The 41,602-nt window shown below is 36.6% G+C and carries 41 protein-coding genes (1 of these 41 only partly in view); 18 read left to right on the top strand and 23 right to left on the bottom strand.

Translation table 11 applies throughout. The features are described from left to right. Positions 1 to 419 precede the first annotated feature (419 nt). Complete coding sequence (locus SB679_RS17700; RefSeq protein ID WP_410703601.1) at positions 420 to 2,048, bottom strand: acyl-CoA carboxylase subunit beta; 1,629 nt, start codon at positions 2,046 to 2,048, stop codon at positions 420 to 422. Between the two features lie 435 nt (positions 2,049 to 2,483). Between SB679_RS17700 and SB679_RS17695 the strand changes: the two genes are divergently transcribed. The 3 genes from SB679_RS17695 to SB679_RS17685 are packed head-to-tail and all read left to right on the top strand — an operon-like array spanning position 2,484 to position 5,225. Next, on the top strand, positions 2,484 to 3,359 hold the full coding sequence (locus SB679_RS17695) for a DMT family transporter (RefSeq protein ID WP_410703600.1): 876 nt from the start codon (positions 2,484 to 2,486) through the stop codon (positions 3,357 to 3,359). A gap of 17 nt (positions 3,360 to 3,376) precedes the next feature. Continuing rightward, positions 3,377 to 4,459 carry a PorV/PorQ family protein gene (locus SB679_RS17690; protein WP_410703598.1) on the top strand — a complete coding sequence of 361 codons (1,083 nt, stop codon included), beginning with the start codon at positions 3,377 to 3,379 and terminating at the stop codon, positions 4,457 to 4,459. Between the two features lie 25 nt (positions 4,460 to 4,484). Further along, the gene (locus SB679_RS17685) at positions 4,485 to 5,225 is read left to right on the top strand and encodes a hypothetical protein (protein WP_410703597.1); all 741 of its coding nucleotides are present in this window, start codon (positions 4,485 to 4,487) and stop codon (positions 5,223 to 5,225) included. Between the two features lie 193 nt (positions 5,226 to 5,418). Here the strand turns inward: SB679_RS17685 and SB679_RS17680 are convergent, their stop codons facing one another. The 3 genes from SB679_RS17680 to SB679_RS17670 all read right to left on the bottom strand — a co-directional run bounded on the left by SB679_RS17680 (position 5,419) and on the right by SB679_RS17670 (position 8,773). Continuing rightward, a complete protein-coding gene (locus SB679_RS17680; RefSeq protein ID WP_410703596.1) occupies positions 5,419 to 6,078 on the bottom strand; it encodes a hypothetical protein in 660 nt (219 codons plus the stop codon). 47 nt (positions 6,079 to 6,125) lie between these two features. Continuing rightward, positions 6,126 to 7,922 carry an excinuclease ABC subunit UvrC gene (gene uvrC, locus SB679_RS17675; protein ID WP_410703595.1) on the bottom strand — a complete coding sequence of 599 codons (1,797 nt, stop codon included), beginning with the start codon at positions 7,920 to 7,922 and terminating at the stop codon, positions 6,126 to 6,128. A gap of 89 nt (positions 7,923 to 8,011) precedes the next feature. Further along, positions 8,012 to 8,773: a hypothetical protein gene (locus tag SB679_RS17670; RefSeq protein WP_410703594.1), complete on the bottom strand. Its 762-nt coding sequence runs from the start codon at positions 8,771 to 8,773 to the stop codon at positions 8,012 to 8,014. A 129-nt stretch (positions 8,774 to 8,902) separates the two neighbouring features. On the opposite strand from SB679_RS17670, the gene hutH reads away from it, so the two are divergent. The 3 genes from hutH (at position 8,903) to SB679_RS17655 (ending at position 12,598) form a co-directional block, all read left to right on the top strand. Then, the gene (hutH, locus tag SB679_RS17665; RefSeq protein WP_410703593.1) at positions 8,903 to 10,393 is read left to right on the top strand and encodes a histidine ammonia-lyase; all 1,491 of its coding nucleotides are present in this window, start codon (positions 8,903 to 8,905) and stop codon (positions 10,391 to 10,393) included. A gap of 113 nt (positions 10,394 to 10,506) precedes the next feature. Continuing rightward, positions 10,507 to 10,953: a GNAT family N-acetyltransferase gene (locus tag SB679_RS17660; RefSeq protein ID WP_410703591.1), complete on the top strand. Its 447-nt coding sequence runs from the start codon at positions 10,507 to 10,509 to the stop codon at positions 10,951 to 10,953. Positions 10,954 to 11,089: 136 nt separating this feature from the next. Further along, complete coding sequence (locus SB679_RS17655) at positions 11,090 to 12,598, top strand: S8 family peptidase (RefSeq protein ID WP_410703589.1); 1,509 nt, start codon at positions 11,090 to 11,092, stop codon at positions 12,596 to 12,598. A gap of 30 nt (positions 12,599 to 12,628) precedes the next feature. Here SB679_RS17655 and SB679_RS17650 read toward each other — a convergent pair whose 3' ends face one another. The 3 genes from SB679_RS17650 to SB679_RS17640 all read right to left on the bottom strand — a co-directional run bounded on the left by SB679_RS17650 (position 12,629) and on the right by SB679_RS17640 (position 15,296). Beyond that, positions 12,629 to 13,798, bottom strand: a complete 1,170-nt coding sequence (locus tag SB679_RS17650) for a carboxypeptidase-like regulatory domain-containing protein (protein WP_410703587.1) — start codon at positions 13,796 to 13,798, stop codon at positions 12,629 to 12,631. Positions 13,799 to 13,855: 57 nt separating this feature from the next. Beyond that, positions 13,856 to 14,683, bottom strand: coding sequence for a 4,5-DOPA dioxygenase extradiol (gene ygiD / locus SB679_RS17645; RefSeq protein WP_410703585.1), 828 nt, complete (start codon positions 14,681 to 14,683; stop codon positions 13,856 to 13,858). Between the two features lie 103 nt (positions 14,684 to 14,786). Then, entirely contained in the window at positions 14,787 to 15,296 is a 510-nt protein-coding gene (locus SB679_RS17640) for a YceI family protein (RefSeq protein WP_317742099.1), read from the bottom strand. A gap of 362 nt (positions 15,297 to 15,658) precedes the next feature. On the opposite strand from SB679_RS17640, the gene SB679_RS17635 reads away from it, so the two are divergent. Together SB679_RS17635 and SB679_RS17630 are read left to right on the top strand one after the other, a co-directional pair. Beyond that, positions 15,659 to 17,797 carry a DPP IV N-terminal domain-containing protein gene (locus SB679_RS17635; protein WP_410703583.1) on the top strand — a complete coding sequence of 713 codons (2,139 nt, stop codon included), beginning with the start codon at positions 15,659 to 15,661 and terminating at the stop codon, positions 17,795 to 17,797. Positions 17,798 to 17,991: 194 nt separating this feature from the next. Beyond that, entirely contained in the window at positions 17,992 to 19,017 is a 1,026-nt protein-coding gene (locus SB679_RS17630) for an LLM class flavin-dependent oxidoreductase (RefSeq protein WP_410703581.1), read from the top strand. A gap of 81 nt (positions 19,018 to 19,098) precedes the next feature. Here SB679_RS17630 and SB679_RS17625 read toward each other — a convergent pair whose 3' ends face one another. The 5 genes from SB679_RS17625 to SB679_RS17605 form a co-directional block, all read right to left on the bottom strand. Then, positions 19,099 to 19,599, bottom strand: a complete 501-nt coding sequence (locus SB679_RS17625) for a hypothetical protein (protein WP_410703579.1) — start codon at positions 19,597 to 19,599, stop codon at positions 19,099 to 19,101. 178 nt (positions 19,600 to 19,777) lie between these two features. Further along, entirely contained in the window at positions 19,778 to 20,422 is a 645-nt protein-coding gene (locus tag SB679_RS17620) for a hypothetical protein (protein ID WP_410703577.1), read from the bottom strand. A gap of 182 nt (positions 20,423 to 20,604) precedes the next feature. Further along, on the bottom strand, positions 20,605 to 21,357 hold the full coding sequence (locus tag SB679_RS17615; protein WP_410703575.1) for an intradiol ring-cleavage dioxygenase: 753 nt from the start codon (positions 21,355 to 21,357) through the stop codon (positions 20,605 to 20,607). A 177-nt stretch (positions 21,358 to 21,534) separates the two neighbouring features. Further along, a complete protein-coding gene (locus tag SB679_RS17610) occupies positions 21,535 to 22,209 on the bottom strand; it encodes a LytR/AlgR family response regulator transcription factor (RefSeq protein ID WP_410703573.1) in 675 nt (224 codons plus the stop codon). A 6-nt stretch (positions 22,210 to 22,215) separates the two neighbouring features. After that, complete coding sequence (locus SB679_RS17605) at positions 22,216 to 23,295, bottom strand: sensor histidine kinase (protein ID WP_410703571.1); 1,080 nt, start codon at positions 23,293 to 23,295, stop codon at positions 22,216 to 22,218. 143 nt (positions 23,296 to 23,438) lie between these two features. On the opposite strand from SB679_RS17605, the gene SB679_RS17600 reads away from it, so the two are divergent. Both SB679_RS17600 and SB679_RS17595 read left to right on the top strand, forming a co-directional pair. Beyond that, entirely contained in the window at positions 23,439 to 23,687 is a 249-nt protein-coding gene (locus tag SB679_RS17600) for a VF530 family DNA-binding protein (protein WP_034712576.1), read from the top strand. A 115-nt stretch (positions 23,688 to 23,802) separates the two neighbouring features. Continuing rightward, a complete protein-coding gene (locus SB679_RS17595; RefSeq protein ID WP_410703569.1) occupies positions 23,803 to 24,303 on the top strand; it encodes an FKBP-type peptidyl-prolyl cis-trans isomerase in 501 nt (166 codons plus the stop codon). Positions 24,304 to 24,367: 64 nt separating this feature from the next. Here SB679_RS17595 and SB679_RS17590 read toward each other — a convergent pair whose 3' ends face one another. Together SB679_RS17590 and SB679_RS17585 are read right to left on the bottom strand one after the other, a co-directional pair. Then, a complete protein-coding gene (locus SB679_RS17590; RefSeq protein WP_410703568.1) occupies positions 24,368 to 24,745 on the bottom strand; it encodes a YchJ family protein in 378 nt (125 codons plus the stop codon). A 106-nt stretch (positions 24,746 to 24,851) separates the two neighbouring features. Next, on the bottom strand, positions 24,852 to 26,993 hold the full coding sequence (locus tag SB679_RS17585) for a M3 family metallopeptidase (RefSeq protein WP_410703567.1): 2,142 nt from the start codon (positions 26,991 to 26,993) through the stop codon (positions 24,852 to 24,854). Between the two features lie 58 nt (positions 26,994 to 27,051). Between SB679_RS17585 and SB679_RS17580 the strand changes: the two genes are divergently transcribed. Then, a complete protein-coding gene (locus SB679_RS17580; protein ID WP_410703566.1) occupies positions 27,052 to 27,867 on the top strand; it encodes a head GIN domain-containing protein in 816 nt (271 codons plus the stop codon). Between the two features lies 1 nt (position 27,868). Here SB679_RS17580 and SB679_RS17575 read toward each other — a convergent pair whose 3' ends face one another. The 6 genes from SB679_RS17575 to SB679_RS17550 form a co-directional block, all read right to left on the bottom strand. Next, complete coding sequence (locus tag SB679_RS17575; protein ID WP_410703565.1) at positions 27,869 to 29,755, bottom strand: monovalent cation:proton antiporter-2 (CPA2) family protein; 1,887 nt, start codon at positions 29,753 to 29,755, stop codon at positions 27,869 to 27,871. A 3-nt stretch (positions 29,756 to 29,758) separates the two neighbouring features. Then, positions 29,759 to 30,280: an NAD(P)H-dependent oxidoreductase gene (locus tag SB679_RS17570; protein WP_034712570.1), complete on the bottom strand. Its 522-nt coding sequence runs from the start codon at positions 30,278 to 30,280 to the stop codon at positions 29,759 to 29,761. Positions 30,281 to 30,391: 111 nt separating this feature from the next. Beyond that, on the bottom strand, positions 30,392 to 31,306 hold the full coding sequence (locus tag SB679_RS17565) for a hypothetical protein (protein WP_410703607.1): 915 nt from the start codon (positions 31,304 to 31,306) through the stop codon (positions 30,392 to 30,394). A 38-nt stretch (positions 31,307 to 31,344) separates the two neighbouring features. Then, positions 31,345 to 32,154, bottom strand: a complete 810-nt coding sequence (locus SB679_RS17560) for a TPM domain-containing protein (RefSeq protein WP_410703564.1) — start codon at positions 32,152 to 32,154, stop codon at positions 31,345 to 31,347. Next, positions 32,135 to 32,566 carry a TPM domain-containing protein gene (locus tag SB679_RS17555; RefSeq protein ID WP_410703606.1) on the bottom strand — a complete coding sequence of 144 codons (432 nt, stop codon included), beginning with the start codon at positions 32,564 to 32,566 and terminating at the stop codon, positions 32,135 to 32,137. The genes SB679_RS17560 and SB679_RS17555 overlap by 20 nt, the downstream gene beginning before the upstream one ends. Next, positions 32,563 to 33,171, bottom strand: a complete 609-nt coding sequence (locus SB679_RS17550; RefSeq protein WP_034712460.1) for a LemA family protein — start codon at positions 33,169 to 33,171, stop codon at positions 32,563 to 32,565. The genes SB679_RS17555 and SB679_RS17550 overlap by 4 nt, the downstream gene beginning before the upstream one ends. A 75-nt stretch (positions 33,172 to 33,246) precedes the next feature. Between SB679_RS17550 and SB679_RS17545 the strand changes: the two genes are divergently transcribed. Next, the gene (locus SB679_RS17545; RefSeq protein WP_410703563.1) at positions 33,247 to 33,747 is read left to right on the top strand and encodes a dihydrofolate reductase; all 501 of its coding nucleotides are present in this window, start codon (positions 33,247 to 33,249) and stop codon (positions 33,745 to 33,747) included. 116 nt (positions 33,748 to 33,863) lie between these two features. Next, the gene (locus SB679_RS17540) at positions 33,864 to 34,433 is read left to right on the top strand and encodes a DUF2892 domain-containing protein (RefSeq protein ID WP_410703562.1); all 570 of its coding nucleotides are present in this window, start codon (positions 33,864 to 33,866) and stop codon (positions 34,431 to 34,433) included. Between the two features lie 103 nt (positions 34,434 to 34,536). Here SB679_RS17540 and SB679_RS17535 read toward each other — a convergent pair whose 3' ends face one another. The 3 genes from SB679_RS17535 to SB679_RS17525 all read right to left on the bottom strand — a co-directional run bounded on the left by SB679_RS17535 (position 34,537) and on the right by SB679_RS17525 (position 36,716). After that, entirely contained in the window at positions 34,537 to 35,169 is a 633-nt protein-coding gene (locus tag SB679_RS17535) for a trimeric intracellular cation channel family protein (protein ID WP_034712454.1), read from the bottom strand. A 78-nt stretch (positions 35,170 to 35,247) separates the two neighbouring features. Continuing rightward, positions 35,248 to 35,721 carry a pantetheine-phosphate adenylyltransferase gene (gene coaD, locus SB679_RS17530; RefSeq protein ID WP_034712452.1) on the bottom strand — a complete coding sequence of 158 codons (474 nt, stop codon included), beginning with the start codon at positions 35,719 to 35,721 and terminating at the stop codon, positions 35,248 to 35,250. A gap of 2 nt (positions 35,722 to 35,723) precedes the next feature. Beyond that, entirely contained in the window at positions 35,724 to 36,716 is a 993-nt protein-coding gene (locus SB679_RS17525) for a D-alanine--D-alanine ligase (RefSeq protein ID WP_410703561.1), read from the bottom strand. A 156-nt stretch (positions 36,717 to 36,872) separates the two neighbouring features. On the opposite strand from SB679_RS17525, the gene SB679_RS17520 reads away from it, so the two are divergent. The 5 genes from SB679_RS17520 to murI all read left to right on the top strand — a co-directional run. Beyond that, entirely contained in the window at positions 36,873 to 37,958 is a 1,086-nt protein-coding gene (locus SB679_RS17520; protein ID WP_410703560.1) for a PASTA domain-containing protein, read from the top strand. A 73-nt stretch (positions 37,959 to 38,031) separates the two neighbouring features. Beyond that, on the top strand, positions 38,032 to 39,105 hold the full coding sequence (locus tag SB679_RS17515) for an RluA family pseudouridine synthase (RefSeq protein ID WP_410703559.1): 1,074 nt from the start codon (positions 38,032 to 38,034) through the stop codon (positions 39,103 to 39,105). A gap of 51 nt (positions 39,106 to 39,156) precedes the next feature. Next, positions 39,157 to 40,107, top strand: a complete 951-nt coding sequence (locus SB679_RS17510) for a PorP/SprF family type IX secretion system membrane protein (protein ID WP_410703558.1) — start codon at positions 39,157 to 39,159, stop codon at positions 40,105 to 40,107. Between the two features lie 59 nt (positions 40,108 to 40,166). After that, positions 40,167 to 41,282, top strand: coding sequence for a radical SAM family heme chaperone HemW (gene hemW, locus SB679_RS17505; protein WP_410703605.1), 1,116 nt, complete (start codon positions 40,167 to 40,169; stop codon positions 41,280 to 41,282). A gap of 161 nt (positions 41,283 to 41,443) precedes the next feature. Next, a protein-coding gene (gene murI / locus SB679_RS17500) for a glutamate racemase (RefSeq protein ID WP_034712438.1) crosses the window boundary here: on the top strand, positions 41,444 to 41,602 show its start. It continues 672 nt past the right edge of the window; 159 of the gene's 831 nt are visible here — the first part of the coding sequence; it begins with the start codon at positions 41,444 to 41,446; its stop codon lies off the right edge, out of view.

The raw sequence follows: 41,602 nt of genomic DNA, 5'->3' as shown, positions 1-41,602 counted from the left end.
TGCGAAAGCGGGAGAGTAGGACGCCGCCAGTTTTTATTAAAAGTCTCATACATGTACTTGTATGAGACTTTTTTTTGTGGCATACTTCAACTTCAACCAATACCCCAAATGAATGTAACACTATAGCTGTGTATATTAATTCCTTGTTCTCCCACAACTTTCTAGCTGGATGATGGGATCATCATTATAATAGGTATATATCAATCTTCAATCCCGGTAATAATGTATTGATGTAGCTGTGATGACTCCTTTTTCTTCCGACATTCTATCCGGCAAGTATCCCAATATTCTTTGCGCATGAAAGCTATATTCTATATGTTATACAATGATAGAGAGTTTATAGATTATTAATTTAGGATAAACTAAAAATGCCATCCCAATTGAGACGGCATTTTATATATTTTTATTGTAATATTTACTTAAACCTGAATTACTCCTAAATTAAATTTTTCCGTAATTGGAGAATGATTGGCAGCCTCAATTCCCATAGAAACCCATTTTCTGGTATCAGTAGGATTAATGATAGCGTCAGTCCAAAGTCTTGCAGCAGCATAAGTAGATTCCGTTTGTTTTTGGTATCTCTTAGATATTGTATCTAAAATTTCATCATGCTCTTCTTTAGTAATCTCTTTTCCTTGTTTCTTAAGTGTAGATTCCTGAATTTGGGCTAATACTTTTGCAGCCTGTGATCCTCCCATAACCGCCAGGTCAGCCCATGGCCAAGCTACAATTAATCTTGGGTCATATGCTTTTCCACACATCGCATAATTTCCGGCTCCATATGAATTCCCGGTTATAATTGTGAATTTCGGAACGACTGAATTGGAAACAGCATTCACCATTTTTGCTCCGTCTTTGATAATTCCTCCTTGCTCTGATTTTGAACCTACCATAAATCCGGTCACATCCTGAAGGAATAGTAAAGGTATTTTTCTCTGGTTACAGTTAGCAATAAATCTTGTTGATTTATCTGCAGAGTCAGAATAGATTACTCCTCCAAACTGCATTTCTCCTTTTCCGTTTTTTACGAGTTTTCTCTGGTTAGCCACAATTCCTACGGACCAGCCATCAATTCTGGCTGTTGCACAGATGATACTTTTACCGTAATCTGGTTTATATTCTTCGTATTCAGAGTTATCAACTAAACATTTGATAATTTCATAAGTATCGTATTGGTCAGCTCTGGAAACAGGCATGATCCCAAAAATATTGTCTGGGCTTTCCTTTGGTGGAAAACTTTCTATTCTATCAAAACCTGCCTTTTCGGTAGTTCCGGTAGATTTCATAATATTTTTAATTCTATTTAGAGCGTCTTTATCATCTTTAGCTTTATAATCTGTAACACCTGAAATAGAGCAATGAGTAGTAGCACCTCCTAATGATTCATTATCAATCGTTTCACCAATCGCTGCTTTTACAAGATAACTTCCGGCAAGAAAGATAGAACCTGTTTTATCAACAATCATCGCTTCGTCACTCATAATAGGAAGATAAGCTCCTCCTGCCACACAACTTCCCATAACGGCAGATATCTGGATAATTCCCATTGAGCTCATCTTGGCATTATTTCTAAAAATTCTTCCAAAATGCTCTTTATCAGGGAAAATTTCGTCCTGCATAGGAAGGTAAACACCGGCTGAGTCTACCAAATAGATGATTGGAAGTTTATTTTCCATCGCTATTTCCTGAGCTCTAAGGTTTTTCTTTCCGGTAATTGGAAACCAGGCTCCGGCTTTTACAGAAGCATCATTAGCAACAACAAGACATTGTCTTCCAGAAACATACCCCATAACAACAATAACTCCGCCGCTTGGGCATCCGCCATGCTCTTCATACATTTCATAGCCGGCAAATGCACCTATTTCTATGGAGTCTGATCCTTTATCGAGAAGATATTCAACTCTTTCTCTTGCTGTCATTTTACCTTCATCACGAAGCTTTTGAAGCCTTTTTTCTCCTCCACCTTTTTTTATTTCAGCAAGTAGTCTGTTTATTTCAGATAATTTTAATCTATTTTGATCTTCTCGTTTGTTGAATTCAATGTCCATAAATTTCAATTTTTTACGTCTAAAGATACTATTTTTAAAGGGAATGTAGATGAGTATAAAACGAATGTTTAATAGTTTGGTTCTCAGAAATTTGTGAAATATTTAACAGCAAAATGTTTTAAATGACAGAGTTTTTTTTTAACTTTACGCTAGAGTAGTGGATATGATTTTATCTGTTCATTGCTCTGTTCCTAGTTTATTTTTTTAATAGTTTATTATTTGAAAGCCCTGAAAGTTGAATAAATTTTCAGGGTTTTTTGTGTACTAAAGATCAAGAAGAAGATGAGCATGATTTTTATAAAATATGATGTCTATCTCATGAAAAATGTTAAAATTGAATGAATAGTTTTATATTGACGTAAAACCCATATTTTTTGCAGTATTTGTGAAAGCTATTTGTAAATTTGCATGTTAAAAATTTAAAGAACTTAGGATATGCATAAATTAGCACTTTTCAGATTGCATTTAATTGTCTTTTTGTGGGGGTTCACTGCAATTTTGGGAAAGCTAATTCAGGCGAATGCCCAGATTCTGGTATTTTACAGAATGCTGTTTGCTGCAGTATTTCTATTTGTATTCATAAGAGTTTTTAAAAAAGAGAGTATCAAGGTCTCGAAAAAGATATTTTTTCAGCTGGCTGCAATAGGAGTAGCGATGGCTCTCCATTGGTATTGCTTTTTTTATTCAATTAAAGTTTCCAATGTATCTATTGCTTTGAGCTGCCTATCACTCTCAACACTCTTTGCTTCTATTTTAGAGCCTATTATTTTCAAAAGAAAGATTGATGTAATGGAGGTCGTCATGGGAACCGTAATCGTGGCCTGTATCTTATTGATATTTAAAGCAGAATTCCAGTATAAAGAGGGGATTTTTTACGGAATTCTATGTGCTGTATTTGGAACCATCTTTTCGGTTTTCAATGGAAAAATGTTTGGAAAGACCAGTTCTGGGAATATTATATTTTACGAAATTTTCTGTGGATGGTTTGTTTTATTGATATTTTATTTGCTATCCGGACAAATTTTTCAAATGAATGAAATAAATTACAAGGATTTGGCGTTAATATGCTTGTTGGCAAGTGTTTTTACTGCTTTTCCTATGTTGGAATCAGTAAAATTAATGAAGTATATATCTCCTTTTACATTAATTTTAACAGTTAATTTAGAACCTGTCTACGGAATTATACTAGCTTTTTTTATCTTTGGAGAATCAGAGCATATGAGTCCTATATTTTATATAGCCTCAGCGGTTATGATATTGGCAATTGTTGTAAACGGATTGATAAAAGCCAGAAAAACAAAAAAACTTTAACTAAGCATCAAATTTATATGATGAAAAAATACTTTTTACTTGCATTTTTATTGCTATTTGGCCTGTCCCAAGCTCAAATTATCAGAAAATATTCCAATGAATTCTTAAATATTGGAGCCGGAGCAAGGGGATTGGCAATGGGGGGTGCTGTTTTGTCCAGTCAGGATGACGTCTATTCTCCCATGTGGAACCCGGCAGGTTTAATGTCTATTGAAAGAGACTGGCAGGGAGCAGCGATGCACGCAGAATACTTTGAATCGATTGCAAAATATGATTATCTGGCGTATGCCAAAGTATTGGAAGAAGGTGTTTTCGGAGTATCTGTGGTAAGACTTGGGGTGGATAACATCTTGAATACAACCCAAATGATTGATGCGGAAGGAAATATTGATTACGATAAAATTACAAAATTTTCTCAATCCGATTATGCAGCTATCCTTTCTTATGCCTTTCATCCTGCAGGAAATACGAAATTAGATGTTGGGGTGAATGCAAAGATTGTATATAGAAATGTTGGGAAATTTGCGAGTGGATATGGTTTCGGTTTTGATATCGGAGCGATTTATAAAGGAGATAACGGATGGAAATTCGGTGGAATGCTTCGGGATGCTACCACTACGGTAAACTTTTGGAGTATTAACCAAAAAGAGCTTTCAACAGTGGTAAACGGAGAGGAATTTAACCCTGCACCGAAAGATAAAATGGAACTTACCATGCCTAAATTAAACTTAGGAGCAAGTAAGGTATTCGAAATCAACAGCAGTGTATACGTTTTACCGGAAGCGGGTATTAATGTAGATTTTGCTAAAACAGCTGCGCTTGTTTCAACAGATTTTGCAAGTATTACGCCTTATGCTGGTGCTGAACTGGGATATCAGAAAATGATTTTTGTGAGATTGGGAATCAACAGATTTCAATCCATTACAGATATTGAAGATCTTAAAAGAAAAGTTTCTTTCCAGCCAAGTGCAGGTTTAGGAATACGATATAGAGGTCTTACGTTAGATTATGCGATTACCAACTCCGGTATTGGCGGATCTAATTTTTATTCTAATTTCTTCTCTCTTAAATTGGATATGGGAGAATTTAGAAATGATTAATACTTAGAATTAAAATTTAAAATCAATGAAAAAACTTGTAATAATTCTATTTTCTTTTTGTCTGACGCTGGTTTTTGGACAGAAGATTTCTGATTATAAATATATTTCGATTCCTGGGAAATTTAAAGATTTTCAGGAGGAATCCTATGGGTTGGATGGTGCTTTAATAAAAGTTTTACAGAGCAGAAGATATATTGTGATCCAGGGTGACAAAGAACAATGGCCTTCTGATATCAAAGGAAAGTATTGTAATGTAATTATTGCCAATCTTAAAAATGACAGTAATTTTTTAAGAAATAGATTATTGCTGGAGTTCAAAGATTGTAATGATAAAGTTGTATTTACCACTAAAGGAGTTTCTAACATCAAAGAATATAAAGAAGGGTTTCAGGATGCTTTAAAACAGGCTTTAGTATCTGTTCCAGCTTCTAACCCGACAGAAATTCAAGTGGTAGCAAATAATACTGAACAGCATAAAAATGAAAATGTAGCTTCTTCAGCAGTTGCAGAAAACAAAACTGGAAAATATACAAATGGGAAAATGAATCTGCAGAAAATACAAATTGATGGCAACCAGTTTATCTTAGCAGATCCTAATAGCTCTGTGCCATACGCAACATTTAAATTCACCTCTAAAAAAGATGTTTTCAAAGTTAAAATGGCTGACGGAAGTTTTACCATCGGTTATTTGGAGAATGGAGATATTGTGATTGATATTCCACAAGCGAACGGAGAATACTCTAAAGAAATTTTTTCCGGAAAGTAATAATTGAAAATTTATACAACATACAATAAGCTCTTGAAAAAGAGCTTATTTTGTTTTTTATGAGCATACCATGATGTGATGAATAAACTTAAGACTTTAGTTTATTGTTTAACTGATCTTGTACGCGTATAGTACAAATAAAAAGTGGTGTCTTTAAAGTAAAGACACCACTTTTTAAACGATGATATGTTGTTTATTTATTAAGGAAGTTAACAAGCTTAACTAGGCTGTCATCTTTATTAAATTTAATACTATTGGAATCAAAAAAATTATTCAATTCACGACTCTTTTCAGGATAAACTTCTAAGATATCTTTTTTAGTTTTGAGTAGTATATAAGTGTTTTTTTCTGTTTTTATGTAATAGGCAGGTTTAGACTCTTTGAAATTAGATGATGATTCCTCTTTTTTTCCATAACCTGTTGTTTTTTTTGGGTCTACAACAATATTTTCAATTTTGATATTAAGTTTCTTCAACAAAGAATTTTTTCCATCTGCTAATAAAATAAAATATCCTGGTTTATTGTTGTTTTCTATATCTTCTAAAACTAGAGTAACATTAGGATTTGCAAATTCAATTCTTGTATAAGGTTTTTGTTTTAGTAATCTATAGACTACATCTCCTTTTTTATATTCAATTTCATCAGCATATATGTCGTATCTCATCGGTGCGATTTCATTGCAGCAGGTTGCTTTTGCCTGTTTAAAAGCATCATTTAAAAATGGAGAACCTGTAATTTCCGAATATTTTAAAAATTCTTCTTTTGATGATGTGGTGGTCATTTGGTATCCCATCTCTTGCGAATAGCAAAGCTGTATTGAAATTAGAAGGAAAATGGTGATTATATTTTTCATGAAAAAATAGTTTTATTTGTGTAAAAATAAATAAAATGTTTGTTATCTTATTGATTTGTATTGAAAAACTCCCAAATTATTTTTGCTTTGCTTTTCCCCAGGATTTCTTCCAATGTTTCCAGGCTAGACTCTTTGATCCGTTTTACCGATTTCAGTTTTGAAAGAAGAAGTTCAATTGTTTTTTCTCCCACACCCGGAATTTCTTCCAGTTCAGATTTTATCGTGGAATTGGTTCTTCTGGTTCTGTGATGCTTAACGCCAAAACGGTGCGCCTCATCGCGGACTCTCTGCAGAATCTTTAGTGTTTCCGACTTTTTATCCAGATATAATGGAATAGAATCTTCAGGGAAGAAAATCTCTTCAAGCCTTTTTGCGATTCCTACAATCGTAATTTTCCCGTAAAGTCCTAAAAGTCTTAAACTTTTGACAGCAGAGGAGAGCTGACCTTTTCCACCATCGATCAGGATAAGCTGTGGCAGATTATCCCCTTCATCCAGCATTCTCTTGTAACGTCTGTAAATAACTTCCTCCATGGTGGCAAAATCATTGGCTCCTTCCACGGTTTTAGGATGAAAGATCCTGTAATCGGCTTTGCTTGGTTTTCCGTCTTTAAAAACAACACATGCAGATACAGGATTGGTCCCCTGAATATTGGAGTTGTCAAAACCTTCAATATGACGTGGTTCAACAGGCATTCTCAGTAACTTCTTCATTTCCGCCATGATCCTGTTGGCATGTCTTTCCGGATCCACAATCTGAACCTGTTTTAATTTTTCCAGACGATATTCTTTGGCATTCTTTTCAGAAAGCTCCAGAATACGTTTCTTGTCACCAACCTTAGGTACGATTAGTTTTACATTAGGGATTTCTACAGACAAGTGAAAGGGTAAAAGCACTTCTTTGGAATCAGACGCAAACTTTTGCCGAATCTCAATCAATGCCTCTTCCATAATATCTTCATCACTTTCCTCAAGTACTTTTTTGATTTCTGTGGTGAAACTCTGGATGATATTTCCGTTTCTGATTTTGAAAAAATTGACGTAAGCTGCAGTTTCATCACTCGTCATTCCAAAAACATCTACATCGTCGATATTAGGATTTACGACGGTGTTTTTCGATTGATAATTTTCAAGAGCATCCAGTCTTTCTTTAATCAGCTGTGCATTTTCAAACTGAAGAGCCGAAGCATATTTCATCATTTGATTCACCAGATATTCTTTTGCTTTTCGGAAATCACCCTTAATGATTCCACGGATAGCATCAATCTTTTCATCATAATCTTCCTTACTTTCCAGATCCTCACAAGGGCCTTCACAGTTTTTGATATGATATTCCAAGCAGACTTTATATTTTCCTTCCGCAATTTTGTTCGGAGAAAGATTTAAATTACAGGTTCTGAGTTTATAGATATGTTTAATGGTCTCCAGTAAAATTTTTGCAGGCCATACCTTGGCATAGGGCCCATAATATTCTGAACCATCTTTTATGACGTTTCTTGTTAGAAAAATTCTTGGAAACTCCTCATTTTTAATGCAGATCCAGGGATAGGTCTTATCATCTTTCAGCATGACATTATAAAATGGCTGATGCTCTTTGATAAGATTATTTTCCAGCAACAGCGCATCATATTCACTGTTGACAATAGTGGTCTCCAGCCGGTGGATTTTGCTAACCATTATTCTTGTTCTGTAGCCCGAAAGATTTTTATTAAAGTAGGAAAGAACCCTTTTGTTTAATTGTTTTGCTTTTCCTACATACAGAAGCTGATCGTTTTTGTCATAATAACGATAAACGCCGGGTTCGGAAGGTAAAGTTTTGAGCTGTAATTCTAAAGAAGGATTCATAACACAAAATTACGGAATCCTCCCGTTATTTAAAAGAATAAAAAAAGCTGTAGAATTTTCTACAGCTCTGTATTGAGTTATGGTTTGTTTTATCCGTTATGCATTTCAGTGTATTCATTGACTAAGAAGCTGAAATAATCCCATTCTACGGATTTTTTCGGATACTTTTTCATGAATTCAGCATTGTCACCGAAAAGAAAATCATAGTTATCTTCAAAATCATCTTTGTGAAGCCACATTATTTTATCTCCTTTTTTTACATAATAAGATTTGATAACGCCACCGCCTAACTGAGGAGAACCCATTACAGAAAATCCTCCGGTTTCCTTAGCTCTTGGATCATGGTACACAGAAATAATATTGTCAAATCCTGGGTTGATAACCTGCATCAGGAATTCTTTGTCATCCTTTTTATTTTTTAAAGAAACGGTTTGGTTAACAAAGTAAATACGGTCATTGCTAGTTCCTTTAGTCAGTTTTTTTGTGCTATAATTTCTGATGTTGCCAAAATATTTTGCTGTTTTTGCAATTTTTTCAGCATTGCTCGGATATACATACATTTCACTGATCTGATCTGCATTGAAAGCCATGCTTTTCTTTGAGATACTGTCTTTGATGGAAACTTCGTAGATCTGTCCTTTTTTAGTTTCAATGTTATTACAGAAGCCTTTATGGGAACTTCCGTCTTTTAAGATAATCGTAGATGTTTTCTTAGGTGACGGAGTGTTGAATCCTTCATTAAACAGATAGGTTTCCATTTTTTTGATTTCTTCCTTTGTGTATTTTACCTTTTGGGCAAAAGAAGATACGCTTGCAAGGCATAATGCAAGAAGTAGAGTTTTAAGTTTCATGAGTTATTATTTTTAATATCGGGGGCTAAAATAGTAAATTAAATAACTAGTTTTTATAAAAATATAGGACGCTGAAATTTAGTTTTTGCAATTATCGTTAAATGTGTAATTTTAAGGAAATTTTTAGCAATGATATACGGAGTAGATGTTTTCACTTTCCATGATGTTTTGGAAATTTGTAAAAAACCTAATAAAGCAAAACTTAATAAAGCGGCAAAAGAACAGATTTTAAAATCTCAGCAGAACGTTCAGAAAATTGTAGAGTCTGACAGATGTGTATATGGAATCAATACGGGTTTCGGTCCTTTGTGTGATACTAAGATTTCACCCGATGAAACAGCCCAGCTTCAATATAATCTGATCATCTCTCATGCAGTAGGAGTAGGAAAGCCTATTGATAAAGAGTTTTCTAAAATTATGATGATTGCTAAAGTTCACGCATTATCGAAAGGATTCTCCGGAGTTTCCCTTGAAGTTATCGAAAGATTGATCCTGATGCTTGAAAAAGATATTATTCCTGTAGTTCCTGAACAGGGATCTGTAGGAGCTTCCGGTGATTTGGCTCCGTTAGCCCATCTTGTACTCCCTCTTTTAGGATTAGGACAGGTGTGGGAAGGAAATGCTATTTATGATACTCTGGAGATCTTGGAGAAGCATCATCTTGAACCTTTAGTATTGGGACCCAAAGAAGGACTAGGATTAATCAACGGAACCCAGTTTATTCTGGCACACGCCATTAAAGGCTTAGAAAAATTTGAATACCTATTAAATTTGGCAGACATGACGGCTGCCATGAGTATCGAAGCCTATAGAGGTTCTGAAAGCCCTTTTAAAAAAGAACTTCACGATATCAGACCTTTTGAAGGAAGTAAAAAAGTAGCTGCAAGAATGGTTAAATTTTTAAAAGGATCTGAAAACATGAAAGCGCATGAAGATTGCGAAAGAGTTCAGGATCCTTATTCCATGAGATGTGTTCCTCAGGTGCACGGCGCCAGTAGAAATGCTTTTGAGCATCTTAAAAGTATGGCCGAAACAGAATTGAATTCTGTAACAGATAATCCAATTGTATTAAGTGCTGAAGAATCAATTTCAGGAGGGAATTTCCACGGTCAGCTGATGGCAATGCCTTTAGATTATGCAACGTTGGCTGCTGCTGAATTGGGAAATATCTCCGACAGAAGAAGTTATTTATTACTGGAAGGAAAATACGGACTTCCAAGATTGCTTACTGAAAGCTCAGGATTAAATTCAGGTTTTATGATTCCGCAATATACCTCTGCTGCATTAGTAACGGAAAATAAAACGCTGTGTTTCCCGGCTTCTGCAGATTCTATACCGACAAGTTTAGGTCAGGAAGATCATGTTTCTATGGGAAGTATTTCGGGAAGAAAATTTAATCAGGTTCTTGGGAATCTGGTCAATATTTTGGCGGTAGAATTAATGTTTGCAGCCCAGGGATTGGAATTCAGAAGACCATCAAAATGTTCAAAAATCATTGAAGATAACGTTGCCATCCTTCGTTCTAAAGTTACCAAGCTTGAAGAAGACCGATTGATCGGAAAGGATATGCTGGCTATCGCAGAATTAATTAACGAAAGAAAATTTATCGTTGAAATTTAATTATAACAATAACGGTTGTGTAATTGGATTTTTCCAATGTTAAAAGATAAATGATCAGGTAAAGCTCTCAATATTGAGAGCTTTACTATTTTAGTACTAATAAAAAATATAATATGATTATAAAAAGAACAGATTCTTCTGACATAGATTTTCAGAACCTTGTAAAATTACTGGATGCTGACCTGGCCATACGTGATGGAGATGATCACGCATTTTATCATCAGTTCAATGGGATTGATCTATTGAAAAACTGTGTGGTTATTGACCTTAACGGTACTGGAGTTGCTTGTGGTGCTTTTAAACCCTATTCCGATGATGTGGTAGAAATTAAAAGAATGTATACAGATCCTTTGAACAGAGGAAAAGGATTAGCTTCAAAAACGTTAAATGAGTTAGAAATCTGGGCTAAAGAATCCGGATATCAAAAATGTATTTTGGAGACAGGCATTAAACAGCCTGAAGCTATTGCTTTATATGAGAAAAGAGGATACAAAAGGATTTCCAACTATGGACAATATGCAGGAGTAGAAAACAGTGTCTGCTATGAGAAAGTGTTGTAAATCTTATTGATAGATTACATTGTAAAGTTTAGTTTTATTTTGATAGCATACAGATTGGTAATATTTAATTCATATTTGTGAGATTTATATTTAGGGTAAATTCTTATCTTGTTCTTCCAAACCAAAATAGTTCAACATGAGAAAAAATGTATTCTACCTTTTAGTCTTATTTTTTGTTTTGAATTCGTGTACTACGGAAGAATTCCAGAATGAAAATCCTAAAATTGAGATTTCACAAAAAGATCCCTTATCCGCAAAACAGATCAACGCAGAAATTAACCAATCCCTTAAAAGTAACGGTTCTTTCAGCTGGAGCAAAACCTCGGACCACTTTCTGTGGAGTGCCGTTTTCCAGGGAAATAAAGTTGCGTCTATAGGATTCGGAAACTCTCAAAAGGATTTTGACAGAAGCCTTTCTTCCAACAGTGGTGAGATTCAAAATGAAATTCTATCCGTTATCAAACAGTATGAAGGAAGAGAAGAAAGCAGGATTTTAATCGCCTCAGATCAATTTCTTAATCAGATCGATGTGGTGATCGAAAATCAGGAAACAATTATTGCTCTGCGCCGCATGAAAGCAATCCGTTATCTGGAGCCGGGAGATTATCATTATTTTGAAAACGAAAATAAACTTAACGGTACGGCAAAATCCAGTGGCTCTTCATCAGGGTGCGGTTTCGAATCGGAAGCTTTAAATGCAGCAGATTACACTTTTGTAACGCCTAATGCAAAAGTTCCATGGGCTTTTACCAAACATAACATTCCGGGAGCATGGAGCTACAGTACAGGAGCGGGAGTAACGATCGGTCTTATTGACAGCGGCGTTTCCTCTGATCAGAGCCTGTTGGGAAGCAGTTTTAACAATGGAGCATCTTCCGGAAGAACAATTACTAAAAAAGGAGTCTATGTAGATTCTGTATGGCCGTGGAGTACAGATACAGACGGAACTAACGATCAATGCGGACATGGAACAAGCATGGCATCGGTCATGACAGCACCAAGAAATACGACGGGTTTTCCTGTAGGAGTAGCGTATAATGCAAGTTTAATCGCATACAGAGCCTCATCCAACGTAGTGTTAGATGGCTATCATGAGCAGAGTGGGGTGAAGACAGCCTTTACAGAGCTTGGTAATACGACCAGCGTGAAAATTATCTCCATGTCTATGGGACATATTTTTTCAGTCGGGAAAATTGAGGATGGAGTAAAATATGCGTATTCCAAAGGAAAATTGATTTTCTGTGCAGGAGGAACTTCCACCAGTTTTACCAATTTTGTGGGTGTTATTTTTCCGGCATGGATGCCTGAAACGCAGGCAATAACAGGAGTAAAAGAGGGAACTTCCAATCAAAAATGTGATGTATGTCATTCCGGAAGTGAGATTGATTTTACCTTCCAGATGGAAAGAACATCAGGAAATTCAGTGCCTGTGGCAGGATATTATAATGCCCAGACTAAATATGTAGGCGGTTCTTCTGTTGCCACAGCTGCCACAGCAGGAATTGCTGCGCTGGTATGGGCTAAAAATCCATCATGGAGCAGAGAGCAGGTGCTTACTAAAATGAGACAGTCTGCAACGTATTATCCGGCCGCTGATGCCAATTATGGTTATGGAAACATCAATGTGCTAAAAGCCGTTCAGTAGAATATTAATTATAATCAGGAAGGAAATATCTTAATCTCCCAGCTGATAATCCAATGGAAGCATGTTTTCAATTTTATTTTTTGAAAAATCACCTTCATTGATCAGCAGATCCGGATTCGTGATATTTCCTTCTTTTGATATTTCAAATGTTTCGCCTTCAGAGTGGAGATAAGAAGATAGAGAAACGGGAACCGTAGTTTTGATGAACGCTTTTCCCTTACTTTCATAAAAATACTTTTGATAGTTCACCTGAAGCATATCATCAAAGCTGAACAGTACTTGGCTGCCATTTCTTTTTGTATAATCAGCATCAGGGATTTTTGACTTTGTTAAAGCCAGTGCGTAAGGTGTTTCTTTATTCTTTCTCTTTAAGATATCAGAAATGTCTTCAGGGATTTTTATAGTGCCGGACTTTTTCGTCATTTGCATGAAATCCTTCACCATATTCAGTTCTTCTTCTGTAGGATATTTTGGATTAGGAATCTTAACAATTTTATTGATGATAAAACCTTCTTCCGCAATTTTATTTTGGTACATACTTCTGAAAAAATGGAGGAGACTGCCATCAAAAGCATTCATTCTATTGAGTTTTACCTTATCCGAGTTTTTTGTTTCTTTAAAAAAGCTTGTTCCGCTATAATTGATCATATTCGTATTGAAATCTACAGAATAATTGATCAGGTTATACTGGATTTCGTATCCAAGGGTTTTATTTTCAATAATCAGGGTTTTGGGAGCCTTTACCTTCAGTAATTTATTCTTTTTATCAAATGAAAATTTTAATGTGCGCTGATTTTTGATTTTCACATTCTCTTTATCATATCCGATAAATGTATCCAGAAAATAATTGATGTAGTTTTTATAGGCCTCTTCGGTATAAGGAATCAGCCTTATTTCTTCAATCGCATTGGTTTTTATTAAGACCACTTTAAGCGTTTTGTTGATAAGTTCAGAAATGGTTGCCGTAAAAGTATCATAATCATCCTTTTGAAAAACAATGTTTCCCGTATTGCTGGAGGGAAGATTCAGGATAAAACTTCCGTCTTCTTTAGAGACTGTGCCGGTCTTACTTCCGTCTAAATAAATATGGGTATTGGGAACTCTCTGTCCAGATTCATCAACGACAGTTCCTTTAATGACTTGGGCAAAAAAGAGGTAAAAAGGAAGAAAAATAAGAAATAGTAATATCGTTTTTTTCATGGTAAACAATATTACTACTTTTTTAGTGATAAAAAAAGGAACCAATTATTTTTTGGATTATCCTATCCTTATGCTGGTCATACTCAATGAACCGCCAATGAGTTCATCGTTAAATAATACAAGTCCTTCAGACTCATCTTTCAGAGCTAGAGTATAGATCAAAGGAAGATAATGATCTGGAGTAGGAACGGCGTACTGCAAAAATGTTCCTTGTTTTTGATAGTCAATGATAGGTTGAAAATTGTCATCAAGCAGCCAGTTATTGGTTTTTTCTCTGGCTTCAATTGCCCAGTCCCAGCCGGCTCCAACCGTATCGATGTTTTTCCAGTCGATTAATCTTAAATTGTGCACGATATTACCACTCCCGATGATCAGTATTCCTTTTTCACGAAGTTTGTGTAATCTTTTGGCGAGATCAAAATGATACTGCGGTGGTTTTGTATAATCAATACTTAGCTGGATCACCGGAATATCGGCTTCAGGATACATGTGTTTAATCACAGACCATGCGCCGTGGTCCAAGCCCCAGTTGTGGTCTTCTTCCACCAGAGCCGGAGCTAATAATTCCACTGTTTCTCTCGCCAGTTCAGGATCTCCGGGTGCCGGATACTGTACATCAAAAAGTGCTTTAGGGAATCCCCCGAAATCATGGATTGTTTTGGGCATATCCATTGCCGTCACGAAAGTTCCTTCCGTATACCAGTGGGCGGAAATACATAAAATGGCATTGGGCTTTGGAATTTCCCGGGCCGCTTTTCTGAATCCCTGTACAAATTGGTTTTCTTCAATAGCATTCATAGGCGAACCATGGCCCAGAAATAAAACGGGCATTCTTTGGGTATTTCCAAAATTTTCGCTTATGTTTTGTAGATCATTAAGGTTCATAGAATGGAGTATTAAAAAAGGTTCAAGGCTTACAAATCCCTGAACCTTCTGATATGTTTTATGTGATCATCTGCCATGAGGGCAGATCATACGTTTTTGTTAATTATGCCTTTACGAACTGAAGCTCTCCTGCAATTTTTACATCGTCGCTTACCATTACGCCTCCGGCTTCAAGAGCAGCATTCCAGTTTAATCCGAAATCTTTTCTGCTGATTTTTCCTTCAAATGAAAATCCTGCTTTTGTATTTCCCCATGGATCTACATTGATTCCTCCGAAATCTACATCCAGTGTAATTGGTTTAGTAATTCCATTTACAGTAAGGTTTCCTGAGATCTTATCATTTAATGCCTGAGATTCGAAAGTGATGGTAGGATGTTCTTCAGAATTAAAAAATTCAGCTGACTTTAAGTGATTATCTCTGTCTGTGTTATTCGTAAATACAGAATCCGTTTGGATCGTTGCAGTAGTTTTAGCATTTGAGAAAGAATCGTCTTCAGCTTCAATTTCAGCATTGAAAGTTCTGAAGCTTCCTTTTACGTTAGAAATCATCATGTGTTTTACTTTGAAAGTAATTTCACTATGCGTTGGGTCTAGGTTCCATTTTGTAGCCATTGTATGTATTTTTTATTGTTATTTATAATGCAAATGTAGGATAAGGAAGAGGTATAAAACATTGATTTAGGATAAGAAATGAATGGGAGGTAAATTTCTTCCAGATTTGAGCGTCAGGATAAAAGATGTGAGACTATTTATTCAAAATATACAACTCTATTTCGGCTAGTAACCCAGCATAAATCTAATACCAAACACTATTAATAAACATCATCAACCGCCAACCATCAACCCATAAATCCAGACATTAAGGTAAGAATTTATTTTATGAATGCATTAATCCCATTTTATGAATATTTTATTTTAACAATTTTTAACGGCTGACTTTTATTTCTTATTTTTGAGGGATTCAATTATATACAATGAAATTATATAGATTTTCTTTATTGATGGTAGTTTTGGGTGGATCGGTTTTTGCCCAGACCCAAAAGTTTACGATGGCGGAAGCTGTGAATGGTCTGAGAACCAATTTGGCAGTGAAAAATATTTCTCAATTTTCATGGTCAGATGACGGTAAATCTTACATTCAGGGCGTTAAAGGTGGGTATTTGATTACCGATGTAAAGACTAACAAGCAGGATACGTTGGTTTCTCTGACTCAACTTAACAGACAGTTTTCGGATAATAAATTAAAAGCATTTCCTCAGATCAAATTCATCAACAATTCCCGAGGGTATTTCAATGCCAATGACCAAATGTACTGGATTGAAAAATCAGGAAGTGACTGGAAAGTAAAAACGACTGCTTCGCTGAATGAAAATGCTTCTAATATCAAATTTTTTGGTGATAACCAGACGTTTGCTTATACGGTAAAGAATAATTTATATATCAGTAAAAATGGGAAATCGGTTGCTGTAACCAATGAAACGAATGAAAACATCATCAGCGGACAGGCTGTTCACCGAAATGAATTCGGAATTGACACCGGAATTTTCCCGGCACCCAATTCAGAAGCAGTAGCTTTTTACAGAATGGACCAGACCATGGTCGCTGATTATCCGGTGATCGATTGGTCTGTAACTCCTGCCGTTAATCACAATATTAAATATCCAATGGCCGGAAGGGCATCTCATGAAGTGACTTTAGGTATATTTAATACCAAGGATCAATCTACCACTTTCTTAAAGGTTGAAGGGGAGAAAGACCAGTATTTAACAGCAATTACCTGGAGTCCGGATTCAAAATATATATTTGTAGGCGTACTGAACAGAGGTCAGAATCATTTGAAAATGAACCAATATGATGTGGCTACGGGGAATCTTGTAAAAACATTGTTTGAAGAAACCAACGATAAATATGTTGAACCTCAGCATCCTTTAGTGTTTTTCCCGAATTCCAATACAGATTTTATCTGGCAGAGCCAGAGAACGGGATATAATCATCTGTTTCATTACAGCTTAGAAAAAGGATTGGTTGCCCAGATCACAAAAGGAGACTGGCTGGTAACTGATATTTTAGGTTTTAACGAAAAGAAGAAGGAAATCTATTATGTATCGACTCAGGAAAGTCCTTTGGAAAGACATTTATATAGAATTAACTGGACGAATTTTAAGTCGCAGAGAATGGATAATGCTGCAGGAATGCATTCCGGTGTGTTGAGTGCTGACGGAAATCAGCTGTTCGATATGTATGCGAATGAAAGCACTCCGAGAGTAGCGAATATCATTAATACAAACACCTTAAAATCCAGCAATATTCTTACTGCTGAAAATACGCTGAAAAATTATCAGAGACCTGAGATCAAAAACGTAACCTTAAAAGCTGATGACGGAACTCTTTTATATGGAAAAGTGATTCTGCCAACCAATTTTGATCCGACCAAAAAATATCCAACGATTGTCTATTTATATAACGGTCCTCATTTACAGCTGATCACGAATACTTTCCCGGCATCCGGAAATCTTTGGTATGAATATATGGCCCAAAACGGATACATTATTTTTACAATGGACGGAAGAGGTTCTTCAAACCGTGGGATGAAATTTGAACAGGCTGTTTTCAGAAATCTGGGAACCACTGAAATGAACGACCAGATGAAAGGAGTGGAATATTTGAAATCCCTTCCTTATGTAGATGAAGATAAAATGGGTATCCACGGCTGGAGCTTTGGTGGATTTATGACGACAAGTTTCATGCTTCGTCATCCTGATGTTTTCAAAGTGGGGGTTGCCGGAGGTCCTGTCATCGATTGGAGCATGTACGAAATCATGTATGGTGAAAGATATATGGATACACCACAGGAAAATCCTCAGGGATATGCAGCGGCTAATTTATTAGATAAAGTTCAGAATTTAAAAGGAAAATTATTGATGATTCATGGAGCTCAGGACGACGTTGTCGTTTGGCAGCATTCTATAAAATTTATTAAATCTGCGGTAGACAATGGAGTTCAACTGGATTATTTTGTATATCCCGGACACCCACATAACGTTATCGGAAAAGACAGAGTACATCTGATGCAGAAGGTAACAGATTATTTTGATCAGTATTTAAAGAAATAATAATATAATCCAGCCGATAAGGCTGGATTTTTTTTGTCAGAAAATTCAAACAATTTGCAATCTGAAGATTTGTAATATTAGAATTATTATGTTATGTTGACAAGAATTGATTGGAGCATACTTCCGTTCTTACCAAACATCAATGCTTTTCATTGCTGAGTTTCGTATTTTTGATCTATATAAAATGTACAGATATGGAATTAGGAATAGGAATGTTTGGCGACTTAGGAGTTGACCAGACTACCGGAAAATATAGAGATGCAGGAGTAAAAATCCGTGAAATTATCGAACAGGTAAAAAGAATGGATGAGGTAGGAATTGATGTTTTTGCGATGGGAGAACATCACCGTCCTGACTATGCAGTGTCATCTCCTGAAATAGTATTGGCAGCTGCGGCAAGTGTCACGAAAAATATAAAATTAGCAAGTGGTGTTACGGTGCTAAGTTCATCAGAGCCTGTAAAAGTATACGAAGATTTTTCAACATTAGATTTGATTTCCGATGGAAGAGCAGAAATATTCGTTGGAAGAGGAAGCTTTATTGAATCCTTTCCTTTATATGGATATTCTCTGAATGATTATGAGCAGCTTTTTGATGAAAAATTAGAACTGCTGTTAAAAATAAACTCAGAAGAAAACGTTACCTGGTCAGGACAGCTTCGTGCGCCGATGAGTAACCAGACCGTTTACCCAAGAGCAAAAAACGACGGGAAATTAAGCATCTGGAGAGCAGTAGGAGGTACCCCGCAATCTGTTTTGAGTGCAGCCCAGTTAGGAATGCCTTTAGTGGTTGCAATTATTGGCGGAATGCCGATTCAGTTTAAGAATTTAGTTGAATTCTATAAACAGGAATATCAAAAAGCCGGGCATGATGTATCCAAAATGCAGATCGCGATTCACTCTCATACTTTTGTAAGTGAGGATCAAAATGTAACCGATGGATATTTTCACAATTATAAATCACAGATGGACAGGATAGGCGCTTCCAGAGGCTGGGCTCCCTATACCAAAATGCAGTATGACGGTGGAAGAGCGAAAGACGGCGCATTATTTATTGGAAGTCCTGCAGAAGTTGCTGATAAAATTGCTTACATGAAAGAAATTTTCGGCATTACAAGATTTATTGGCCATATGGACGTTGGTGATCCGGCTCATGACATCATGATGAAATCCATCGAATTATTTGGGGAAAAAGTAAAACCAACCTTAAAGAATCTATAAAATTAACCCTCCGACAGCTATTGTCGGAGGGTTTTTATTTGTATTTTGAACCTGAAATGCTACGGATTTCTGTATAAATTCTCACAAAGCCTCATAATAAGAAATCGCTACCTGCGGATGAAAAGCGAACATAAATGTTTCAAAAGCACTGTTGGCCTCAGTGTCTCTGCTCAGAAGATATGTATTGTTGATGATATCAATTAATAACAGTTCCGGAGTATAAAACGTAAGTCCAACCTTATGTTTGGATGGATCCTCAGTATGAGAACTGATGAGGTCCAGCCTGAAGTTTTCCACCGGAAAAAAAGTACTTCCCAAAACATCGGGAAGACTTTTGATGACTCCATTCAGCTGAGAAACATAATTAATTACACTGGAACTCATTAAAAAAGGGATCTGTTGGGCATGAGGATTCTTTTCCAAAAGTTCCCAATAATTTTTTGCCGGATTTTCTTTGCTGTCGAAAACCTGATGCTGCACCTTATATTCAAAATAAGTATCTTCAAAAATATATTGATCCCACGCCATAGTGGAATTCCTATCGATTACAATTCGGAATGCGAGTCTGATCTTAGCTTTCATATTTCTAATAATTTTAAGAGTATATCGATTGAATAAAAAAAGGGCAGCTTTCAACGTCTGCCCTGCTACAAACATAAATGATATGAAAAAAAATCTAACACTTAAAAGTGTATTAATGAACTATGACTTTAAATGTTTCTATACTTGTTTTTTTGAATACTTTTTTTGACGGATTTTATTAAACTTCCAGTAAGAGCAAAAGAGCATTCTCACTTAATGCTTCGAATTCCAAGATTTCAATTTCTTTGATGATCACAGCGTCTCTTGCTTCCAGTAACATATTCTGAAATTCAAAAGCTCCATTGAGGACCAATCCAAATAAAGTGTTTTTTGGATGATATAATGAATATTCCTGTTCCTGTCTTCCTTCATAAAGTCCTATGAAATTTGGATATTCCAATTGATTGGAAATAGGAATAAGTGTATTTTGATCTCTGATATTTACTTCTTCAACTGAAAAGAAATGATCAGGCCTTTTGCTTTTTAATTCTAAAATCAAAATATCTGCTTTTTCATCAGCCAGATTATTTTTTAATGTTAAAAAATGGCTTTCTTTTGATTGTACTATGAAAACCTGTTCCGAAGTAATAGGTTTTTTAAAATCATTGATAAGGATTTCACCATATAGAACAATAATCAGAACACTGCTGTCACGCTGATAGGTAAAATGATAACGTCCGCCTTCATCGAATACCGTTTCAACGACATTTCTCAGGTTCAGATTTTCCTGTTCAGAAACCATTGTATTCACAACGCACGACTCTTTCTTTTTCCAGACTGAAAGATCAGCTTTAATTATTTTTGAAGCACTTTGAACCAGCATAATTGTAATTTTTAAAAGGATTTATTGTTGAAGTTCCTGTATTACACGGATAAACACGGGATATTCAATTCACTTTTTGTGCAGACCGTGTAATAAACAGGATGAATAAAAAAGCGGTAACTGGCAGCAGCATGTATTTCAATCTTCAGCATGATGTACCGCTTATTCAACAACTTCTTAATTTAAGCCGAAACTTTTATGGTGTGGGTCAGAGCGAAACCTCCGCTTACGCTTCCTGAAATACTGGACATTTCATTGGAGGTTCCATCACTGAACACGTTATCATTCGAATTATAAGTATAACCGCTCATCCCTTTATACCCGGTGCTTGCACCAACCTGTACCACAGCACTGTCAGTTCCTTCCGGAAAAGCAATTTGGGTAACCAGCAGAGACTGCCCTGTAGAACTATACACATGAACATGGATGTGAGTAGCTCTTCCATTATACCATCCCGGAAAAATAGAAGTAAAAGCTACTTTCCCCGAAGCATCCGTAGTCTGTCTGCCTCTTAAAAAATGAACTGTAGTATAATTGGTAGACTGCATACCAGTTCCTCCATATTCAGAATAATTTCCATCCTTATCACAATGCCAGATATCTACAAAGGCACCCTGCAGACTGGCGCAGACAGCGTTGACGTTTTGAATGAGTAGGGTAATCGTTAAGGGAACACCGGTTCTGTCGCTTACAATATTGTTTTGTACAAGACTGGAAGGCGTTTTTGTAGGAAACGGTCCTTCAGTTTCAGAATTGGTTACAGAACATCCTGTAGTGGTAGATCCTGAACCTGAGCTGGAACCTGAGGAGCCCGAAGAAGATGAGCCGGAAGTATCATCATCACTTCCACAATGGATCAGTATTGGTGCAGCAATAGCGGTTACTCCTGCTAACCCCAGGCTTTTCAAAAATCCTTTTCTGTTCATTGTTTTCATAATATGTGGTTTTAAGATTAAAAATTAAAAGATGATCTACTACTTAGATGCTGTCTTTTTGAGTTTCTTATCCCAAATGTATTGTCAAAATACCCACAGAGGAAATTTATGAGGTAAACAGATAAAATGTGTCGGTAAACGGCTTTGGAAGGATCTTTTTTTAAGAAAGCTTTAAGATTATTTGCTGACGATCTTCATCACATCATCTTTGTAGGTTTCGCCGATAGGAATGATGAAATCTCCAATATGGATATTCCGGTTGACAATAGTTTTGATGTCGTCGACAGGGACAATATAAGAACGGTGGACCCTTATGAAATCTTTTTCAGAAAGCTTTTCCATAATATTTTTCATGGATGAACGTGCTGTAATTTTTGAGTGGTCTTTCAAGTGAATCTGGATATAATCATCAAGGCCTTCAATCAATTGAATATCATCGAAATTAATTTTATGCAGCTTATAATCTGCCCGGATCGAAAGATGTTTGATACTGTCGTTTTCAGGATTTATTTTTACTTTTTCAACGGCACTTTTAAACCTTTCAAAAGAAAAAGGTTTCAATAAATAATCTACGGCATTAAGACTGAAAGCGTCTACAGCATATTCCGAATAGGCAGTAGTGAAGATCACTTTGGTATTCTGGGGAATGCTTTTATAGAAATCCATTCCGTTTTTGGAAGGCATTTCGATATCCAGAAAAATCAGATCTACAGGGAATTTGTTGAGGTATTTTTGAGCGTCGGTCTGCGTATTGAATATTTTTTCCAATGAAAGGTTTTCAATTTTTTCAGCATAATTCTCAATGATCTTTAATGCAAGAATTTCGTCGTCCAGGGCAATGGCTTTTATCATATTGGGTTATGCTAAATTAACTTTCAGGTCCACATCGTAGGTTTTTCCATCGTTATTGATGGTTAACGTATATTTTTCAGGATATACCTGATCCAGATGTTTAATGGTATTTTTTAATCCTATTTTCAGGCTGTTTTCATCAGTCGTTTTTTTACTCACAATATAATTAAAGACAGAAAAGCTTAAGACGTTTTCCTGAACAACTGCTTTGATAGAAATCTTTGAAGTTTCTTCCGCATTAAAGCCATATTTAAAAGCATTTTCTATAAAATTAACCAATATAAACGGAGCGATTTTCAGATTCTTTGTGTCGCCGATCTCTGTATAAGAAAAATCCAGACTGCTGTCGGTTCTTACCAACTGAAGGGCAATGTAGTCTTTTAGATACTCAAACTCTTTGTCTAGTTCCACAAAATCTTTACTGCTCTCCTGAACCACATACCGCATCACATTGGAAAGCTTTAAAATTCCATTAGGAGCATCATCTGATTTCAATAACGCTAAAGAATAGATGGAATTTAAAATATTAAATAAAAAATGGGGTTGAAGCTGATACTTTAAATTTAATAATTCTGTTTTGGCTTTTGAACGTTCAAGCTCCTTTTTCTCATTATTTCTAAAAATGAAAAGTGATGATAAAAATGAAAATAAAAATGGAAGAAGAGAAGCGAAAATCATCTGGTAAAGAGACCCTTGGTTTCTCGGGCCGGGATTTTCAAAAGAAGGCCTGCTGCCGATGGGCGGAGCCGGTATATTTCCATTGGGCGGGGGAGGGGTGGATAGAGATGAAGGCCCGGTAGAAAAAATATGTTCAGAGATAAGGTAATACGGAATGAATACAATAATTCCGAAACTGATTAAAATACATAGGGTAAAAGGCAGGTATTTTTTTTTAGCATATAATTTCGGAAGGAAGATGCTGAGGTTTAAATAAAAAAAGATAATGACCAGAGCAAACCGGATAAACTCCCTTTGAAAAGGAGAAACCCTGAATACAGACAAAGTCCCGTCGAAATCCGGAGAAGAGACGATTGGAATGGTCAAGAGCAAAGGAATCAGGATAATATGAGGCCACAGCTTTTTCATTAAACGAAAATATAAAAAGTTTGAGAGATAAAGGCTAAGAGGAATTTTATTTTTGCATTGCCCTAAAGTGTAACCCACATAAGATAATGGCAGCATTGAAAAGCACAGTCATCAATTTTATCACTATTTTTGCAAAAAAAAACATGCAGCAACCCAAAGATCCTTTACACGGAAAAAGACTCGATGCCATTCTTGAAGAATTGGTGGAATATTACCAGGGGTTTGAGAAACTGGGCGAGCAGATCAATATTAAATGCTTTACAGATAATCCAAGCATCAACTCTTCATTGAAGTTTCTCCGTAAAACAGATTGGGCCAGAACCAAGGTGGAAAGTCTCTATCTCTTTATGCTGAGACAGAAAAAAAGAGACGAAACAAAGCCCGGAAAGTAGAATGCAGGATATTGTTTTAAGGTTCTTCTTTTAGCACTTTTCCTATAAATAATCAAAATAGCAGTATATTTGCCGCTATTAATCGTGAAAAGTTTCACGAAAAAAAAGAAAAAATATGATAATTGAACACAATCATGTTGTAGCTGTAAGTTACATACTTCACACTATCGAAGAAGACGGAAGTAAGATTCTTGTAGAAGAAACAACACCAGAAAATCCACTTACATTTTTGTACGGTGTAGGAATGATGATTCCAAAGTTTGAACAAAATATCCTTGGTTTGAAAGCGGGCGATAAAACAGCTTTTACCATTCTTCCTGAAGAAGCTTATGGTGAAAAACAGGATGATGCCATCACGCAATTGCCAATTGATATGTTTAATGAATCTGGGATTCCACCGGTTGGAGTTATTTTACCTTTGTCTGATAATCAAGGGAATAATTTTCAGGCATTTGTGGTAGAAGTTACACCGGAAGCTGTAGTGGTAGACCTTAATCATCCAATGGCTGGGAAAGTATTAGATTTCCAGGTGGAAATTTTAAATACACGTCCGGCAACGGAAGAAGAATTAGCACATGGCCATGCTCATGGAGTGGATGGTACAGATGCTCACTAAAATATAATATAAATGTCCGTTTTTACGGACATTTTTTTTGTAATTTCAATATTGTTGATTTTTTTTAATCTAAAAATTCACCGGAAACATAATACCAGCGGTCATGCATTTTTTGGAAGACAGAAAATTCATGATGGAGCTGAGGATTTCCGTCCTGATCCGTGTAATACGCTTTAAACTCTACATGATTCAACGCAGGAGTCTGAATAATTTCCAGTTTCGTCCACTGGTTGATTTCTCCCCATTCCTGAAGGTCTTTTTTACTATGAAGCTTTCGTTTTCCAGGTAAGGTAGTCTCCATTAAGTACTCTCCGTTGGGAATCGCAAAGGCGGAAAACCGGGAACGCATTAAAGCTTCGGCTGTGGGAGCATGCTGTTCTCCGGTATGATAGGGTTTGCAGCATTCTTCATAGGGTTTTCCTGAACAGCAGGGACAATTCATGAGTATGATAATTTGTAGATACAAAAATAGCAAAAGATTTACAGTTATAATGAGCAATAGATCCATAAAAAAAAGAAGCACGTATTACGTGCTTCTTTTTCAATATTTATTTAATAAATCCTCTGTTTCTCAATAAAGGTTTAATATCCGGATCATGTCCTGTGAAATCTCTGAATGCCTGATTAAGGTCAACAGAATTTCCTACAGAAAGAATATATTTTCTGAAACGGTCACCGTTTTCTCTCGTCAGGCCGCCGTTATTGCTGATCCATTCCCAGGCATCGTTATCCAATGTCTCAGACCATAAATAAGCATAATATCCTGCGGAATATCCACCGCCCCAGATATGGGCAAAATAAGGAGTATGATATCTTGGCGGAACCGTTGCCAGCGTAAATCCGTGGCTTGCCAGTGATTGTTTTTCAAAATCTAACACGGGGATCAGCTGACTTTCATTGGTCACTGTATGCCAATCCATATCAAGTTCTGCAGCAGAAACAAGTTCTGTTGTCATATATCCCTGATTGAAAGTTGCTGCTTTCTTGATTTTATCAACCAAAGCCTGAGGAATAGGCTGCTTAGTCTCATAATGAAGGGCATAGTTTTTCAGAACCATAGGATCTAAAGCCCAATGCTCGTTGATTTGCGAAGGAAATTCCACAAAATCTCTCGGAACGTTAGTTCCTGAAAGTGAAGGGTATTTTTGGCTCGCAAACATTCCGTGGATAGAATGTCCAAACTCATGGAACATCGTAGAAACATCATCATAGCTTATTAATGAAGGCTTTCCTGGAGCTGGTTTCTGATAATTATAACAGTTGACAATTACCGGTTTGGTTCCCAAAAGATAAGACTGTTCCACGAAGTTACTCATCCATGCCCCTCCATTTTTAGAATCTCTCGTATAAAAATCAAGATAATAGATGGCAATAGATTTTCCGTCATGGTCAAAAACCTCATAAGTTACCACATCCGGATGATATACCGGAAGATCCGTTCTCTTTTTAAAAGTAAGGCCATAGAATTTTTCAGCAGCGTAGAAAACTCCTTTTTCCAACACGGTAGTTACTTCAAAGTAAGGCTTGATCTGGTTTTCATCCAGGTCATACTTTGCTTTTCTTACCTGCTCAGAATAGAAATTCCAGTCCCATGGTTCTACCTTGAAACCACCTTTCTGCTGGTCGATCAGTGCCTGAATATCTTTTGCTTCACGCGCAGCCGTTTCTACAGCGGGAGTCGCGATCTGATTCATTAATTTAGTAGCTGCTTCCGGAGTTTTCGCCATCTGGTCCTGAAGCTTCCATTCTGCAAAACTTTTCTTATCCAGCGTTTGTGCTTTTTTCAATCTGAGTTTAGCCAGTTTTTCAATGGTTTCTCTGGTGTCATTAGCATCCCCTTTTTCAGCTCTTAACCATGAAGCTTTGAAGAGTTTTTCTCTCGTTGCTCTGTTTTTTAAGTTTTGCAATAGAGGCTGCTGAGTGGTATTTTGTAAAGCCAGAAGATATTTTCCGGGCTGTCCTGCATTTTTAGCATCTGTTGCGGCAGCTTCAATTTCGTCAGCAGAAAGTCCATCCAGTTCTTTTGCATCGGAAAAGAAAACTCCACCCTGCTTTCTGGCCTCTAATAATTTATTGGCATATTGGGTGGAAAGTGATGCCAGTTCCTGGTTGATCTGCTTAAGTTTTTCTTTGTCAGCCGAAGAAAGATTAGCACCTGCGATTTCAAAATTTTGTTTGTAATACTGTACCAGTCTTTTCCCTTCTGCATCCAGACCATCTTCTTTAATGGATTGTATTCTTTTGTAAAGGTTTTCATTCAGATACATTTTATCCGAATGTGCCGCAAAGATGGGAGCATATTCCTCATCTAAAGCCTGCAGGGTAGGATTGGTATTCGCACTGGTAAGATTGGAAAATACAATCGTGGTTCTTTTCAGCACTTCACCGCTTTTTTCCAACGCGACAATAGTGTTTTCAAAAGTGGCAGCAGCAGGATTATTGGCGATTTTTAAAATTTCAGCATCATGCTGTTTCAATCCGAAATCAAAAGCCGGTTTGAAATGTTCATTTTTAATTTTATCAAATTCCGGAGCCTCATATTGAAGCTTACTTTTCTTCATAAATGGATTAGAAGATAAGGAAGAATCCGGTACAGGAACTTCCTGTTGAGTATCGGTTTTTTTCATTGTAGTACAAGATTGATTTAATGCCAAAGCAGAAATTAACAATACCGATGAAATATTTTTCATAAATTAGTTGTTATTAAAGTATAAAGATATTAAAAACTTAATTTATAAAACGGTAAACATGAAATCAACAACTCTTTTTATTTTTTCAGCCTTCGTGCTGCTATCTTCATGCAATGAAAATCATGACAGAAGGAACAGAGAAAAAAGCGGCTGGGTAGAAAAGGTAATCAATAAAGATAGCGGTCCTACAAAGCAAAAAGAATTTAAAGGCGATTTTGATGAAATTGAAGTCTCTCAGGCAATTATGGCAGAAGTGATAAAGTCTGAAACAGAGAGAGTGGTTATTTCAGCTCCTGAAAGTATTATCGATGAGGTGCTTGTTGATAATGACAACGGAAAGCTGCACATCCACTACAAGTCTGGTATCAGGGTGACGAACAGCAATAAAGTTTCGGCAAAAATTTACACTAAAGATTTTACAAAAATTAATGCCAATTCTGCAGCCAGTATTGTGGTTAAAGATAAATTTACCCAGGAAAAAACAGAGATAGAACTTTCCAGTGCTGCGAGTATTACCGCTGATATCGAAGCAAATAAGCTTGACATTAATGCAGGCAGCAGCTCAAGTTATCAAGGTAAAATATGGGCTGTTGATTTGGATATTGAAGCTTCTTCAGGATCAAGCATGACCATTTCAGGAAAGGCTAAAAATACGGAGATCAGTTCTTCGTCAGGAAGTAGTATATCGGCAAAATCTATTGTTACAGACCATATAAAAGCAGATGCTTCAAGTGGGGCTAATTTAGAAATCAGTGCAAGTTCAAGTATTGATGCAGAAGCTTCTTCAGGAGGAAGTGTTACCGTGTACAAAAAAGGAAATGTTACAACGGTTAGAAAAGAAGAAAATAGTGGCGGAAGCGTAACGATTCAGTAAATTAATGGTCGGTTTCCTCATCTTCTTCATCTTCTGATGTGGAACCTTCCCAATTTTTATTATCAAAATTAAGATTATCATAAGCCAATAATTCCTCCTCACGCTGGAGGAATTCTTTTGTTGTAAATAATAAGATTTCATCCTCAGTATCTTTTGCTTTAGCTAATCTTCTGATGGATGCCTTATCTATAGCCATAAACCTTTGCCCAAGACGTCTTGCAGCATATTTTCTCATACCAGTCTCGTTGAGCAGGTCTACTGCCATGTCTACTGCAGTACCTAATGTTTCCCTGTAAATATTCTCAATACCGTTGTTAAGATAATCATAGGCGTCAATTCTGTTTTTTGCTCTTACAAAGATTTTAACTTTCGGATAATGCTCGCGGACAAGATCAGCAATGAACTTATTATCGTCTGCATCGTCAAGACATAATACCAAAATTTCGGCATCTTCAATTCCTGCAGCCCTCAGGGTTGGAATTCGGGTGGCATCTCCATAATATACTTTAAAACCATAACTTCTCAACAGTTTTACCCGGTCTGAATCCCTGTCCAAGACCGTTGCAGAGATTTTATTCGCTTTTAAAAGACGACCTACGGTACTTCCAAAGTGTCCGAATCCAACAATAATGATTTTCTTCTGGCTTACATCATTGTCCAGAATATTGAAGTCATTTTCCTCATCCGGTACTTCTTTAATGAATTTTGGAGTAATAAACTTTTCATTAATAATCAGAAGAATAGGAGTAATACACATGGTAATAGCAGTAACAGCCATCATCTGGGCATTGATCTCAGGGCTTAAAAGATAAAGATCCGAAGCATAATTAATCAGTACAAATGCAAATTCCCCAACCTGCGAAAGGGCAAATGCATAGAAAAAACTTTGAGGTGTATCCAGCTTGAAGAATTTTCCGATAGCATACAGCACAATAAATTTTATAGCCAATACCGCGAAAACAGTACTAAAGATAAATAATGGATCATTCTGAATGATATTAAAATTGATCGTAGAACCCACACTTACAAAGAATACTGCCAATAATAATCCTTTGAAGGGATCGATCTGAGCTTCCAGTTCATGACGGAATTCACTGTTGGCAAGCATCACTCCTGCAAGGAAGGCGCCTAATGCCGGAGACAGTCCAATGGCAACCATCAGCTCTGAAACACCGATCACGAGAAATAGGGAAGAGGCGGTTAATAATTCAGTCATGCCCGATTTGGACACATATCTAAGAAATGGAACAAATACATACCTGCCCAGTAAAATTAAAATGGCAACACCTAAAATCACCGTTCCTGCCTGAAGCCATTCCGGGAGTTTCTGAATGATAATTTGAATTTCATTATTGTGATGGGTTGATTTATAATTAGCAATAAGCGGTAAAATGGCAAGAATAGGAATGACGGCAATATCCTGAAACAATAGGGTAGAGAATGAAGCCTCCCCAGCCATTGTTTTGAAATTATTTTTTTCCTGAAGCGTCTGCAGCACAATAGCAGTGGAAGATAATGCAAAACACATTGCGACGGCAATTGCCATATCGATTCTCCAGCCGGCACTAATGAAAACTACAAAAAGCAGCGCAATAGTAAGGAGCATCTGAGTGAGACCCAATCCCATTATTTTCTTCCGCATATCCCAGAATTTCCGGGGTTCCAGTTCCAATCCAACTAAAAATAAAAGCATGATGACTCCAAATTCGCTGGCATGCATGATATCGTTAACATCTTTCCCGGTAAGTTTAAGAACATAGGGACCAATAATGATCCCTCCCAAAATATATCCAATGACAGAGCTTAGTCCAAATTTCCTGGCAAGCGGAACCATAATAATGGCAACGCCCAAGAAAATTAATGTATTCATCGCTAAGCTGGACTCCATATTTTATTGGTTTAGAAGTGCGGTAAATTCTTTTTTATGTAAAATAATTTCTTTTTTAGTCAGTTTATTGGCTTCATAAACGATTTTGATATGTTTGATATCCGCCTTGAAAACCTTCAGGGAAACAATCAGCCCGCTGATGAGCTCATCAATTGTATATTCATAGGTTCCGGTCTTACTGAATGATCTTTCTTTGCCTCCTGTGGTCACAAGGATATACACCTCTTTGCCTTCCAGCGGATTATATTCTCCTTCCTTTAGCCAGTCACGGTCGAACACTTCATCGATCCATAACCTTAACAAAGGCGGCATTCCGAACCATATGATAGGAAACTGAAAAATAAAACGGTCATAGTTTTTCAGCCGTTTTCTTTCTCTGAAAGCAGCAATGTGAAAATCAGGGTATTCTTCGTATAAATCTCTTAAAGTGAAATGCTGATGACGGACATAGAAATTGAAGAGCTCTATATTTGAGTTTGAGTGCTCTAAATATGGATGTGCAAAAACGACTAATGTTTTTTTCAAAATCTCCCCTTTCTGTAAATATAATAAGATTTTTTCACAAAAAGGGATATAATTTTATCTTATAAAAACTATAACCGGAGTTATAGTTTTTATAAGATAAAATTATATGTTTTAATTACTTGGTCTGAATGCGGTCCAGTTTGATCCGTCACTCACAAACATCACTGTTTTGGTTTTGCTGGAATGGTTGTCCAATCCGATCATATACATATTATTGGCTCCTCCAATGCTTGAAGCGTCAATAATCTGTCCGGCGGGAGTGATTATTTCAGCAGTAGTAGTGGTTATATTTCGGATGAAAATAATAGCACCCGGAGCTGCTGTAGGATTAGGCAGGATAAAATCATCATCTTGTACTGCCGGCTGTACATTCACCACTGTACTCGTTATTTGAGATCCGTTACTTGTTAATGTTTGAGGAGTAGAGCTTATAACACCATTTACTTCAAGTTTTGTTTTTGCTGTTCTTACCGTAGGGTCTACACCGATTCCCATATTCCCATTATTATCTATCGAAGAATTATAATGATTAACGTAATTGCCTGTATTGGTAGGAGAGGTTCCGAACCAGATTTCTCCTCCTGCATTTCTTCCTGTTCTCATGACGACTGAAGAAAGTAAATGAGGAGCCGTAAGGGTTTGGTTGTAGGCATATCCTTCAAAAGCGGCTATACTTCTGCCGGCGCCTACCGTTTGAGGAGCGGCCGGAGTTCCGTCAAACAGTGCATTATGATATGCTATCGCCTGGTCTGTGTTTCCATTAGAAAAGAGTCCCATGTTTACATCAGCATTTCCGTTTCCAACCATAGTGAGTAGATCTATAGGTGTAGTTGTTCCTATCCCTACCTTGCCATCTTTGGTCACGACAAAATCGTTGAGTTGCTGCATTAAATTTGAAGTGGTTCCGTTATCTTTATTACCATCGATATGAAACATGGCTTTTGGGTCACTCGTGTTTATTCCGACCTGAGCGGTCGCAACCAACGGAAATAATAGTACTGATAATCTGATAATTTTTTTTTTCATTGTAATGATTTATATATTGTGTGTTTTTTTTAATGAATTTACCATCCTCCGGATGCGCCTCCGCCGCCGAAGCTTCCACCGCCGCCGAAGCCTCCAAATCCGCCTCCGCCGCCTGAACTTCCGCCACCGAATCCACCACCTCCAAAACTGCCTGGGAATGGGAAAAATCCACCGGGATAATTTCTACGACCTCTTCTGGAAATGATAACATCGTCGTCGTCATTATTTCCACCGCCTCCGCCACCTTTATTTCCAAAAAAGATAACGATGATCAGGAAAATAACAAATGCTATAATAAGAATTTTAACCGTACTTCCATTTCCGCCATTGTCCTGTGCTGCAATAGGTTTGAATTTTCCTTGTACAGCTTCCATGATAGCCGATGTACCACCATTTATCCCTTCATACCAAAGTCCTTTCTTAAAATTAGGAGTAACGATATAATCTAAAATCTGGCCGGAAACCGAAGCGGTAAGATATTGTTCAACAGCGCGTCCCTGCTGTATAGACATGGTTCTATCCTGTGTCGCAATTAAAAAGACCACCCCGTTATCTACTTTTTTCTTTCCGATACCCCATTGCTCACCGAACATGGTCGCCAGGAAATTCACATCCTGCCCATTTGTAGAAGGAATGATGATCACTTCAATTTCTGTAGAAGTAGAATCGGCAAACTTGATAAGCTTGTTATTCAGTGCATCTTTTTCCTGCTGGGAAAGTAATCCTGCTTCATCGTACACAGGGTAGAGAACAGCCGGTTTTTTAGGAATAGTATATTGTGCTGATACAAAAGTGTAAAAGCATACTAATAGGAATGAAAATAGTATTTTAAGAGAAGGTAATCTCATTGGGGAGCTCGTTGGTGTTTTCTCCTTGTACAGGAAAATATTTTTTTAGTTCAAGACCTGTTTCCAGAATAGCACTTTTTAATGCCTTGTGATAATTGCCTTTGGCAAATTCAGAAGTTATATAGTCATGCAGGTGGTCCCAGTATTCTTGCTGTACCCTTTCATGAATTCCGACATCTCCGATAATGGTAAGGTATTTTTTTTCGAAATTGATGTGGAAAAGCACGGCATTTCTTTCAGCAGTTTTATGCATATCAAGTTTTTTAAAAACCTGATATGCTTTTTCTGCGTGATGATCTTCTGTATTGGCATCAATGTGCACCCTAATCTCACCTGTAGAATGCTGTTCTGCAGACTGGATTGCCTCTACCAAAGAAGCCAACTGCTGATTGGTTAAAAAGTTGCTCATTATTCTGTGAAAGCATCAGGAGCTTTGTTGGCACCTGCTTCAGCTTTGAATAAAGGTTTTTCTTTAAAGTTTGTGAAATTAGCCAGGATATTATTCGGGAACTGTTTGATAGTCGTATTATAATCCTGAACACTACTGTTGTAATATACTGTTTCAGTTCGTATGCTGTTTTCAATGGCAATATATTCTCTTTGGAAATTGATATACTGCTGATCTGCTTTTAAGTTAGGATATTGTTCTACCACAGCCATTAATCTACTTAATGAACCGGATAGTTCTCCTTGTGCTGCCTGAAATTTAGCAAGATCCGCTTCTGTCATATTCGTAGGATCAATATTAATAGAAGTAGCTTTAGAACGGGCTTCAATTACTTTCGTCAATGTTTCTTGTTCAAATTTTGAGTATGATTTTACCGTTCTCTCTAAATTCGGAATCAGGTTGGCTCTTTTTTGATAAACAGTTTCTATATTAGACCATTTGGTATTGGCATCCTGTTCTTTTTGTACAAAATTATTGTATCCGCTTTTACCCCAGAAAAAGATAACAGCAACAATGATAAGAAGAGCAATACCGATCGTTCCGGCGCTTAGACAGCCTTTGTTTTTCATAATTTATTTTTTTAAATTTTTTTTGTGCTAATCAAATATACAAATTATGTATTAATTTTGCAGAAAATTATTTTAATGGTAACAATTGTAGTGGCGATAGGGAAAAATAACGGGATTGGTTCAGGTAATCAAATGCTTTGGCATCTTCCGAAAGATCTGAAACATTTTAAAGATACGACCACTGGATATCCTGTAATTATGGGAAGAAAAACTTTCGAAAGTATCGGGAAAGTACTTCCTAACCGTACCAATATTGTCATTTCAAGAAAACAAGACTGGTTTGAAGAAGGGGTTTTAATCGTGGGAAGCATCAAAGAGGCCGTAAAATTTGCCAAGAAAATTGATGAGAATGTTTTCATCATTGGGGGCGGAAATATTTATAATCAAACGATGGATATCGCAGACAAGCTTGAAGTTACTGTAGTAGATGCAGAACTGGAAGCGGATACGTTTTTCCCGAAAATTGATCCTAAAATCTGGAAGAAAACGAATGAGGTATGCCACGAGAAAGATGAAAAAAATCCTTACGATTTTTGTTTTCAAACCTTTGAAAGAACTGAAGTTAAAAAGGCTTAATCCCAGATTATCAGACAAGGTTTACAGAATATCAGAGATTGTGAAGCTTTAAACGCTGAACCTTAAACTTTAACCTTAAATTTATTATCTTTGCACTTCTAAATTTTAATTTAATAATGAATAAGTACATAAAAATTGTAGTAGCAGCACTTCTTATACTTGCCGGGCTTTATATGATGTTTTTCACAAGAAGTTTGGGTTGGGGGATCGTAGTTTTCCTTCTTGCAGCAGTGCCTATTTTACTTTTCTTTAAAAATGAATATATCCTTTTGGCTTTCTGGCAGTTGAGAAAGCAGAATATGGAAAAAGCAGTAAAATATCTGAGCGGAGTTACCAACTACCAGACTCAGCTTCATAAGACGCAGTATGGATATTTCCATTATCTGCAAGGGCTGACGTTAGCACAGGAACATCCTACGAAAGTAGAACCTTTAATGAGAAAAGCATTAGAGTATGGTTTGAATATGAAACATGACAGAGCGATGGCTACTTTAAATCTTGCAGCATCTGCCATTTCTAAAGGTAAAAAACAAGAAGGACAGAAATTGTTGGAAGAAGCAAAAAGATTAGACAGCGCAGGAATGATGACCGATCAGATCAAAATGATGAAAGAGCAGTTGAAAATGCCTTCTATGCAAAAGCATATGCACAATCCTAATATGAGACAAAGAGGAAAATTCTCTTAATAAAAAGTAATCATAGAAATATTGAAGTCCTGATTTTGTCAGGACTTTTTATTTTTTGGTAATCGAAAGGAAGGAGAGAGCCAGTTTTCAACTGATTCTTATATTACATTTCCGAACTATGGTCATGTCCATAAAATTTTGGAATCTGCCAGTGATATTTCACGGCAAAAGTACGGATGGCAACGATCAGAAGAATGGTGAAAATCTGAATAAAGGTATAGGAAAGTGGTGAAAATTTCGTCATGAGTAAAAATGCCGAACCGCCTACAATACATGCTGTGGCATAAATTTCTTTTCTGAAAATCAACGGAATCCTGTTGAGCAGAATATCCCGGATAATCCCACCAAAGCATCCGGTAATGGTGCCGAGCCCGATACATATTAACGGGTGGATATTCACATTAATTCCTTTCTGAATACCGATAATCGTAAATAAACCCAATCCGAAACTGTCGAAAATAAATAAAGTAACCTTAAAGTTTTTCTCCAGAGATTTGAAGATCATTGTGAATATACTGGTCATAATGATTACCCCACATGTGAGTAGATCATGCATCCAGAATACGGGAATATCCAATAATAAGTCTCTTACTGTCCCGCCGCCGACAGAAGTCACAAATGCAATAATAAGAACGCCAAATGGATCGAGACGTTTCTGCATGGCTGCAAAGCTTCCCGACATTGAAAAGGAAATGGTTCCCAGTATTTCTATAATAAAATTAAACTGTTCGTGCATGGGTGGATGATCCGTGATAAATGATAAAAAATTCGTGATTTCTCATAAGCAAATCTTTTACCATTTACCGATGATCATTTATTTTATTACTTTTTCAACCCGTACAGAATCCGGAACCAGAAGTTCATATTCTCCGCCGTGGTTAATAATTTCTCTCACAATGCTGCTGCTGATGAAAGATTTTCCAGATGAGGTTAATAAGAAAACGGTTTCTAACTTTTTATGAGCCAACGTTCTGTTGGTGTGAGCAATTGCTTTTTCAAATTCAAAGTCAGCAGGATTTCTTAAGCCTCTAAGGATGAACTGAGCATTTTTTTCAAAGCAGAAATCTACCGTCAGACCTTCAAAATAATCGACTTCCACATTAGGGAATTCTGCTACTGAATTTTGGATGAACTCTATTCTTTTCTCTATAGGAAACATGTATTTTTTCTGAGAATTCTGCCCGATTGCGATAATTAATTTATCAAAAAGGGGAGCCGCTCTTTCTATAATGTCGTAATGTCCTAAGGTAATAGGATCAAAAGATCCCGGGAAAACAGCGATTTTCATACTTACTTTGATTTTTTAGCTAACGCTTTTTCAACTTCGTTTCCACAAAGATCTGTGACAGAGATTCCGTAATGTCTGGCTTGCTGAGGAAGAATACTGGCTGGGGAGAATCCTGGATTTGTATTCATTTCAAGCATATAAGGAATTCCATCCATCAGAATGAATTCACTTCTTGAAAAACCGCTCATTCCCAGAGAATCATACGCTCTTTTAGCAATTTCTTCCACTCTTTTTGTGGTTTCTTCATCGATTCTTGCGGGTGTAATTTCTTCAGAAGCTCCTTCATATTTAGCTTCATAATCAAAGAATTCATTGGTAGGAACGATTTCTGTGATGCCAAGGACAATTGTTTCTCCTTTAAAATCAATAACGCCTACGGAAACTTCCATTCCGTCCAGGAAACTTTCAATTAATATCTCGTCATCTTCTTTAAAAGCCACCTCTGTAGCAGCGATTAATTCTGATTTCTCTTTTACTTTTGTTATTCCAAGCGATGAGCCGGACTGATTGGGTTTAACGAAAAGCGGAAGCCCCAGGTTTTCTACAATCTCATCCGTATTGATAGGCTCTCCCTTTCTTAGATATACACTTTTCGCAGAAGGAATTCCATATTTTGACAATACAGCTAAGGTATCTTTTTTGTTGAACGTTAATGCGCTCTGATAAAAATCACAGCCCGTATACGTCTGTCCGATAGCATCCCAGTATGCCTGAAGGATTCCATTTTCTCCCGGAGTTCCGTGAATAATATTAAAGCATACGTCAAATTTCAGTTGCTCCTGAGTATCTAACGTCACGGAGAAATCTCCTTTGTTGATCTCGTATTTTTTGTCATTTTCTCCTAAAAAATACCACTCATCTTTAAGGATAACGACTTTGTGTACATTATAAAGATCTCTGTCTAAAGAATCATAGATTAATTGACCGCTTTTTAATGACACAACATATTCATCAGAATAGCCTCCCATTACTACGGCAACATGTTTTTTGCTCATAATCATATAGTATCAATTGAGGCAAATTTAATCATTTTATGCAATGCAATATGGGAAATTCCAAAATTTTAAAATCGAAAATGAATTGTGTTAAATAAAAAGCACATTCTAAAATTATTAGCTATATTTGCCGTTATAATTAAAGTATTTTTTAGTATGCTTAAATCACTTTTCAATTGGAAAGTTTTAGTGAACTTATTAGTAGCCATCGTTGTTTTTGTGGGGTTGGTTTGGCTTACATTTCGTTGGTTAGAATATCATACTAACCATGGTCAGGAAGTACCCGTTCCAAACGTTGTTAATAAATCCGTACACGATGCTGTCAAAATATTAGATGATGCCGGACTTGAATATGATGTAGACAGTGCTAATTATGATCCTAAATACAGACCGTTCCAAGTGCTTCAGGTCTATCCTTCGCCGGGTTCCCGTGTAAAGGATGGCAGAACAATTCGATTAAGAGTTAACCCTAGAACTTGGGCTCAGATTGCTATTCCGGACGTTATCAATAAATATTCCGGTCTGGGCTTCCAGAGATTGGATCAGGTAGGTCTGAAGGTGGGTGATACCATCTATGAACCGAGTATCCAGAAAGATGCAATTCTTAGAATATTATTTAAAGGAAACTCAGTGAAACCGGGTACCCGTATTCCTAGATTTTCTGTGATTGATGTTGTGGTAGGATCCGGTCCTATGAGAAATATTTCAATTCCGAATGTAGTAGGACTCAGCGTTAAAGAAGCAAGAATAGTTATTGCAAAAAGTATGTTTGAAGTAGGCCTTGTAGATCATGAAGATGGCAGCAAAGATGAATCTGATATTATTTACTATCAGGATCCAGCAGCAGGAGATGTCCGTGACCAGGGAATGCAAATAGATCTTTGGGCCAGTAAGAAAACGCCGGCAGAGCTAAGAGCAAAAATAGACCAGCTGAACTCATTATACCGTATGAAGGTAGATACTTCTCTTCCTCCGGTACATTACGATGAAGTTCCTGCTCATCAGGAACCAAGCTATGATCCGGTGCCTGTTGCTCCAATACCGGTGCCTAAAAAAGAAGTTCCGAAACCGGAGCCTGTGAAACCAGAAGCTACTAAACCGGCAACTACAACAGAAAATAAGCCTAAAACTCCTGCAAGCAGTACTGCTGCCAATACAGGAAATAGTCATAAACCAGCTGCTTCCACTACACCACAGCAGCCTGCCCAAAAGCCAAAAGCTAAAAAGGTAGTAGTAGAATAGCATATAATTATTATTAAAAATATAGGCTTCAACTTTCAAAACGTTGAAGCCTTTTGCGTAAAAATAAAAAAGAATGGCAGAAGATAACGAGGATTTTTTAGATGAAGAATTATTAGATTCCGGGACGATTGATACCGTTGATATCGACGAGGAAAATAAAGGATTATATGAACATCTTAATATCACTGTTGACAACAAGCAGGAGCCGCTGAGAATTGATAAATTCTTATTAATATACAGACAAAACTCCTCAAGAAATAAAATTTCCCAGACCTGCAGGGCCGGAAATGTTGTGGTAAACGGAATTTCCGTAAAACAAAACTACCGTGTGAAGCCCGGAGATCAGATCTCTGTGCTGCTTGCTCATCCACCGAGAGAAAATGTAATCATACCTCAGGATATTCCGATCAATATTATATATGAAGATGATGACCTTGTGGTAGTAGATAAAGAACCTGGGATGGTGGTGCATCCTGGCTTTGGAAACTGGGATGGGACTTTAGTGAATGCCCTTGCATTTCATTTCGAAAAAAATGGAGCAAAATCTGATCTTGACAGAGTAGGATTGGTTCACCGAATAGATAAAGATACTTCCGGACTTTTAGTAATTGCTAAAAATGAATATGCATTAAGCTTTTTGGCCAAGCAGTTTTTTAACAGAACGACCAAAAGATTATACTGGGCTTTTGTATGGGGAAATCTGCAGGAAGATGAAGGCACCATAAAGGGCCATATCGGAAGGCATCCTAAAAACAGGATGCAGATGTCGGTTTACGAAGATGGAAGCCATGGCAAGCATGCGGTGACCCATTACAAGGTTTTAGAGAGGTTCCGGTATATGACTTGGGTGGAATGTAAACTTGAAACAGGAAGAACCCACCAAATCCGGGCACATTTTAAACACATCGGCCATACTTTGTTTAATGACGAACGATATGAGGGACATACTCCGTTGCGTGGAGTTAACCTGCCTAAGTATAAGCAGTTTATAAAAAATGTTTTTGATATTTTGCCTAGACATGCGCTTCATGCCCATACTTTAGGATTTATACATCCAACCACTAAAAAGGAATTGTATTTTGAGAGCCCAATGCCCCAAGATATGACGGATGCTGTAAAAAAATGGAGAATTTATTTAGAAAACTAAAAATATATTGAGAATTTTTTTATATTTGTTGAATTGAAATCAAGATTTGTTATGAGAAAACTATATGCTATCGTATGTTTAGCTCTTTTGTCGAATGCATACAAAGCACAAGAATCACTACCATACTATCAGCAATATCTTTTGGATGGTGAGTTCCTGTTCAACCCAGCTCAATACGGAAAGACAGATTACGTACAGCTCAACGCCAATTATCAACAACAATTTTCAAAGTTTAGCGAATCCCCAAATGTTCAGTCAATAGGGATCAATGCGAATATCTTCGATAGAGTGGGTGCTGGTATTTCTGTGTTTAGAGACAGCAATGGGCCTATTTCTGCTGGAGGAATTACAGCAGGTGCTTCATATTTTATTCCATTAAGTAGTGAAGGAGACAGAAAAGATCAGTTCTCTTTCGGTACCAGTGTAACGTTATATAATATGAATTTTGATTATTCAAAAATTAATACAGAAGATGGCGGAGATCCATTGTTACAGGGTAATGAGAGTAATATCTTTATGGCTTACGCAAACTTTGGTTTGGCCGCAACCTATAAAAATATCTTTGGAGGTGTTTCTGTAAACGATATCGCATTGAGCAACGATGCTTCTATTGTTAATAACTATGAGCCTTCTCCAATCAAGTTTTTCTTAAACCTTGGATACAACTGGAATATTGCAGATAATATTGCTTTAACTCCTTCAGTATTGGTGAATTTAAATACCAATTCAACAAGAATGGTGGATTACAACTTAATGGCCACTTTCGCGAATGAGATCAACGCATTCTCTTTTGGAGTAAGTTACCGATCTGTTCAGAATAGATTTGACCAACAACAATTAAGTGTTTCTCCAATCGTTAAAGTAAGATTTAACAAATTTATGATAGGTGCTACCTATAACCTCGGAATGTCTGACATTCAGAGCTATGGTGGAAATAGCTTTATGCTAGGCCTTGGTTATAACTTTGATAACTTTATTAATCATAGAGGATTTAGATATTAATCAATTTAATTTAAATAAATTTGAGCTCTGAATTTTTCAGAGCTTTTTTTATGATATATATTCACATCCCTTTCTGCAAACAAAAGTGCAGCTACTGCAATTTCCATTTTTCAACTTCTTTACAGTTTAAAGATGAAATGCTTGCTGCCATGAAGAAAGAAATTTTTCTCAGGAAAGATGAACTCGAAAATAAATCCTTGCAGTCTCTGTATTTTGGAGGCGGAACACCCTCTATTCTTTCTGCTGACGAAATCAATTCTTTAATAGATGAGGTGTTGCGCTATTTCAGTTTTGAAAAAGATATAGAGATTACCCTCGAAGCCAATCCTGATGATCTGGATAAGAACTTTCTCAAGCAACTATCCAATTCACCGGTTAATAGACTTTCAATAGGTACACAGAGCTTTTTTGATGAAGATCTCAGATTTATGAATCGTGCTCATAATGCTGCTGATGCAGAAGGATCAATAAAAAGAGCTCAGGATTTTGGATTTGAAAATTTAAGCATCGATTTAATTTACGGTTCACCAACTTCCAATCTTGAGATTTGGAAAGAAAATCTGAAAAAAACGATTGCTTTGGAAGTACCTCATATTTCCTCATATGCTTTAACGGTAGAACCGAAAACCACGTTAAATGACTGGATTTTAAAAGGGAAAGTTGCCAAACCCAAAGAAGAAGAGCAGAATAGAGAATTCTATTACTTATCAGATTTTTTAAAAGAGAACGGTTTTGAACATTATGAAGTTTCCAATTTTGCAAAACCAGGTTTTTATTCCAGACATAATTCTGCGTATTGGAAGTATAAAGAATATTTGGGAATAGGCCCGTCTGCCCATTCATACAACGGTTTTGATGTGCGCAGCTGGAACGTGGCCAATAATCAGCAGTATAATAAAAAACTAACTTTTAATTCTTTGGCTAAAGAAGAAGAAGTCCTTTCACAGGAAGACCAGTTTAATGAAATGATCATGATTGGGCTGAGAACCATCTGGGGCGTTGACCTCGAAAGTCTGAACAATAAGTTTTCAGAGCGAATTCTTGAACAATTTCAACGTGAAATAAAATCTAAAATAGAAGAAGGTATTTTAATGATTGAACAAAATCATCTGAAAATCCCGGAAGAACATTGGTTTATGGCGGATGGAATTGCCTCCGATCTGTTTATTGTATAATATTTTATCTTAAACAAGCGCAAATTCTTCAATTTATAAAGCTTAAGGCGATCAATTTGAATCCATATTGTCTATTGATTGGAGGTCTGGCGTAAATAAAGTATAAAATCTGGAATCTAAAATCTAAAATCTTTGTATTTTTGTAATAAATCTCAGCTCATTTGAAAACTAAAAAACAAGATTATTCGCATCTTTCGTCAAGCCAGCCTATCGGGATTTTTGATAGCGGAGTGGGAGGTTTGACGGTAGCTAAAGAAATCAAAAGATTACTTCCGAACGAAGACCTGATCTATTTTGGCGATACCAAGCATCTTCCATAC

The organism is Chryseobacterium sp. SIMBA_029 (assembly GCF_046535275.1).
Classification (GTDB): Bacteria; Bacteroidota; Bacteroidia; order Flavobacteriales; family Weeksellaceae; genus Chryseobacterium.
The sequence above is the reverse complement of the archived record's forward strand: the minus strand, read 5'-3'. Positions and strand labels throughout refer to the sequence as shown.

Excerpts from the sequence above, each read along its gene's own strand:
- SB679_RS17700 (WP_410703601.1), bottom strand. The coding sequence starts at position 2,048 with ATGGACATTGAATTCAACAAACGAGAAGATCAAAATAGATTAAAATTA.
- SB679_RS17695 (WP_410703600.1), top strand. The coding sequence starts at position 2,484 with ATGCATAAATTAGCACTTTTCAGATTGCATTTAATTGTCTTTTTGTGG.
- SB679_RS17690 (WP_410703598.1), top strand. The coding sequence starts at position 3,377 with ATGATGAAAAAATACTTTTTACTTGCATTTTTATTGCTATTTGGCCTG.
- SB679_RS17685 (WP_410703597.1), top strand. The coding sequence starts at position 4,485 with ATGAAAAAACTTGTAATAATTCTATTTTCTTTTTGTCTGACGCTGGTT.
- SB679_RS17680 (WP_410703596.1), bottom strand. The coding sequence starts at position 6,078 with ATGAAAAATATAATCACCATTTTCCTTCTAATTTCAATACAGCTTTGC.
- uvrC (WP_410703595.1), bottom strand. The coding sequence starts at position 7,922 with ATGAATCCTTCTTTAGAATTACAGCTCAAAACTTTACCTTCCGAACCC.
- SB679_RS17670 (WP_410703594.1), bottom strand. The coding sequence starts at position 8,773 with ATGAAACTTAAAACTCTACTTCTTGCATTATGCCTTGCAAGCGTATCT.
- hutH (WP_410703593.1), top strand. The coding sequence starts at position 8,903 with ATGATATACGGAGTAGATGTTTTCACTTTCCATGATGTTTTGGAAATT.
- SB679_RS17660 (WP_410703591.1), top strand. The coding sequence starts at position 10,507 with ATGATTATAAAAAGAACAGATTCTTCTGACATAGATTTTCAGAACCTT.
- SB679_RS17655 (WP_410703589.1), top strand. The coding sequence starts at position 11,090 with ATGAGAAAAAATGTATTCTACCTTTTAGTCTTATTTTTTGTTTTGAAT.
- SB679_RS17650 (WP_410703587.1), bottom strand. The coding sequence starts at position 13,798 with ATGAAAAAAACGATATTACTATTTCTTATTTTTCTTCCTTTTTACCTC.
- ygiD (WP_410703585.1), bottom strand. The coding sequence starts at position 14,683 with ATGAACCTTAATGATCTACAAAACATAAGCGAAAATTTTGGAAATACC.
- SB679_RS17640 (WP_317742099.1), bottom strand. The coding sequence starts at position 15,296 with ATGGCTACAAAATGGAACCTAGACCCAACGCATAGTGAAATTACTTTC.
- SB679_RS17635 (WP_410703583.1), top strand. The coding sequence starts at position 15,659 with ATGAAATTATATAGATTTTCTTTATTGATGGTAGTTTTGGGTGGATCG.
- SB679_RS17630 (WP_410703581.1), top strand. The coding sequence starts at position 17,992 with ATGGAATTAGGAATAGGAATGTTTGGCGACTTAGGAGTTGACCAGACT.
- SB679_RS17625 (WP_410703579.1), bottom strand. The coding sequence starts at position 19,599 with ATGAAAGCTAAGATCAGACTCGCATTCCGAATTGTAATCGATAGGAAT.
- SB679_RS17620 (WP_410703577.1), bottom strand. The coding sequence starts at position 20,422 with ATGCTGGTTCAAAGTGCTTCAAAAATAATTAAAGCTGATCTTTCAGTC.
- SB679_RS17615 (WP_410703575.1), bottom strand. The coding sequence starts at position 21,357 with ATGAAAACAATGAACAGAAAAGGATTTTTGAAAAGCCTGGGGTTAGCA.
- SB679_RS17610 (WP_410703573.1), bottom strand. The coding sequence starts at position 22,209 with ATGATAAAAGCCATTGCCCTGGACGACGAAATTCTTGCATTAAAGATC.
- SB679_RS17605 (WP_410703571.1), bottom strand. The coding sequence starts at position 23,295 with ATGAAAAAGCTGTGGCCTCATATTATCCTGATTCCTTTGCTCTTGACC.
- SB679_RS17600 (WP_034712576.1), top strand. The coding sequence starts at position 23,439 with ATGCAGCAACCCAAAGATCCTTTACACGGAAAAAGACTCGATGCCATT.
- SB679_RS17595 (WP_410703569.1), top strand. The coding sequence starts at position 23,803 with ATGATAATTGAACACAATCATGTTGTAGCTGTAAGTTACATACTTCAC.
- SB679_RS17590 (WP_410703568.1), bottom strand. The coding sequence starts at position 24,745 with ATGAATTGTCCCTGCTGTTCAGGAAAACCCTATGAAGAATGCTGCAAA.
- SB679_RS17585 (WP_410703567.1), bottom strand. The coding sequence starts at position 26,993 with ATGAAAAATATTTCATCGGTATTGTTAATTTCTGCTTTGGCATTAAAT.
- SB679_RS17580 (WP_410703566.1), top strand. The coding sequence starts at position 27,052 with ATGAAATCAACAACTCTTTTTATTTTTTCAGCCTTCGTGCTGCTATCT.
- SB679_RS17575 (WP_410703565.1), bottom strand. The coding sequence starts at position 29,755 with ATGGAGTCCAGCTTAGCGATGAATACATTAATTTTCTTGGGCGTTGCC.
- SB679_RS17565 (WP_410703607.1), bottom strand. The coding sequence starts at position 31,306 with ATGAAAAAAAAAATTATCAGATTATCAGTACTATTATTTCCGTTGGTT.
- SB679_RS17560 (WP_410703564.1), bottom strand. The coding sequence starts at position 32,154 with ATGAGATTACCTTCTCTTAAAATACTATTTTCATTCCTATTAGTATGC.
- SB679_RS17550 (WP_034712460.1), bottom strand. The coding sequence starts at position 33,171 with ATGAAAAACAAAGGCTGTCTAAGCGCCGGAACGATCGGTATTGCTCTT.
- SB679_RS17545 (WP_410703563.1), top strand. The coding sequence starts at position 33,247 with ATGGTAACAATTGTAGTGGCGATAGGGAAAAATAACGGGATTGGTTCA.
- SB679_RS17540 (WP_410703562.1), top strand. The coding sequence starts at position 33,864 with ATGAATAAGTACATAAAAATTGTAGTAGCAGCACTTCTTATACTTGCC.
- SB679_RS17535 (WP_034712454.1), bottom strand. The coding sequence starts at position 35,169 with ATGCACGAACAGTTTAATTTTATTATAGAAATACTGGGAACCATTTCC.
- coaD (WP_034712452.1), bottom strand. The coding sequence starts at position 35,721 with ATGAAAATCGCTGTTTTCCCGGGATCTTTTGATCCTATTACCTTAGGA.
- SB679_RS17525 (WP_410703561.1), bottom strand. The coding sequence starts at position 36,716 with ATGAGCAAAAAACATGTTGCCGTAGTAATGGGAGGCTATTCTGATGAA.
- SB679_RS17520 (WP_410703560.1), top strand. The coding sequence starts at position 36,873 with ATGCTTAAATCACTTTTCAATTGGAAAGTTTTAGTGAACTTATTAGTA.
- SB679_RS17515 (WP_410703559.1), top strand. The coding sequence starts at position 38,032 with ATGGCAGAAGATAACGAGGATTTTTTAGATGAAGAATTATTAGATTCC.
- SB679_RS17510 (WP_410703558.1), top strand. The coding sequence starts at position 39,157 with ATGAGAAAACTATATGCTATCGTATGTTTAGCTCTTTTGTCGAATGCA.